General features: G+C 52.9%; 46 protein-coding genes (2 of these 46 cut by a window edge). 24 read left to right on the top strand and 22 right to left on the bottom strand.

All coding sequences use genetic code 11. From position 1 onward, the window contains the following. The 5 genes from ACO08I_RS07430 to ACO08I_RS07410 all read right to left on the bottom strand — a co-directional run. Positions 1-363: the 5' portion of a hypothetical protein gene (locus ACO08I_RS07430; RefSeq protein WP_282779725.1), read on the bottom strand. The gene continues 315 nt to the left of window position 1, outside the view; 363 of the gene's 678 nt are visible here — the first part of the coding sequence; its start codon is at positions 361-363; its stop codon lies off the left edge, out of view. A gap of 278 nt (positions 364-641) precedes the next feature. Next, positions 642-1,256 carry a flavin reductase family protein gene (locus ACO08I_RS07425; RefSeq protein WP_282779727.1) on the bottom strand — a complete coding sequence of 205 codons (615 nt, stop codon included), beginning with the start codon at positions 1,254-1,256 and terminating at the stop codon, positions 642-644. Between the two features lie 86 nt (positions 1,257-1,342). Continuing rightward, positions 1,343-2,392 (bottom strand): hypothetical protein, encoded by a 1,050-nt coding sequence (locus tag ACO08I_RS07420; protein WP_421948940.1) that lies wholly within the window; start codon positions 2,390-2,392, stop codon positions 1,343-1,345. Next, complete coding sequence (locus ACO08I_RS07415) at positions 2,358-3,101, bottom strand: NRDE family protein (protein ID WP_421948939.1); 744 nt, start codon at positions 3,099-3,101, stop codon at positions 2,358-2,360. The genes ACO08I_RS07420 and ACO08I_RS07415 overlap by 35 nt, the downstream gene beginning before the upstream one ends. A 5-nt stretch (positions 3,102-3,106) precedes the next feature. Then, positions 3,107-3,778: a nitroreductase family protein gene (locus ACO08I_RS07410; protein WP_044229524.1), complete on the bottom strand. Its 672-nt coding sequence runs from the start codon at positions 3,776-3,778 to the stop codon at positions 3,107-3,109. Positions 3,779-4,994: 1,216 nt separating this feature from the next. Between ACO08I_RS07410 and ACO08I_RS07405 the strand changes: the two genes are divergently transcribed. Beyond that, positions 4,995-5,363 (top strand): hypothetical protein, encoded by a 369-nt coding sequence (locus ACO08I_RS07405; RefSeq protein ID WP_421948938.1) that lies wholly within the window; start codon positions 4,995-4,997, stop codon positions 5,361-5,363. 106 nt (positions 5,364-5,469) lie between these two features. Here the strand turns inward: ACO08I_RS07405 and pcaF are convergent, their stop codons facing one another. Then, the gene (pcaF, locus tag ACO08I_RS07400; protein ID WP_421948937.1) at positions 5,470-6,684 is read right to left on the bottom strand and encodes a 3-oxoadipyl-CoA thiolase; all 1,215 of its coding nucleotides are present in this window, start codon (positions 6,682-6,684) and stop codon (positions 5,470-5,472) included. 121 nt (positions 6,685-6,805) lie between these two features. Between pcaF and ACO08I_RS07395 the strand changes: the two genes are divergently transcribed. The 3 genes from ACO08I_RS07395 (at position 6,806) to ACO08I_RS07385 (ending at position 8,640) form a co-directional block, all read left to right on the top strand. Further along, a complete protein-coding gene (locus tag ACO08I_RS07395; protein ID WP_282779749.1) occupies positions 6,806-7,276 on the top strand; it encodes a hypothetical protein in 471 nt (156 codons plus the stop codon). Positions 7,277-7,402: 126 nt separating this feature from the next. Then, on the top strand, positions 7,403-8,011 hold the full coding sequence (locus tag ACO08I_RS07390; protein WP_282779751.1) for an SCO family protein: 609 nt from the start codon (positions 7,403-7,405) through the stop codon (positions 8,009-8,011). Between the two features lie 92 nt (positions 8,012-8,103). Continuing rightward, the gene (locus ACO08I_RS07385) at positions 8,104-8,640 is read left to right on the top strand and encodes an NUDIX hydrolase (protein ID WP_282779753.1); all 537 of its coding nucleotides are present in this window, start codon (positions 8,104-8,106) and stop codon (positions 8,638-8,640) included. Here ACO08I_RS07385 and ACO08I_RS07380 read toward each other — a convergent pair. The 5 genes from ACO08I_RS07380 to ACO08I_RS07360 form a co-directional block, all read right to left on the bottom strand. Then, positions 8,637-10,262, bottom strand: a complete 1,626-nt coding sequence (locus ACO08I_RS07380) for a tetratricopeptide repeat protein (protein WP_421948936.1) — start codon at positions 10,260-10,262, stop codon at positions 8,637-8,639. The two genes, ACO08I_RS07385 and ACO08I_RS07380, sit on opposite strands and share 4 nt — an antisense overlap. Before the next feature lie 7 nt (positions 10,263-10,269). After that, the gene (locus ACO08I_RS07375) at positions 10,270-13,245 is read right to left on the bottom strand and encodes a S8 family serine peptidase (protein WP_421948935.1); all 2,976 of its coding nucleotides are present in this window, start codon (positions 13,243-13,245) and stop codon (positions 10,270-10,272) included. Positions 13,246-13,318: 73 nt separating this feature from the next. Beyond that, positions 13,319-16,288: a S8 family serine peptidase gene (locus ACO08I_RS07370; protein ID WP_421948934.1), complete on the bottom strand. Its 2,970-nt coding sequence runs from the start codon at positions 16,286-16,288 to the stop codon at positions 13,319-13,321. Positions 16,289-16,407: 119 nt separating this feature from the next. Further along, positions 16,408-16,866, bottom strand: a complete 459-nt coding sequence (locus ACO08I_RS07365; protein WP_282779760.1) for a very short patch repair endonuclease — start codon at positions 16,864-16,866, stop codon at positions 16,408-16,410. A gap of 106 nt (positions 16,867-16,972) precedes the next feature. Beyond that, on the bottom strand, positions 16,973-17,635 hold the full coding sequence (locus ACO08I_RS07360; protein WP_282779762.1) for an IMPACT family protein: 663 nt from the start codon (positions 17,633-17,635) through the stop codon (positions 16,973-16,975). Between the two features lie 274 nt (positions 17,636-17,909). Between ACO08I_RS07360 and ACO08I_RS07355 the strand changes: the two genes are divergently transcribed. The 6 genes from ACO08I_RS07355 to ACO08I_RS07330 all read left to right on the top strand — a co-directional run bounded on the left by ACO08I_RS07355 (position 17,910) and on the right by ACO08I_RS07330 (position 24,933). Beyond that, positions 17,910-18,461 (top strand): DUF1599 domain-containing protein, encoded by a 552-nt coding sequence (locus ACO08I_RS07355; RefSeq protein WP_421948933.1) that lies wholly within the window; start codon positions 17,910-17,912, stop codon positions 18,459-18,461. Then, positions 18,458-20,068 (top strand): DoxX family protein, encoded by a 1,611-nt coding sequence (locus ACO08I_RS07350; protein WP_282779765.1) that lies wholly within the window; start codon positions 18,458-18,460, stop codon positions 20,066-20,068. Before ACO08I_RS07355 ends, ACO08I_RS07350 begins: the two co-directional genes overlap by 4 nt. 163 nt (positions 20,069-20,231) lie before the next feature. Next, entirely contained in the window at positions 20,232-21,167 is a 936-nt protein-coding gene (gene nusB, locus ACO08I_RS07345) for a transcription antitermination factor NusB (RefSeq protein WP_044229480.1), read from the top strand. An 80-nt stretch (positions 21,168-21,247) separates the two neighbouring features. Continuing rightward, positions 21,248-22,801 carry a glutamine-hydrolyzing GMP synthase gene (gene guaA / locus ACO08I_RS07340; RefSeq protein ID WP_282779767.1) on the top strand — a complete coding sequence of 518 codons (1,554 nt, stop codon included), beginning with the start codon at positions 21,248-21,250 and terminating at the stop codon, positions 22,799-22,801. Continuing rightward, positions 22,758-24,296 carry an ABC transporter substrate-binding protein gene (locus ACO08I_RS07335; RefSeq protein ID WP_282779768.1) on the top strand — a complete coding sequence of 513 codons (1,539 nt, stop codon included), beginning with the start codon at positions 22,758-22,760 and terminating at the stop codon, positions 24,294-24,296. Before guaA ends, ACO08I_RS07335 begins: the two co-directional genes overlap by 44 nt. Before the next feature lies 1 nt (position 24,297). Continuing rightward, positions 24,298-24,933 (top strand): TrmH family RNA methyltransferase, encoded by a 636-nt coding sequence (locus ACO08I_RS07330; RefSeq protein ID WP_282779770.1) that lies wholly within the window; start codon positions 24,298-24,300, stop codon positions 24,931-24,933. Positions 24,934-24,953: 20 nt separating this feature from the next. Here ACO08I_RS07330 and ACO08I_RS07325 read toward each other — a convergent pair whose 3' ends face one another. From ACO08I_RS07325 to ACO08I_RS07315, 3 genes are read right to left on the bottom strand one after another with little or no spacing between them, the layout of a single operon-like run. Next, a complete protein-coding gene (locus tag ACO08I_RS07325; protein WP_421948932.1) occupies positions 24,954-25,178 on the bottom strand; it encodes a hypothetical protein in 225 nt (74 codons plus the stop codon). Positions 25,179-25,183: 5 nt separating this feature from the next. Continuing rightward, entirely contained in the window at positions 25,184-27,496 is a 2,313-nt protein-coding gene (locus ACO08I_RS07320) for an ATP-dependent helicase (RefSeq protein WP_282779773.1), read from the bottom strand. Between the two features lie 39 nt (positions 27,497-27,535). Continuing rightward, positions 27,536-27,877, bottom strand: coding sequence for a carboxymuconolactone decarboxylase family protein (locus ACO08I_RS07315; protein WP_044149718.1), 342 nt, complete (start codon positions 27,875-27,877; stop codon positions 27,536-27,538). Positions 27,878-27,985: 108 nt separating this feature from the next. On the opposite strand from ACO08I_RS07315, the gene ACO08I_RS07310 reads away from it, so the two are divergent. Both ACO08I_RS07310 and ACO08I_RS07305 read left to right on the top strand, forming a co-directional pair. Further along, complete coding sequence (locus tag ACO08I_RS07310) at positions 27,986-28,228, top strand: hypothetical protein (protein WP_421948931.1); 243 nt, start codon at positions 27,986-27,988, stop codon at positions 28,226-28,228. 49 nt (positions 28,229-28,277) lie between these two features. After that, entirely contained in the window at positions 28,278-29,450 is a 1,173-nt protein-coding gene (locus ACO08I_RS07305; RefSeq protein ID WP_421948930.1) for a cysteine desulfurase family protein, read from the top strand. Positions 29,451-29,537: 87 nt separating this feature from the next. Here the strand turns inward: ACO08I_RS07305 and ACO08I_RS07300 are convergent, their stop codons facing one another. The 5 genes from ACO08I_RS07300 to ACO08I_RS07280 all read right to left on the bottom strand — a co-directional run bounded on the left by ACO08I_RS07300 (position 29,538) and on the right by ACO08I_RS07280 (position 37,190). Continuing rightward, on the bottom strand, positions 29,538-31,391 hold the full coding sequence (locus ACO08I_RS07300; RefSeq protein ID WP_282779782.1) for a T9SS type A sorting domain-containing protein: 1,854 nt from the start codon (positions 31,389-31,391) through the stop codon (positions 29,538-29,540). Between the two features lie 66 nt (positions 31,392-31,457). After that, on the bottom strand, positions 31,458-33,944 hold the full coding sequence (locus tag ACO08I_RS07295) for a T9SS type A sorting domain-containing protein (RefSeq protein WP_421948929.1): 2,487 nt from the start codon (positions 33,942-33,944) through the stop codon (positions 31,458-31,460). Between the two features lie 133 nt (positions 33,945-34,077). Beyond that, positions 34,078-35,079, bottom strand: coding sequence for a bifunctional heptose 7-phosphate kinase/heptose 1-phosphate adenyltransferase (locus ACO08I_RS07290; protein WP_282782305.1), 1,002 nt, complete (start codon positions 35,077-35,079; stop codon positions 34,078-34,080). A gap of 99 nt (positions 35,080-35,178) precedes the next feature. Next, entirely contained in the window at positions 35,179-36,429 is a 1,251-nt protein-coding gene (locus ACO08I_RS07285; protein ID WP_421948928.1) for a 3-deoxy-D-manno-octulosonic acid transferase, read from the bottom strand. Next, positions 36,429-37,190, bottom strand: a complete 762-nt coding sequence (locus tag ACO08I_RS07280; RefSeq protein ID WP_044229448.1) for a hypothetical protein — start codon at positions 37,188-37,190, stop codon at positions 36,429-36,431. Before ACO08I_RS07280 ends, ACO08I_RS07285 begins: the two co-directional genes overlap by 1 nt. Before the next feature lie 143 nt (positions 37,191-37,333). Here ACO08I_RS07280 and rfbB point away from each other — a divergent pair, with 143 nt between their 5' ends. From rfbB to ACO08I_RS07265, 3 genes are read left to right on the top strand one after another with little or no spacing between them, the layout of a single operon-like run. Then, entirely contained in the window at positions 37,334-38,395 is a 1,062-nt protein-coding gene (rfbB, locus tag ACO08I_RS07275; protein ID WP_282782300.1) for a dTDP-glucose 4,6-dehydratase, read from the top strand. A gap of 3 nt (positions 38,396-38,398) precedes the next feature. Continuing rightward, positions 38,399-39,106: a DUF502 domain-containing protein gene (locus ACO08I_RS07270; protein WP_044229443.1), complete on the top strand. Its 708-nt coding sequence runs from the start codon at positions 38,399-38,401 to the stop codon at positions 39,104-39,106. Between the two features lie 8 nt (positions 39,107-39,114). Beyond that, entirely contained in the window at positions 39,115-39,813 is a 699-nt protein-coding gene (locus ACO08I_RS07265; protein ID WP_282782297.1) for an RluA family pseudouridine synthase, read from the top strand. 14 nt (positions 39,814-39,827) lie between these two features. Here the strand turns inward: ACO08I_RS07265 and ACO08I_RS07260 are convergent, their stop codons facing one another. Beyond that, positions 39,828-40,262 carry a hypothetical protein gene (locus tag ACO08I_RS07260; RefSeq protein ID WP_282782296.1) on the bottom strand — a complete coding sequence of 145 codons (435 nt, stop codon included), beginning with the start codon at positions 40,260-40,262 and terminating at the stop codon, positions 39,828-39,830. Positions 40,263-40,479: 217 nt separating this feature from the next. On the opposite strand from ACO08I_RS07260, the gene ACO08I_RS07255 reads away from it, so the two are divergent. Continuing rightward, the gene (locus ACO08I_RS07255) at positions 40,480-44,274 is read left to right on the top strand and encodes an FG-GAP-like repeat-containing protein (protein ID WP_421948927.1); all 3,795 of its coding nucleotides are present in this window, start codon (positions 40,480-40,482) and stop codon (positions 44,272-44,274) included. A gap of 7 nt (positions 44,275-44,281) precedes the next feature. Here the strand turns inward: ACO08I_RS07255 and ACO08I_RS07250 are convergent, their stop codons facing one another. Continuing rightward, complete coding sequence (locus ACO08I_RS07250) at positions 44,282-47,518, bottom strand: T9SS type A sorting domain-containing protein (protein ID WP_421948926.1); 3,237 nt, start codon at positions 47,516-47,518, stop codon at positions 44,282-44,284. Between the two features lie 86 nt (positions 47,519-47,604). On the opposite strand from ACO08I_RS07250, the gene ACO08I_RS07245 reads away from it, so the two are divergent. From ACO08I_RS07245 to ACO08I_RS07210, 8 genes are all read left to right on the top strand, one after another. Then, a complete protein-coding gene (locus ACO08I_RS07245) occupies positions 47,605-49,056 on the top strand; it encodes a DUF1800 domain-containing protein (protein ID WP_421948925.1) in 1,452 nt (483 codons plus the stop codon). Between the two features lie 10 nt (positions 49,057-49,066). After that, entirely contained in the window at positions 49,067-50,722 is a 1,656-nt protein-coding gene (locus tag ACO08I_RS07240; RefSeq protein ID WP_421948924.1) for a DUF1501 domain-containing protein, read from the top strand. 127 nt (positions 50,723-50,849) lie between these two features. Then, entirely contained in the window at positions 50,850-51,245 is a 396-nt protein-coding gene (locus tag ACO08I_RS07235; protein WP_421948923.1) for a VOC family protein, read from the top strand. Between the two features lie 306 nt (positions 51,246-51,551). Further along, positions 51,552-51,809 (top strand): DUF6364 family protein, encoded by a 258-nt coding sequence (locus ACO08I_RS07230; RefSeq protein ID WP_044145120.1) that lies wholly within the window; start codon positions 51,552-51,554, stop codon positions 51,807-51,809. Beyond that, positions 51,806-52,228 carry a type II toxin-antitoxin system VapC family toxin gene (locus ACO08I_RS07225; RefSeq protein WP_421948922.1) on the top strand — a complete coding sequence of 141 codons (423 nt, stop codon included), beginning with the start codon at positions 51,806-51,808 and terminating at the stop codon, positions 52,226-52,228. Before ACO08I_RS07230 ends, ACO08I_RS07225 begins: the two co-directional genes overlap by 4 nt. 304 nt (positions 52,229-52,532) lie before the next feature. Beyond that, positions 52,533-53,243 (top strand): T9SS type A sorting domain-containing protein, encoded by a 711-nt coding sequence (locus ACO08I_RS07220; RefSeq protein ID WP_421948921.1) that lies wholly within the window; start codon positions 52,533-52,535, stop codon positions 53,241-53,243. Positions 53,244-53,346: 103 nt separating this feature from the next. Continuing rightward, positions 53,347-55,110: a PKD domain-containing protein gene (locus ACO08I_RS07215; RefSeq protein WP_421948920.1), complete on the top strand. Its 1,764-nt coding sequence runs from the start codon at positions 53,347-53,349 to the stop codon at positions 55,108-55,110. 177 nt (positions 55,111-55,287) lie between these two features. Then, positions 55,288-56,121: an alpha/beta fold hydrolase gene (locus tag ACO08I_RS07210; RefSeq protein ID WP_421948919.1), complete on the top strand. Its 834-nt coding sequence runs from the start codon at positions 55,288-55,290 to the stop codon at positions 56,119-56,121. A gap of 3 nt (positions 56,122-56,124) precedes the next feature. Here the strand turns inward: ACO08I_RS07210 and ACO08I_RS07205 are convergent, their stop codons facing one another. Next, positions 56,125-57,671 carry the 3' portion of an OmpA family protein gene (locus tag ACO08I_RS07205; protein WP_421948918.1) on the bottom strand. It continues 982 nt past the right edge of the window, so only the last 1,547 of its 2,529 coding nucleotides appear in the window; the start codon falls outside the window, past its right edge — the gene reads right to left on this strand; the stop codon is at positions 56,125-56,127.

Here is a 57,671-nt window from a genome sequence, read left to right as displayed (position 1 = left end):
AACGATAAATTCCATGTTCAATGCCGCACTGCGCAGGGTGTCGTCGAGGTACTGAGACACATAAGCCGTCCGTACGCCAGTGCTGTCGTCGTAGATATTGTCAACAAAAACATTTATAGAATCCAGGCCAGGAGCCTCTGCATGAATGATCTCAAAGCTCGCTGAAGCACTGTTCTCATCCACAAAAAAGACGGATTCCCGGTCGTGGTAGGCGAGTTGAGTCCGTGTCTCACCGAGAAGGCTGAACTGGCCTAAGTCGAACTGGGTAGGGTAGCTGGTATCAATTTCTCTGAGAAAGCGATTGCCACAGCCAATAACCGTTAGAACACAGATTACAAACAGCAGATAGCCTATTTTTTTCATGAACTCTTTTTTCGGTTTACACTACACGCCCAATTCAGGCACTGCATGCAAAAATAGAAAAAGTCAGACAGTATGCTGTCATAGGATTGTGAGGAGTGTGTATAACAAATTGCACAAAACACAAAGGCAACCCACTGCATTTAAGCCCTATGGCTGCTGGGGTAGAGCTTCCCGCTCTGCTCCAGCTTATCCAGGAGAGGCAAACGGCAAATGCTGGCAAGCTATTCAAAAAGTGCAATTTGTTATGCACACTTGTGAGGATGCGCCAGGTAATCCAATTACGGCCTCGGATAATCCAACCGATCGATCAAGGCGGGCTTGTAATAGCTGTCCAGCCCGGCAACGCTAAGGATACCGGCTTTCTCCAATAGGATGTGGCCATCCTCGGCAATCAGGGCTTCGTCAATGATGACTTCCACCACTTTGCCAATCACGAAGATGGACCCGTTCGCCTTAATATGGTGTTCCTCTGCCAACTCAAGCCCCAATTTGATCGGGCTTTCAGCAACATAGGGAGCAGGGTGGGTATCGGTGTACTGGGTTTTCAGTCCCACGGCTTCAAACTCAGAATGGTCCGGTTCGTACTTGGCGGAAGCCTGATGTGCCTGATGCATCATCTCTTCTGTCACCTGATTGAGAGTGAAGTAGCCCTGTGCCTTGATGTTGTGATAGGTCTGCCGGGGCACGGTCAGTGGGCGCATGATGAAACCCAGGTGAGGGGGCGTGGCCCCTACGTGGGTGATGCTGTTGAACAGCCCCAGATTAGGCACTTTCTTATAGCTCAGCGTGCCCAGCAAATGGCAACTGCGGTAACCGGAAATGGTATTCATGAAATCGCGCCGGTAAAAGCGCTCCATAGCGAGGATGTCCTCCAGAGAAAATTGCTTCTGCATAAATTATTCGCGTAAAGTTGGTGTGCAATGGCTCAAACAGTATGCGGGGCAATAGGTTCGGCACAAAAGAAAACAAATGGCAGGCCTTATTTCCCCACTTTCCGCTGGTAAGCGAAGAGGTCCAGAAAGGCACGGGCGGTTTTAGCGTGAGACAATAACGGGACCCCTTTGCGCCGGTTTTGTCGGGCAATTTTATAAATAATGGACCAGTGCCGGGCCAGATCGCGCAGGGCCGACCAGTAGGTGCCCCGTTGAGGGTCATAAATATGGGTGGGTTCTGAGCAAACGCCGTTGACTTCGATGATTTTTAGGCCTTCACCGGTGAAAAGGCTGTCCAGGCTGCGGCATTTCAGGTCGAACCGGCCGTAGTAAAAGCCATTGATTTGAGTGCTGATGCGGTCAAAAACAGCCACCATGTCTTCGTTGATGAGGTCGTTGCTGTTGATGAAGCGGGTGCCTTTGGCATGGTTGCCCACAATACCCAGGCGGACCTGCTCGCCTGGTCCTGGGACCTTCGCCATCTTATGAGGGTAAAGCGCCTGAATCCGATTCAGCTGAAGCAGGGCCCGTGGGCTTTGTCGTACCAGTTCCAGCACGGTAGATTGTCCGTCCCCCAGCACATGCAAGAACTCCTTGGTGGTCACGGAGGTGATGGCGCCCCTTTTCGCCCCTGGCATTCGGTGATACAACACCCCAACCTCTTCCGGCCAGTCTATGTACTCCTGAGCGATAAATGGAATAGCCCGATAGCCAAGGTGCTGCATCAGAGCGCTGATGTCCTCTACTTTTTGGACCAACAGCCCCCGAAAACCGAGGTCGGGCTTGACAATCAACGGGAAAGTCAGCCCTGCCTCCAGCAGCTGTTCTTCAACCTGGGACTGTGAAATGCCAGCGGGCAGAAAGACGGACTTTGGGCGGTAAGCTTCAGGCAGGAGCTTCAGGGTATCGAATTTGGACTCCATGCCCATACCTGCGGTATAAATGCTGGGGTTAACCGCTGACCAGTAGCACATGTGCCGCGCTTTGATCATAAGCCAGATCAGGTAAGGAGCAATAGGATAGTAAAAGGCTTTAGAAGGCCAGTACTCCCAGTTGCGCAGCTTAATTTTTGCGGTGGTGGACGGCCAAAGCTTCATGGTTAACGGGCAATTGTGCTTTTTTGGTTTGTTGCCGCAGCAGGTCATGGTAGGTAAAGTCCAGCTGCAGCGGCGTAGCTTCGATACTGCTTATACTGACGGTCCGGACGATGTTATTCCGGTTCATCACCACATCGTTTTCCGGGTCGCCTTCCCCGGCTGTGCGGTGCCAGTGGAGGATCGCGCTTTGCTCGAAGGTAGACCGCCCGTCCAGCCATTCGCTAAACCATTGTTCCCGTTTTTGCTGCATCTCCGGGGAGTATAGGGTGGGGGAGGACCAGAGGTGCGGACTGCCGGAATCTTTTTCCTGCACGCTGAGCTGAGTGCCATCCCAGCGGAGGTCGGTTACCTGCTTTTTGTCAACCACCACCATGGTAAAGGGCTCCATGCCTTCGAAGGTATACTGTCGCACAAAGGCATGGAGGGTATCGAAGCTGAAAAAGTCCAGTGCCATAAGCCCCCGGCTGCGGCGGTAAGGAGGTTGGTGTTTATGCTTCAGGAAGGCACCATTAAGTATGCAGACTATGGTTCCGTTGCTGCCTGCAATGACCCAGGTACCCCCGGCGGCAGTATCACGGGGGAAAAGGAGTTGGGTGCCACTTATAGTAGTAGTGTCCAGATTTTCAGGCGACCTGTGCGGGGCTTCGTCCCGGTTGCTCGTGAAAATAAAACAGCCATCGGTTTTTGGAAGATAGGTTACGGTACACATAAGCATTAAGGATAGTAGATCAATACCTCGTCTTTTGCTTTGCGGTCTATGTCGGGCACCTTTACTTCCTCGCCCGGATAGCCTACAGGGATGAGTAAGAATGCGCGCTCGTTTTCGGGCCGCTTTAGTATCGAATGGAGAAAGTTCATGGGGCTTGGCGTATGAGTTACCGCCACAAGGCCGGCATTGTGGATGGCCGTGAGCAAAAAGCCGGCAGCCAGGCCTACGGATTCATTCACATAGTAGTTCTTCTTTTTCTCTCCATCCACCAGGTCGTACGGCTTCTTGAAAATTACAATCAGGTAAGGCGCAATCTCCAGAAAGGGCTTTTTCCAGTCGGTCCCGAAGGGCTGAAGGTCTTCCAGCCACTCTTCTGACATCCGGCCGTTGTAGTTGTCGTACTCCTCCTTCTCAGCGGCTTCCCGGATTTCCTTTTTCAGCTCCGGGTCGGCTACAATACAAAATGACCACGGTTGCTTGTGAGCCCCGGAAGGCGCAGTAGAGGCCGTCATGACGATATTCTCAATGATCTCATAGGGGACCGGCTTGTCGGAAAAGTCCCGAATGGTGCGCCGGCGGTCCATAAACTGATAATACTCCCGGCTGCGGTTGAGCATTTCTGCTTTGGGGTACCGTATGCATTTGTAGTTGATAAAATTATGCTCCGTTGCTGGCATCTTGGTAGGATTTGTGTTGACCTCTTGAACCTCGCTGCAAAAGTAGACATTATTCGGTAAATCCTTCCGAGGGAATGGAGCATTGCCTGAATCATAATCCTTCGCTCGTTTTTAGTCACATTTGAACGGGCTAAAACTCCTATAAATAAACATAATCAATAAATATCGTTTCTTTTTTTGTTATTTTACATGTCACAAAAATATTTTTATAATACATTCTTTTTTGCGATCGTGAAGTATCTTGCAAGTGCAAGTCAGTTATTTATGATTTGACTTGATTAAACAAATATGTACGACCACTGAATCCTTCCCAAAAACGCATTCCTATCCTGATACCGGTTTGAGTATATCTCGACCCATTCAACAGTCAAAGTGCACAGGTTTATTCCGGAGTTCCCCCCACTCTTGAATATCCGAAAGGGCAGCTATTGACGCTTCAAGCACTATTCACTTCAACACGACTTTTATTTGGTCTTTGCTTTGCTGCAAAGCCGCTATTGTAATGTCTTTTCGCAACCGCTGAGTTGTATTTGGCACACCTTCCCCCCCACCGTGCCAAATGTAACAACGCAGCGGAGTCAAGATACAGCCCATGAACATTCATAGTAAGTCGACTGCCCGAAGTGGGTAGTTTTCTGCACGGAGGGACAGTCGACTACCTTTATGACATATTCATTTGGCTGCATTCCTTTTTACCTCGCCGATAGCACTAATGCAGTATTCTTTGCTGTCCGGGGGACCAACTTCAAATTTGGAAGCACCATTTTATAGGAGGAGGCGCAAGGCATCTGTACCGATGTATACGGCGGTCCTTTAAGAACGTTTGTTTCTCCGCCTATCGGTAAATACCTGGCCTCGGGGACGCCCTTTATCCCCCTGGCGTGACCTTCAGGTATGCCCGGTCCCTTGCCCCAATTAACCCAAGCAAGCGTGTAACTCCTCCGTAGGTAGGCCCGTCAGGGCCTACCTTTTTGTTTGCATGCCATGCAAACATTTCCGAAGGGCTGAGATAAGCCCTGGCGCCTAATCGGCGGAAAGCCAATGCGAAGGCAACTGCGCTACTGGCAACGGTAGGGTGGGAAGGACGCTCCAGGCATAATCTTAGTCTATGCTTGTCCTCTGTTGATCGATTATCATCGCATCAGAGCCCTGAGCTTTCCACTTTTGCGTCAACACACAATCACCCAAAACATTTTTTAATCAAAACCCGACTGTAATGATGAAATGGATTAAAACGGGTGCCCTGGCATCTTTGTTTGCCTTAATCACTTTTGCCGCCCAGGCCAACACCGCAGACAACAGCCCAATGCGGCTGCTTTCCAAAGTAATGCCTGAGCAAACCCTGCGCATTCAGCTGGTCAACCTTCAGCAACAAACCGCTACGGTGGAGCTGACCGATATGAACGGTAAGACCCTGCACCGCGACCTGATCAAAAACCACAACGGTTACGCACGAATCTACGACCTCAAAGAGGTGGGAGATGGGCGCTACCTACTGACTGCCAAACAAGGCGATGATGAAGTGATTGTGGTGGTCCGCATTAAAGACGGAACCATTATGACTTCAGACAAGACCCGGAAATAGCCCTGAAATTTAAGCTATGAGGCAGTAGCTGACCATCAAGTCTGATCAGCTACTGCCCACTGAAAACGAATGATAAAGCCTCGCCAACGGAGCGGGGCTTTATTGTTTACACGCGCTCGATGATGGTGGCATAACCTTGTCCCACCCCAATGCACATGGTCACCAAAGCATAGCGCTGCTGCGTTTGCTGAAGCTGAAGGGCTGCGGTTTGCAGCAGGCGGGTACCGGTCATGCCCAGCGGGTGGCCGATGGCGATGGCACCGCCGTTTGGGTTGATGCGCGGGTCATCATCAGCGATGCCCCACTGCCGGGTGCAGGCCAGGGCCTGGGCCGCAAAGGCTTCGTTGAGCTCAATGATATCCATATCGTCCATCGTAAGGCCGGCTTTCGCCAATGCCTGATTGGATGCCCGGACCGGGCCTATGCCCATAATTCGGGGTTCTACGCCCACCACGGCAGAGCTGACAATTCGTGCCATAGGCGTTAAGCTGTATTGCCTGACCCCGTCTTCTGAAGCGACGAGCATGGCTGCTGCGCCGTCGTTGAGCCCACTCGCATTACCAGCGGTAACCGTGCCGCCCTGATCTGCAGGCTTAAAGGCGGTGCGGAGCGTCGACAGCACTTCCAGGGTAGTGCCGGGGCGAATGAATTCGTCTTTGTCAAATAATACCGGGTCTGCCTTGCGCCTTGGTATGGGCACAGGAACGATCTCCTGACCTAATCTTCCTGAAGCCTGTGCGGCCGCTGCTTTTTCCTGCGACCAGGCTGCGAATTGGTCCTGGTCCTCCCGGCTGATCCCGTACTTTCCTACCAGGTTCTCTGCGGTCTGCCCCATGCCGTCCGTACCGTAGGCCGCTTCCATTTTGGGGTTGACAAAGCGCCAGCCAAAGCTGGAGTCGTGCATTTGAGCATCTCTGCCGTAGGGTTTGGAGACTTTTGAAATTACCCAGGGGCCGCGGGTCATATGCTCCACACCACCGGCAATGAACAGGTCGCCGTCGCCCGTTTTTATAGCCCGGTTGGCGTGGATGACGGCTGACATGCCAGAAGCGCAAAGGCGGTTGACGGTTTCGCCGGGCACAGCGTAGGGGAGCCCTGCCAAAAGCAGAGCCATTCGTGCTACGTTTCGGTTGTCTTCTCCGGCCTGATTGGCACAGCCCATAATGACATCAGCGTAAGCCTCTCCGGGAATATCGGGGTGGCGGTCCGTAAGGGCTCTCAGTACGTGCGCTGCCAGGTCATCGGTCCGGATAGGGGACAGGGTGCCAGTGAACTTGCCGATTGGCGTGCGTACGGCATCAATAATGTAAGTTTCTTTCATGGTTAGGGTATTCAGTAATTGGTCACAAAGATCACAGAAGTGTGGAAAAAATCCAGTTATATTCGCCCAATTCTGGCAACGCTGGAGCGAATAATTTGTTTCAACTAAAAAATAAAGAGCAATGCGTAATCTTATTTTGTTGCTGGCCCTTGCCGGCACGGTTTTTGGAATAGGCTGCGGCGGTAGCAATCAGAATGCAGCATCAACATCGGCATCGCCCGTTGAGCAGCAAGAGGAAGCCTGGGCCAAAATGATGGAAGTCCATGATGCTGTGATGCCCAAAATGGCGGATATGAACCGCGTGAGCCGGGAACTTAAAGCCCTGGCTGAAGGGCTGGAAGATAAAACCCAGCTTGAGCTGATCAATAACGCCGTGGAAAACCTGGAAGCGGCCAGTGAAGGCATGATGGCGTGGATGGGCGAGCTACAGCAGCCTAAAAAGCTCCGCGAAGAAAAATCACACGAGGAAATTATGAACTACCTCAATGCGGAGACGGAAGAAATCACACAGGTACAGGAGGATATGCTGAGCAGCCTGGAACAAGGGCAAACCCTGCTGAAGGAACTGCAGGCTGAAACGGCAGCGGAATAACAGGGTGCTTTGTCAGGTAGGAAGGCCTCAGGTGGCTGGCAAGGGCTTTTCGCCCGGTGCCGAGGCACTACACTTAGCTTACCTGGCAAAGCACCGTTTCTCAATAACTAAAAGGACTAATAAACCATGCGCTTCTTGCTATTCACACTTCTCGCATTAACCGTTTTTTCCTGTCAGCAGGAAAATAAGGTGCAGCCGCTGCCGTACCTGGGGCAACACGAAATCAACGGGCAGGATACAATGTACCATACGATTCCAGATTTCGCTTTCGTTGATCAGGACAGCAACCTTGTGACGAATGCGACTTTTGAGGGTAAAATTTACCTCGCGGACTTCTTTTTCATTTCCTGCCCGACTATCTGCCCAAAGGTCAAAAAACAAATGCTGCGCATTTTCGACAAGTACAAAGGCAATGACGAGCTGATGCTGCTGTCCCATACTATTGACCCTAAGCGGGACACAGTAGGCCGCCTGAAAAGCTACGCTCAAAACCTGGGCGTAGATAATGGCCAATGGAGGTTCGTTACCGGAGAGATGGATGAGATTTACGGGATCGCGGATGATTACATGAGCATTGCCAAAGAGGACCCCAACGCGCCCGGCGGCTTTGACCACAGCGGTTGGATTCTCCTGATTGATAAGACAGGCCACATCCGGTCCTATGCCGATGGGACAGACCCTGAAAAAGTAGACCGCCTGCTGACAGACATCGAATGGCTGCTGGCTAACGAGTAGATCCGGGCCCTTCAAAAAATCATGGTGTATTTCTTACAATAACTGACCGTCTTGTTTGACTTTGAGCGGAGAGGGTGTACCTTTGAAATCCTATGGAGGACTGGAAAAAAATAAGTGAGGAATTCACCTTTCGGGGCTGGCGCAATATGATCCGGCGGACGTTTGAGATGCCGGATGGCCGTCATGCTGACTTTGACGTGATTGGAAACAATACCTACGTCACCATCGCCGCATTTACACCCGATAAAGAAGCTATATTGGTAAGGCAGTTCCGCCCGGGCCCTGAAACCACGCTTACCAGTTTCCCTCAGGGCTATGTAGACCCTACGGAGTCTCCGGAAGAAGCCGCCCGCCGGGAGCTTTTGGAGGAAACGGGGTACGAAGCCGATGAAATCCGACTGCTGAAAGAAATCCGCTCTGCTTATTCCACCGAGCGCCACCTCTGCATGATTGCTACGGGCTGCCATAAAGTCGGGCAGCAGCAACTGGACGAAGATGAATTTATAGAGGTGTTCCGGCTTCCGCTTTCTTCCTTCCGCAAACTCCTTAACAACCCGGCAGATACCACTTTCGCTAATGTGGATGCGGGCTACCTTTCCCTGGATTTTTTGGGTTGGTTAAATGCTTAATAGTCCATTGCGGGAGCCTCTATTCCAAATCTCTTCCGAACCGGTTTGGGCCGGTGCCTGAAGGGCCAAATTCCGCCATCCGGCTCAGGTGTGGTGGGCAGTTGTAGTATTTGTTGGGCAGGCCATTTCTCCGGAAATCCCAGCTCAAGGCTTTCTTTGTTGGCCAGTCGGGCCTCAAAGGGACCGAAAAGCTGCTGGAAAGCGATGTAGCGTATGGCTTCAGGTGTGCCGGCGCTCAATTGGGAAAGGGTTTGCCGGATCATGTCACGTTCTAACGGCCTCATAAAAGTAGTATCCTGATCCCTGTACAAGCCTAAAACAGCTGAGGGGGTTTCAAAAAAGTGAATACTGGAGAGCCCTTCCTGATGTGCTGACGAAAATAGCTGGCGTTCACCAGAATGAGCCATTAAAAAAGGCTCTAAGTATTGATCAAAAGCCTGAATGCCCGTTTCCGGATGGGTGAGTGCCATTAAGCCCTGTTCCAGCAATTGTGCCTGAAGTAAGGTATCCTCTTTTTCCGACCGCTGAAGGGCATCCAGCCCCTGGTATACTGCACTTCGCGCCTGCGCATGACTGTCTGCGGAAGTTTCCATCAGATAAGCTTGTGCGCTGAGGTATTTCATTTGGGCCTGGGTATAGTATTGGTTGCTGTGAGGTTGATTAGCCCCGGCTTTCTTTCCCCTGCTTCCTTGCTGATTATTGATTAGTGCAGAGATGCGGTCTGTTTGGGCCAAAACACCGTAGGGTTTCCCATTTTCCAATTCCCACTGCGCCAGTGCCAGCCCGGCTTCAATTTGTATAGCCGTTGAACCTCGCTGCTGAGCCTTTGCTAAAGCGGTCTTTGCTTCTTTAGATGGCTGTTTGTCGGCTAAAAGAGCCTGTCCCAGTAACAAATTGGCTTCGGGGCTTTCCTCAATCTTCAGGGAAGCCTGGCAAGCCTGTACAGCGGCGGTCCAATCTTGTTTGATGGCTAGCAGATGAGCCTGCTGCAAATAGATACCTGAAAGGGGAGGCGCTTCAGAACTCTCCACAATTTCTACGATCTCGGCGGCAGAACGGGCGGCTTTCAGTGCCAGGTCGTACTGATGCCGCTGCTCCTGAATCTCTGATTCCAGAAGCGCAATTTCCGCAGGTATGAGCGGGTCGTCGAAAAAAGGGTAAAGGCGTGCTTTGTCCAGGTGTTCCAATGCGGTATCGTATTGCCCCTCGGCTAAATGGATGCAGGCAGAAAGCTGTTCGTTCAATCCCAGCGCATCGGGGGCAATGGCCATGCGCAAATCTGCAGATTGCTGATTGCACCGGGTAGCGGATTCCAGTTGGCCGAGGTGGAAGTGGTTGCCGGCCATTTTGAAATAGGCCTCTCCCATGTCGTATTTGCGTTGGGGATATTCTTTGATGAATGCAGACAGTGTGGCGTTGGCTTCCTCGTATTGAAGGGCTTTGGCCAGGCTGTCGGCTTTGTGAAGCAGTTCCTGCGGCTGCGCCAGCGCCACGTTGATGCCAAAACAGAGCATCAGGATAAGTGGTGGAAGCAGAGGGAAAGGTTTCAAAGCAGAAGTTGGTCGTTTGATTTGCATACGGCTATCCAACCCTTTGAGCGGGCGGAATATTGTTTGGAACATGAATTAATTATTGCTTGATTACCCGTTGTACCATGCGGCCCATTTCCAGTTCGACAACCACAAAGTAGGTGCCGCCGGGCAAATCTGCCATTTGCACTTCGATGGGGACACCATCGGAAACCCGCCGCTCGAACTGCCGCAATGGGCGGCCGAGCAGGTCTGCCAGCTGAATGTAAGCATCCTGGCTGTAGGGAAGTTTGAAAAGCAGAAACAGGTTTTCCCCCACCGGATTGGGGAATGCGGTGAGGTTGAAATCAGCAATGTCCTCTGTGGTGTTGGCTGGTGGAGTGCTATCGGTAACGTCGACCCAAAGCGTGGCAGACTCGCTACAGCCGGCAGCCGTTTCCACCACTACGCTTACCGGGTAGCGGCCAACTTTGGTGTAGGTATGGCTCGGAGCCGGGAGTTCACTAATGAAGCCATTGCCGAAATTCCAGCGCCAACTGACAATATCCAGGTCATTCGCTACGGTCTCAAAGCCTACCACGCCTGTTTCTGTGGCGAGGTCTACCGCTGCATCAGAGACCAGTATGTCCACGTTTCCGGCAGAGGTACTGTTGCTGACCGGCACGGAGACACTGCTGCGTTCACAAAAGTAATCATAGCTGATCGACCAGTCGTAGAAATAATAATACAGCCCTGTGCTGTCGGTAGCGCCGGTAATTTGTACGACCTGTTCTTCTGCTACAGGAAAAGCCACTTCACCACTGTAGTACTGTAGTGGGGCACCGGCCAGGAGCAGCAACTTATAGCCTTCTCCCTCAGGGATCTCAAAGTTAAGCTCAATCGTATGAATACCAGGCTCATCTATTTGAATGATTTGTGTCTTATAAGTATCATTGGGGCCGGTCAGGCGTAGCATTCTGCCGCCGGGCTGAGCAGTCCGTACGGTGATGGTGTGCAGGGTGAAGGGATGGAAGGCATCAAAAATCAGCCCTTCCTGCGCGTTACTTTCATGGGGTGCACTGTCGGAAATATCTGGCGTTTGCAGCTGTGCTCTGATCTTTGCCTCCAAATAAACTTCCTGGCTGCTCTGCACGTCATTCAGTTGCAATACCGGCCCTTCACCGAGTAATTGACCGCCCTCGGGGGCATCAAACCAATTGAAGTCCGCTTCCCCATCAAAGTCTGCCCGCAGCAGTGCACTGCCGCCCTGGCACACGGCCGCTGCACCTTCGAGTTGTACAGGAACAGGGGCCTTGTCCAGGATCGTTACTTCTGTTTTTTGCCGGTTATCGAGATAGCGCAGGTCGTTTTGCTGATTGGCGAGGGTCAGTTCCACATCAAAGGTGTAATTGCCGGCGGGAGCTTCTAGTGCCGGCAGGCTGATCCAGGCCCGTTCGCCGGGGAGGAGTTGTCCTTCCCAGTTGTGGAGAAGGCTTTGACTGCCCAGGCCACCCGCTATTTCGAGGCTTGAGATGGTGTCAGAGCCATTGTTTTCCACCAGGATACGCGTGGAGAGGGTGTTGCTGCAATAGTAGTCAGACTGCTCCACGCGAAGGAGCGCCACATCATTAGTCGACTGTACCGGTGGCGTAGGGGTGTGGCCCCGCTGAATGAGGTATTCATAAGCCGCAGGCAGACTGATCACGCCCATTCCATAATTATTATCTTCTCCGGGTATACCCAAATCAGTACAGGTATAGTAAAGGGCAAGCATCAGGGCTTCACCTGAAAGATTCGGGAAGGCTTCTTTGAGCAGGAGCAGGGCGCCACTCACGTGAGGTGCCGCCATAGAGGTGCCGCCCAGTGTGCCGTATTCACCACCGGCCAGGGCAGAGCGTACGGCTACGCCTGGTGCGGATACCTCAGGCTTGATCAGCAGGCTGCCTTCCCCTCCGCAAACGGTGGGGCCACGGCTGGAAAAGTCGGCAACAGGCAGGTTCGGGGAATTACCGTTGATAGCACCTACGGAAAACATGCGTACCGTGTCCCAGTTTTCCATTGGCGGGTCCCCGATGGTGAGCGGGTCGGGCCCTTCATTGCTGGCAGAGAATACAACGGCAATACCAGCAGCATATACCGCATCGGTCATCTGTCTTTGTATGGGATCGCCACAATCACTTTGAACCGGATAATCCCGGCTCCAGGAATTGTTGATCACATCAGGGCGGTCACTGATAGTGGCCGGGTTGCCATCAGGGTCCATCGCCCATTCGAAAATCTCAATGGCATCCAGGGCCGTACCGGCGGAGGAGGCACAGTCTGATGTGGAACTGCCCTGCCAGAGTGCACCAAAGGCAACACCGATCGTATCCCGCGCTACGCGGTCAATACCGGTTATCGTGCCGCCAACGTGGGTGCCATGATTGCCGCAATAGTAGGGGCGGTCTCCATTAGCCCAGGCCTGGGACATCGGCATTTGCTGATAAGCGAAATTGTGCCCGATTGCCGGATGGTCGATGTCATGACCGGTATCCACCACAAGCACTTTACGACCGTAGCCGGTATAGCCCAGGCTCCACATGTAAGGGGCACCGATCACTTCCAGCCCGGGCTCAATGCCATTGGGCGAAGGAGGTGCCGGCGCACTGTCGCAGGCATCAGGAAAGGCCATCTTCCAGTTAATGTCCATCCATTCCACAGCAGGAAGCTGACTGATAGCAGCTGCGCCTTCCAGGTTAACCTCACAGGCGATAAGATTGACAATCCAAAACTGCCGGGCTTTCTGTAAGCGTACACCCGGTAGGCTGGACAAGGTCTCCAAAAAAGAAGGCTGTATGGTATGGGCACTTTCCTTAAGTGCGCTGATGATAATCTGGCCGCGGTCTTTAACCGGAGTAGCCTTGGCTTTGAACCGGGCTTCTATAGCGGGTAAATCTGCCTGATCACTAAGCAGGATTTGTACCGTATGGTAGTCTTCCGGGGCGCTTTCCAATGCTTGCTGAAGTGCAGGGGCAACCGTCTCAAGGTTGAGTTCCTGAGCAGTTAAACTGACGTGGAACAGCGCTAGGCTGCTGAGCAGTAGAAACAATTGGCGCATTGGATCAGTGTTTATGAGCTGGGAGCGTCCGGGCGTTAACCCGTTCACCCTTTCCGCTCCCAATTTACTAAAATCATTTGGCTTTGACAATCCGGTGCACAGACCGTTTGCCGGCCATTTCCACAATAATCAGGTACGTCCCGGCCGGATAGGGGCTCAGCGGCAGGGTGACGGTTTCGGATGGGGCGATATCCTGCGTGATTTGCTGCAAGGGCCGCCCCAGTACATCAGTAAGGGTGATCTGCACGTTCCGGAATGCGCCTCCCTGGAGTTGCAGGTTAATCTGCTCCTTCGCCGGGTTAGGAAACAGGAGTAGCTCGGGGGCTTCATCCAGGACTGAAGTAGATACGGGAGGCGTACTGTCAATAACGACAATTCTACGGGTAGCTGCATTGGTACATCCTTCGGTGGTTGTGGCTGTTAGCCCCACGGTGTAGATGCCCGTTGCATCGTAAGTATGGGTAACAGATGCACCGTTGGCCTCTGCTCCATCCCCAAAGTACCAGTTCCAGTTGGTGTACCCGTCCGTCAATACTGAGAAGTTTACTGCTCCGGAAACCGCAAGGTCCACGGTATCCAGGCTGTTGCTAATCGCCGGTGCACTGCCTGTACTGTCAGCACTCACCGGAATCTCCAATGCACTGCGGCCACAGCGCTCTTGGTAGCTGATTTCCCAATCATAGAAGTAGAAGTAGGCGGAGCCGCCCATAGTGGAGGAAGTAATGGAGACTACGCCTGGCAAGGTCATCGGGTAACCCTGGAAACCACCACTGTTGAGCATCAGGGGTTTACCCGCATTCAGACGCAGAATGTACCCTTCTCCCGGTGTAACGCTGAGATTAAGGTCAATCCGTTGTTCCCCGGCTTCCGTCACGTTGACAATCCTGGTAGTGACAGAGCCATCCGGTTTGACCAGCTGCAACAAGCGGCCTCCGGTTTCCTCCGCATAGACTTTCACCGACCGTAGGGTAAAGGGGTAAAAAGCGTTGAACCGGAGTCCCCGGGACTGATTAGAAAACTGAGTATTCGTTCCGGAGTTATCCGGCCGGCCTACTTTTCGGATAGGAGAGGTCTCCGCATAAATCGTGCCCGATGCAGTGAGGTCTTCAAGCAGGAAAGGCGATCCGCTGCCCAAGGTAGCATTACTAGTTGGGGAAGAATGCCAGGTGATATCGGCGTTGCCATCGGTCAGGACCTGAAGCAAGGCATGGCCACCTGTGCATACGGAGTCGCCGATTAGCGTGGCCGGAGATACATCTTCTTCGAGAACGGTCACTGTGGTTTTCATGAAGTTGTCTTCGGGCCGCTCGTCCACCTGTCCGTTAGCAGAGACAATACCCATGACCGTCTCGTAAGTGCCTTCCGGCATATTTATAGCGGGAAGTTCCAGCGTCTGGATTTCGCCGGGAGGCAGCAGGCCGCCCCATTCGTACGTTTGTACCGGGCCATTCCCCACCTGATATTCCAAAACCAGCTCCTGAAGGGTGTCAGGGCCAGCATAGGAAATAACTGCTTCCAGGCTGATGGTATTTCCGCAATTGTACTCCGGGGTGTTGATCCGTAGTATCCGTGCATTATGATCAAAGGAGCGTGGGAGCTCCGGGATATGCCCTTCATCGATGAGGTATTGATAAGCGGCAGGCAAATTGATAATGCCCATGCCGTAATCGTTGTCTTCGCCTTCCGGGCCAAGGTCTGTTGCGGAGAAATAAAGCGCCAGCATCAGATCCTCGCCGGTGAGGTAGGGAAAAGCCTCTTTGAGCAGCAAAATGGCTCCTGAAACGTGTGGTGCGGCCATGGAAGTCCCTGACAGAAAGGAGTACTCACCCCCTACATAAGCTGACCGTACTGTGGAACCCGGAGCAGATACCTCCGGCTTGATGAGCAGAGAGCCAGTGCCGCCACAGATGGATGGGCCACGGCTGGAGCCGCTGGAAATGGTCAGGCTCGGGTTGTTGGCATTGAGATTGCCCACCGAGAACAGCCGTACCAGGTCCCAGTTATTGAATTTCGGCGGGGTGATGGTTTCCGGGCTGGGCCCATCATTGCCGGCAGAGAAGACGACCGCAATGCCGGCTGCATAGAGGGCATCATAGGTTTCGAATACGCCATCAGCATCACAAAAGGTGGAGCCGCTGCGCCAGGAGTTGTTGATGACATCCGGGATATCATCGGTGGTAGCCGGGTTGCCATCTGGGTTCAGAGCCCATTGAAACATACCGGTAATACCTGCGGTGCTCGTATTGTTATCACAGCTGCCACTCAGAGCGATACCGCTCATCCACTTGGCTTCGTAGGCTACCCCTATGGTGTCGTTGGTAAGGCGGTCGAGCCCCAGGATTGTGCCGGCCACATGGGTGCCGTGCCCATTGCAATCTATCACATCTTCGCCTACAAAACTGGAGCTTTGGCTCTGCAGGTGGTAGAGGAACTGATTGGTTAGCGCAGGGTGGTCGGGCTCTGTACCGGTGTCTACGATGAGCGCCCGGGTGCCATAGCCGGTATAGCCCATCGCCCAAAGCGCCGGAGCTCCGATGGCTTCCAGGCCTGGTTCTGTGCCATTGGGAGCTGGTGGTGCGGGCATCGGGGCGCTTTCGGTTTCAATCCATTCCACTGGTGCGTCATATCCCACGGATGCTACCTCTGGCAGTTCACTTACCTCATATATTGCTGTACGGGAGCCTTCAAAGAAGACCATATTGGTAATCCAGTAAGGCTGTAAACTGCCAGCCGATATTCCTTTGATGCTGCGCAGTTGCTCCAGAACACCGGGCTGAGTGGAGGCTGCTTTGTCCATAAGGGTTTGGACCACGATTCGGGCACGCTCGTCAACCGGCAGCTGACGGGCCCGAAAGTCGGCTTCCAGCGCCCGGATGTCTACCCGGTCTTTTAGCAGCGCATAGGCTTTGTAGGACGGTTTATCCTGCTTCAGGAGCACCTCCTGGAAGTCGATGGTGATTTTATTCCATTGTTGTGCCGGGAGCAAAGTGGCCAGGCAAAGGAGTGCCACGATACAGGCACGGATTTTCCATACTAAATCCATTGTAAGATAGTTTACTTGTGTACGAAACAACTTGAGGGTGACAGAAGACTGCCAAAACTAAGGAATGATGGGAACTTGAAGGTAATAAGAATGTCAGGTAAACTGCAAGCCACTATACATTATGGTATGCGGCGGTCGTCAATGGCTTCCGTGATCAGGGCCAGACAAACATTGAATTCCTTTTTCAGGCGCTGTTCCCAAAAACGAAGGACCAGCCAGCCTTTTTCCTGTAGTTTTCGGGTGTTTTCCCGGTCGCGCTCCATATTCCGCTCTATTTTAGGGATCCAGTAGGCGCGGTTGCGCTTGATGGTGAGCTGTTTTTCTTCCCAGTTGTAGCCGTGCCAGAACTCGCCGTCAATGAACACTGCTACTTTGTACTTTTTGATGGCGATATCCGGGCTGCCGGGCAGGCTTTTGACATTTTTGCGGTAGCGGTACCCTCTGGACCAGAGTGCTTTTCGCAACCGGACCTCCGCTTTGGTGTCCTTCGACCGGATGCGGCTCATCGTCCGGGACCGTTGCTCGGAGATATAGTGAGTCTGCGCTTCCTCAAATCGGGGTACTTTCTTGTGGCTCAAGGCGTACTGTTGTTTAAAGTAAAAGCGCCGTGGATACCCAATGGTTCATTTGCTTCTGCTCCAATGTCCGCTCCCACCTGGTAGGTGCCAGCCTTGTCCAAGCCGTTTACCTCGTCTCCACCCACTCGATGCCCAGGCCCTCCACTTCGGTTTCCTCGTTGACCTCCTCCAGGTACAGATTACCGATGGCGGCTTTAAGGCGGAGCAGGGTAGGGGCGACTTCACTGCGGCGGATCGCCAGGTCGACGGTAGCGGAAGTATCAAAGTTTTGGCCGATCATGTTGAGCTGCAAGTGTTCGATACTGCTCATCACGTTGCCCATCAGGCTATAGTCGAAGGAGAGGCGGTAAATTTCCTCAACGGTGCATTCTATGATGTTGGCTTCCTGCAGGGCTGCTGCTGTGCTTTCGCGGTAGGCATTAATCAGGCCAGAGGTGCCCAGGAGCGTGCCCCCAAAGTATCGGATCACGATTACAATCACATAAGTCAGCCCAAAACTGTCAATCTGACCCAAGATAGGCCGGCCGGCAGTGCCGCTGGGCTCACCGTCATCATTGGCGCGGAAGTTGTTCTGGTCCAGCCCAAGCCGGTAAGCGTAGCAGTGGTGGCGGGCCTTGGGGTGGAGCTTGCGGACTTCCTCCAGGGCAGCTTTCCACTCCTCTTCGTTGTAAGCCGGGTAGGCGTAGGCAATGAACTTACTGCCCCGGTCGCGGAATTCGCCCGAAGCCATCCCGCTAATCGTCTGGTACGTATCTTTTAGGTTCGGCATCGGCGTGAAATTAATCTTTTACACACTGTTAACAAACCTTGCGAAGATATTAGTAGTTTGACGGAAATAAATGATACAATTTTCTTTAGGATTCGCTAATATTTTCACACAACCTCCCTCTGGTCAGTTGTTTAGAAAATTTTAGCGAATCAAAATTGTATCATTTATTATTTCTCCGTCACTTAACAGGGCGTAGCGGTATTATTGCCATCTTTACCGCATGGAATTCCCTATTAGGCACGGGAGTGAGTATATTTGCGCAAAACCACGCACCTTGAAAACCACACTGGAATCCTTCGACGAGATTATGGCAGCATGCCGGGAGCTATTCCGAAAGAAAACCATGGACTATGGGACGTCCTGGCGTATCCTGCGGCCGGCATCTATGACCGATCAGCTGTACATCAAGGCCAAGCGTATCCGGAGTATCGAGGAAAAACAGCAGCAAAAAGTAGAAGACCGGGTGGAAGACGACTACTTCGGCCTGATCAACTACAGCATTATGGCGCTGATTCAGCTGGAGCTGCCGGAGGATGCCCCGATAGAGCTGCCTTTCGAAGATGCGGTTGCCCGTTACGATGCCAAGGTGGCACTGACGCGGGAACTGCTCGAAGCCAAAAACCACGACTACGGGGAAGCCTGGCGGGATATGCGCATCGCTTCCATGACGGATATGATTTTGCAAAAGCTCCTTCGGGTCCGGCAGATTGAAGATAATGCTGGTCAGACGCTGGTTTCAGAAGGGCTGGATGCCAATTATCTGGACATCATCAATTATGCTATTTTTGCACTCATCAAACTGAACGAACAAAACGCTTCATCATGACTATAGGCACTCTGGTACTTTCTGTTGCAGCCGTGGCGCTGCTGCTGACCCTGATTATCGGGTTGACGACCAAGCGCATTGAAAACTGGATCATCAGCTTCCTGCAAAACTTCTGCGGGGCGCTGTTTATTTTTTCGGGCTGGGTAAAAGCGGTGGATCCCCTGGGTACGGCTTACAAAATGGAGCAGTACTTCGCGGAGTTTGAGTCCACTTTTTCCGGCACCTGGTTTTCCTTCCTGGCGCCGATGTTTCCGCAGCTGGCGGAATGGGCGATCGGCTTTTCTGTGTTCATGATCGTCTTTGAGATCGTGCTCGGCATCATGCTGCTCATTGGTTCTTCCCGGAAGCTGACAGCATGGGCTTTCTTCCTGCTCGTGGCTTTCTTTACCGTGCTGACGGGCTTTACCTTCCTGACCGGCTATGTGCCTGCGGGCGTCAATTTCTTCCAGTTTGGACAGTGGGGGCCCTATGTGGAAACCAATATGAAAGTGACCGATTGTGGCTGCTTTGGAGATTTCATCAAACTGGCACCTTTCACTTCCTTTATGAAGGATGTATTCCTGCTCGTGCCTTCCGTTCTGTTCCTGGTTTTCCATGGGAAAATGCATCAGCTCATGGGCGCAGGGGGGCGTACCGCAACGGTGATTTTGGGCACCGCTGCACTGACGCTTTACTGCTTCAGCAACTACATGTGGGACATCCCGCACACCGATTTCCGCCCCTTCCATAACGAAGCCAACATTCGCCTGGAGAAGGAACTGGAAGACCTTGCCGAAAATAATGCTGAAGTCATCGCCTACAAGGTCACCAACAAGGAAACAGGAGAAACTGCGCAGTTCCCTATCGATGAATACCTGAAAAAATACAAGGACTACCCAAAGGAAGAATGGGACCTCGAACAGATCAAGGCTAAACCCGTGGTCAAAGTTGTGAAAACCGCTGACGGCTACGGCATCCCAAGCGCAGAAGGCGAACCCTATGAAGCGGAGCTGGCGAGTTACCTGGCACAGCAGTGGGAACTGGAAGGCGATACCACTGCCAAGGTGGTGGAGCGCAGCAAAATCAGTGATTTCGAACTATCGGGCGGGCCGGAAGGCGGCGATGTGACCTATGATATCCTTAATAATCCAGACTACAGCTTTATGGTGGTTGCCTATAAGTTGTACACTGAGAAGGAAGAAGTCACCACACAGATGCTCCGTGACACCATTTACAAAGTAGACACCGTGGCCGTGGAAGACACCATCAAGCTGGTGCGCAGTATTGACCGGGTGGACAAGCGGCAGATCGAGCAAACCACTTACCACTTTGGCAAGGACTATCTCGACCCCTGGATGGATATTGTCAATCCGGTACTGGCAGAGGCGCAGCAGGAAGGCTTTAAGGTGTTTGGGGCAACCAGCTTTGCCTCACCGGAAAAGCTGGAGCAGTTCCAGGCGGCTTCCAACAGCAGCTATCCATTCTATACGGGCGATGATATCCTGCTGAAAACCATTGTCCGGTCTAACCCAGGCGTGGTATTGTTGAAAAATGGCAAGGTCATCGGTAAATGGCACTACAAGAAACTGCCTACGTATGACGAGCTGAAAGCCAGCTACATGCAATAATCTTAATAATTGCTGAAAGGCACAAAAAGCCTGGGCTGGAGTCAGGAATTTGGCTGGTCGGCCCGGGCTTTTTTTGTTTAAAAGGCAAATTGATACGTCTCAATGTCGCAAACCAGCAATCAGAGTGTATATTTGCGAGGACTTTAACCGGGAATATTGAAATATGCTGAGTAGAAGGAATATCCGCATTAAAGTAATGCAGATGCTTTATTCCATGAGCCAGGATCATTCGCTTGGGCTTGACGACACCGTCAAACGATACAAGGCGAATGTACAGCGCTCTTTTGATTTGTACCTCTTCACGCTTTGGGCGCTGGTGCGTACATCAGAGTATGCCATTCAGGATAAAGCCAAGAAATTGGAAAAACTCCTGCCCTCTGATTCGGATAAGCAGTTCACGGCCGTACTGGCTGAAAACGAACTCCTTCAGTCGTTGGTGCGCAATGATGGGTTTCAGGAATTGCTGCGCCGCCGCAAGCTTAAAAACCGCATAGACCTGGATAATATCCGGACTTTCTATCAGGACTTTGCCAAGACGGAAGAGTACCTCACTTACAGCCGGCAGGCTTCTCACACCAATGAGGAGCATACCGAAATGCTGCTTTCCCTATTCAAGCACCTGGTCAACAACGAACCCTTCAACGATTTCCTGGAAGACCATTTTTCCAACTGGGTCGATGATGAGTCTCTCGTGGTGGGAGCTGTGAAGAAAACGATCAAGTCACTGCCGGCGGAGGGCGACTTCTTTGAGGAGCACCGCCCACAGGATGAAGCCGTGGATGACTTCGGCGAGCGTTTGCTGCGGCAGGTCATTGAGGAAGGGGACGATTTGCTGTCCGTAATTGAGCCTACGCTCCGAAACTGGGATGCCGACCGGGTTGCCGTAATCGATATGATCCTGCTGAAGATGGCCCTGAGCGAGCTGACCTCTTTCCCGTCTATCCCTACTAAGGTCACGCTCAATGAGTTCGTGGAGATTTCCAAGCAATACAGCACTGACAAAAGCAAGGATTTCATCAATGGTATCCTGGACCGCCTGATGAAGCAGCTCAATAAGGAGGGTAAAATCCGTAAACAGGGGCGTGGCTTGCAGGAGTAACCTTTAATGTACCCAAGCCCACTGTCATTCCAATACCGGCAAAGGGCAGTAATGATGGGAGAAAATCCTATCTTCGCGCCATGACAGAAAAAATCCTCATCCTCGACTTCGGCTCGCAGTATACGCAGCTCATTGCGCGGCGTATCCGGGAGCTCAACGTCTACAGCGAGATTGTGCCTTTCAATAAGGTGCCGGAGCTGGACGACACCATCAAAGGCATTATTTTATCGGGAAGCCCTTTTTCCGTTGCCGACGAAAACGCACTACATACTGACCTGGACCAACTCATTGGGCAGCGCCCGGTGCTGGGTATCTGCTATGGTGCGCAGTACATCGCCAAACAGATGGGCGGTAAGGTGGAGCGTTCTCTGAAAAGAGAGTATGGCAAAGCCGAACTGAGCCGTATGTTTCAGGCGGACCCCTTTCTGGCTGATGTGCCTGAGGGCTCTCAGGTGTGGATGTCGCACGGGGATACGATCATGGAAATTCCCGAACAGTTCGAACTGCTGGCGGGTACAGCGCATGTGGATGTTGCAGCGTATAAGTCGAAAGCAGGCGCTTTCGCACAACCCGTTTATTGTATACAGTTCCACCCGGAGGTTTCGCATAGCCTGGATGGCATGACCGTCCTTAAGAACTTTGTAAAAGACATCGCTGGCTGTCATGCCGAATGGACCCCGGCCGCCTTCGTAGAAGAAACAGTGCAGTCTCTGCGTGACCAACTCGGGGACGACCACGTCTTAATGGGGCTGTCCGGTGGTGTGGATTCCACCGTTGCGGCCTCCCTGCTGCACGAAGCAATAGGCGATAACCTGGTCTGTATTTTTGTGGATAATGGGTTGCTGCGTAAGGATGAGTTCGAGGAAGTGCTCCATTCTTACAAGGATATGGGGCTGCGTGTGGTTGGTGTGGATGCCAAAGAGGCGTTTTATGAGGAATTGAAAGGGGTCTCTGATCCGGAGCAGAAACGTAAAGTGATCGGCCGCGTTTTCATTGAGGTCTTTGAAAGAGAGGCACTGAAGCTGGAAGAAGAAGACCGGGCGATTAAATGGCTGGGGCAGGGCACTATCTACCCGGATGTCATTGAGTCAGTCTCGGTACATGGCCCTTCGGTGACTATCAAGTCGCACCATAATGTAGGCGGTTTGCCCGAAATGCTCAACCTCAAAATTGTGGAGCCGCTGCGTATGTTGTTCAAGGACGAGGTGCGGCTTGTAGGTACAGAATTAGAGGTGCCACAGGCGATTGTAAGCCGGCATCCATTCCCCGGTCCGGGCCTGGGGATCCGGATTTTAGGGGATATTACACCGGAAAAGGTGCGCATGCTGCAGGAGGCAGATGCGATTTATATCAACAATCTTCGTAAATTCGGCTTGTACGATGAAGTTTGGCAAGCGGGTACCATCCTCCTTCCGGTGCAATCGGTAGGTGTAATGGGCGATGAACGGACCTATGAAAAAACCGTTGCCCTGCGGGCAGTGAACTCCCGTGACGGGATGACTGCGGAATGGAGCCGCCTTCCACACGATTTCCTGGCCACGGTGTCAAGTGAGATCATCAATAATGTAAAAGGAATAAACCGTGTCGTTTATGATATCAGCACTAAGCCGCCTTCCACAATTGAATGGGAATAGACTGTTGATTGCCCTTTTTCTGGGGCTTACTGTCTCTTCCTGTGCTTTATTCCGGAAAGCCGAAACAGAAGAGGAGCCCAAAGAAATTGGTGAGGAGCTTGACCCCCTGCCGGGCAAAAAAATCTACGATCCTGAAACCGGTCAGCTGGTTATCGTGGATGAAACGCCGGTCGAAACCATGGACACGATCAAGTGGAAAGTGGTTTCTGCGGATAGTATCCCGCCGATTCAGTCCGGAGAGGGCATCGCCCAGGAGGAGGTCATGGGCAATCCTTCCAAGCTTATTGAGCGGGGAGACTTCGGCACAGAATTTTATACCTCTTATAACGTAACGGTGCTGTTGCCTTTCCTTTCGGACCGCTTCAATCCGGAAAGCAACGAGATTTTCCGCAACTCCACCTGGGCCCTCAATTACTACGGGGGTATGCAGATGGCTTTGGATGAGCTCGATGAGCAGGGCGTGAAGCTGAACGTCCGCGTCATGGACAGCAAAGCTCAGGAAGCAGTAGTGGGGCGGTTGCTCAACACGCGGTCCGAGCTGTACAATTCTCACCTGATTATTGGCCCGTACCGGAGTGATAATGTGGAGATGGTGGCCGAATTTGCCCGCCGTAACAACAAAACCTACGTTTCACCGCATAGCGCTTCTGCAAATATTGCCACGGCTAATCCGAATTACATACAGGTGAGCCCTACCTTGCAGTCGCACTGCCAGGCCATTACGAAGCATGCCTACGAGAACTATGGGCGTAAGAAAATTGTACTGGTATCAAGGGACAAAGAAGTAGAGCGGGCCCGGTTTAACTATTTTCAGGAAGAGATTTTCCGCCTTGAGGGGCGTATTGAGGATTCCCTTCGGCTGCGGGAGTACGTGGTAGAGGTAGACAATAATGATGAAGAGCGGTTTGGGAATATTGATTTGTCGTCCTTCATGACACCCGGCGATACCACCGTTTTTATCGTGCCTTCATGGTCCAATGAAACTTTTGTGTATTCTTTCCTCAGTCAGGCAAAGCTCGCCAAGAACCCCATGAATCAGGAACGAGGGCCTGGTCAGGCTCAGGCAGCGCCCATGCATGTGGTGGTCTATGGCATGCCGCAGTGGCAGGAATACGAGCGTATCGATTTTGACCTGTACGAAAGCCTGAATGTACACATTAGCAGCGATGCCTACCTGGACAATTACTCGGATGATATCCGGTTCTTTAAACGTAAGTTTTACAACCGGTTTGGCATAACGCCCGGAGAGGAGGCCTTCCTCGCCTATGACGTGACCCGCTACTTTGGCCGTATGCTTAATGATTATGGCACCAAGTTTCAGTATCAGCTGGAGCAGGAGCCGGAGCAGATGCTGCATACCCGGTTCGACTTTGAGCGGGTGGTCCGGCCTACCACTACCGGTATGGAGAACCCGCCAATTCAGAAGTTCGAGAACAAGCATGTCAATATCCTGAAGTTTCAGGACTACCAGTTTCAGTCAGCGAATTTGAGATAAATTGAGAGCAGAAAGAAAGGAAAGGTTAGCTTCGGTTGCCGCCCGCCGGCAGCCCAACCTCACTGTGGTGCTGGAGAATGTGCATGATCCGCATAACATCGGTGCTGTCCTGCGTTCCTGCGATTCGGTGGGCATCCGGGAAATATTCGTGCTGTACACTGAGCCCAGCCTCGATAAAGAACGCATTGAAATTGGAAAAAACGCCAGCTCCGGTGCACGGAAATGGATTGATATTCACCTTTACCATGATGTAGCTGCCTGTTTTGCGCACGTGCAGCAACAGTATGACCATATCTGGGCGACGCATTTGGGAGAACAGGCCGTAGACCTGTATGAGATTGATTTTACCCAATCGGTAGCCCTGTTGTTTGGGAACGAGCACGATGGAGTCTCCGAAGCTTCCCTTCAATTTGCTACCGGCAATTTCCTGATCCCCCAAATGGGCATGGTCCAAAGCCTGAACATCTCCGTGGCCTGCGCGGTCACGCTTTACGAAGCCCTCCGCCAACGCCGGGCAGCCGATATGTACCAAACCAATAACCCCATGCCACCCGCTGAACGGGAGGCTCTCATTGAGGCTTACCTCGACCGGCACGACCGGAAGAACTACAATAAGTTCGTCCACAAAAAGGGGTAACGGCAGCCTTTTTCAAAGGGTTATAAATCCCTGGCCTCTTGTACGATCAGGCTCAGCTGCTGCGCCTCCTCCTGCTCGGCCCAGTCCTCTTCCCCAAGCTGCTCCACCTGTTTGATCAGGCTCCGGAGGTATTCCAGCCGTTCCCATCCTTTAGGCCAGTTGGGGGCTCCCTCAATGGCCTGCAGTTGCCGAAACCAGCGGCGCCGGAGCTGTTCGGCTTGCTGTAGTAGCGTTGTTCGGTCCATTGTCATTAGCCAATGATTTGCAGCTTGGCAAACTTCAGCATGATCTTGCGCTGCTGAGGGTCGCTGGCGTTTTTGAAGAATATGGTGGCGATGCGGTTGGCACTGCCGCCATCGATGCTCAGGACTTTGCCCTCTCCAAACTTGAGGTGGAGTACTTTCATGCCGGCCTGTATTTCGGTAGGGGCATTGGGTTTGAAGTCTTTGGGGTCAATGCCAAGGCTAACCGCCCGGTCAGGCTTTTTGAAATTACCGGATACCCTGGCACCACTGCTGCCGTTGCTATTGCCGTTATCGGTACTGCGGTCCATAAAGCCAGGCCGGTTGCTGCCAAAGGACGAACGCGCACCGCTGATTTCCTCCAGGCGCTCCAGAGGTACTTCCTGCAGGAAGCGGCTGGGCTCGTTGTACCGCATCTGTCCGAACCGGTAGCGGCTGTTGGCGTAAGAAAGCGTAAGGAACTGCTCCGCCCGGGTGATGGCCACGTAAAACAGGCGGCGTTCTTCGTCAATGCCATCCTGTGATTCCAGCGACATGAAGGAAGGGAACAGTTTCTCTTCCATACCCACCACAAAGACGGATTTAAACTCCAATCCCTTCGCGGCGTGTACCGACATCAGAGTGACGTACTCGGTGTTCTCGTCTTCTTTGGTGTCCAAGTCTGTAAGTAAAGCGATATTCTGCAGATAGCTGGCCAGTGATTTATCGGCAATCGTCTCCGTATCAATAACGGTGTCGTCTTCCACAAAAGCTTTGACGCCATCGAGGAGTGCGTTTACGTTTTCCATGCGGTTGATACCCTCCACGGAATTATCTGCTTTGAGCTCATCCATTATGCCTGAGCGCTTGGCGATGTAGCTGGCAGCCTCGTAGGCGTTTTCTCCCTCTGCCTTCTTTTGGAAGGATTTGATCATGGCCACAAAGTCGGCGATAGCCCCTAAAGCGCGCTTGCTCAGTTGTACCCGGCCCAGGCACTCCCAGAGGGGTTTGTCGAGCTGAGCAGCCACCGTGCTGATTTTATCGAGGGTGGTTTTGCCAATGCCGCGTTTGGGGTAGTTGATGACCCGGCGCAGGGCTTCCTCGTCCATAGTATTGACAGCCAGGCGGAGGTAGGCGACCATATCCTTTACTTCCTTACGCTGGTAGAATGACAGCCCGCCGAAGATTTTGTAGGCGATGTTGTACCGGCGCAGGTATTCTTCAAAAACGCGGGATTGCGCATTGGTCCGGTACAAAATAGCAATCTCGCTGTTACGCAAATGGTGGCGGTTCTTCTGCTCCAGGATGTTATCCGCAATGCGCTGTCCCTCTTCTCCATCGGTCATGGCTTTGATGAGCTTGATCTTGTGCCCGTCGCCTTTGTCGGACCAAATGGTCTTTTTGATTTGCCGGCGGTTGTAGCCGATTACCTCGTTGGCGGTTTGTACGATGTGCTCGGTAGACCGGTAGTTTTGCTCCAGCTTGAAGACTTTGATACCGTGCTTTTCGAAGTCCTTCTCAAAGTCCAGGATGTTCTGAATGGTCGCCCCCCGAAAGGCATAAATACTCTGAGCATCGTCGCCCACCACACAGATGTTGCGGTCGCTTTTATCGTACTGTATAAACTTCCGGATGATGGAGTACTGCAGGTGGTTGGTATCCTGAAACTCATCCACCAGCACGTATTTAAATTTCTCCCGGTACTTGTCGAGCACATTGTCCGGGTTTTTCTGGAAGAGCTCGTACAGGCGGTACAGCAGGTCGTCAAAGTCCATCGCTCCGGAGCGTTTGCAGCGAGCCGTGTATTTTTTGTAAATGGCATGGAGGTGCGGGCGCTTGGCCATACGGTCCTGCTCCCGTAGCTCCTCATCCTTTTCGTAGAGTTTTGGGGTGATGAGGCTACTCTTGGCGGAGGAAATGCGCGATAGGATGGCGTTGGGGTTGTAATGGTCTTTATTCAGGTTCATTTCCTGAATGATTGACCGGATCACGCTCTTGGAGTCGTCCGAATCATAAATGGTGAAGTTGGACGGATAGCCAATCTTTTCGGCTTCCACCCGGAGGATGCGCGCGAAAATAGAGTGGAAGGTGCCTGCCCACACGCGGTTGGCTCTCGGGCCGACCACCTTTCCGATCCGTTCCTTCATTTCGCGTGCCGCTTTGTTGGTAAAGGTCAGGGCGAGGATTTCCCAGGGCGCTGTCCCTTTCTCAATCAGGTGAGCGATGCGGTAAGTCAGTACCCGGGTCTTACCGGAGCCCGGCCCGGCGACTACCAGCACAGGGCCATCTGTATTCGTCACCGCCTGCCGCTGTACGTCGTTCAATTCGTCTAAATAGCTCATGTTTGTCTTCCGTTTCTTAAGACCGTATTCCAAAAATTCCTATGCTTCCTCCAAAGCTTCCCAGTACTCCACCGCCCGGCGCGTATGCGGGATGCAGATAGAGCCTCCAACGAGATTGGCGATGGCGAAGACCTCAAAGACCTCCGCTTTGGTCACACCCTGCTCGTGGCATTTGCCCAGATGATAGCGGATGCAGTCGTCGCACCGCAGTACCATAGAGGCCACCAGGCCCAGCAATTCTTTAGTTTTGGAAGAAAGTGCACCCTCTTGATACGCATTTGTATCGAGATTGAAAAAGCGCTTCAAAACTTTATTGTCCTCCGCCAAAATTTTCTCATTCATCTTGGCCCGGTAGTCGTTGAATTCTTGTACTTGTGACATATTGGATGGTATTTTGCCGAAAGGCAAAAGTAGGGATTCTGCCCCGGGGAGCGAATTGGAGGCGCAACTAAAATTTCTTATCTTTCGTTAAGCAGAAAAAGAAAAGGTATGACTCGCGTACTATTGAATATTGAGAAAGAAGATGACTTAAAACTTATTCTTGCTTTAGCAAAAAGACTAGGTGTGCCAGTCTCGCCCGGCGCACTCCTTTCGCCGGGCGTGCTCTTGAGTTTGAACGAAGAAGAAATGGAGTTTTATCAGGGTTTATCCTCTGCTTACGAGGAAGTTAAGCTCATGGTAGATGGAAAGAAGGAAAAAAAGAGCTTGAAAACTTTCCTTAATGAGTGTTGATTTGATAAATCGTTAGTGTCAAATATCCCACTGAAGAAAAGGGAGAAGAATGATATATTTGGATAATAACGCCACCACCCCCTGCGACCCTAAGGTCGTGGAAGCCATGCTGCCCTACTTTTACGAACAGCCGGGCAATGCAGCCAGCCGGAATCATGCTCTGGGCTGGCTGGCGGAAGATGCCGTTAAGTCGGCACGCAAGCAGGTCGCCAACCTGATCAGCGCGGAAGCTAAAGAGGTCATCTTTACTTCCGGCGCTACCGAGTCTGACAATCTGGCTATCCTGGGCACACTGGAGCAATACCGCCGTAAAGGCAGCCACATCATTACCCTGAAAACGGAGCACAAAGCCGTGCTTGATGCCTGCGCCCGGGCCGAGCAGCTGGGGGCTGAGGTCACTTACCTGGATGTGCAACCTGATGGGCTCGTTGATTTATCGGAGCTGGAAGCTGCCATTCGACCGGATACCGTGCTGGTGTCCATTATGTGGGGCAATAACGAAACCGGAGTGCTGCAGCCAATGGAGCAGATTGGAGCCTTGTGCGATAAACACGGCACTCTGCTGATGAGCGATGCCACTCAGGTGGTGGGGAAGCTACCCTGTCATCCGAGGGAAGCCGGCGTGCACCTGATGGCTTTTTCTGCCCACAAGATGTATGGCCCGAAAGGTGTGGGAGGGCTCTATGTGAGCCGCCGGCAGCCTAAGGTGAGTGTTGCTGCTCAGGTGCACGGTGGCGGGCATGAGCAGGGCCTGCGGTCGGGTACGCTGAATGTGCCGGGCATCGTCGGGTTTGGAAAGGCAGCTGCTCTGGCAAAAGCGCAAATGGAAGCTGACGCTCAGCGCCTGCGACCTCTGCGCGACCAACTGGAACAACAATTGCTCAGGGAAGTGCCCCGGGCTTTTCTCAATGGGCATCCGGAGCATCGTTTGCCGCATGTCTCAAATATCGCTTTCCCCTTCACCGAATCTGATACCGTTATGATGCGTTTTGCGCAGGAACTGGCGCTGTCTTCCGGCTCTGCCTGCACCTCGGCATCAGTAGAGCCTTCCCATGTGTTACGGGCGATGGGACTGACGGCAGAAGAGGCGCACAGCTCCCTGCGGTTTAGTCTGGGGCGCTTTACCCGTGCAGAAGATATTGAGCGGGCGGTGGATTTGGTTAGGAATGCCGTTGCGGCAGTACGGGCAGGCAGCCCGGTCTGGGCAGCGCAACAGCCGTAACCGGTTCAGCCATTCGCAACAAAACAAAATGCCCCGGCGGAACAAGTGTCCACCGGGGCATTCTTTATTGAGTTATGATAATCTCAATTAGTGCTGTACAGCAACGGGCAGGGTACGGATACCTTGCTCGGTCTGCAGGCGCAGGTAGTAGTTACCGGCGGGCAGGTTGCTGACGTTGTAGTCCAGCGTCGTCTGCTGAATATTGCTCAGGTTACGGGTTTCCATCACTTGGCCGTTCGCGCTGAACAGTGTAGCCGTTACCTCCTGTGCAGGTGTTTCCAGGTTTACAATTGCCTGGAACTGAGTATTGGCAGGAGAAGGCATGATTTCAAGGCTGTTTTCTGGCAGTTGAGCAACGGTGCTGTTTGTTGCAGAACCGACTGAAAGGCGAACAACCGGAATATTGTCCAGACCGAAGCCGACCAGTGAGAATTCATTTACGTTGCTTACGTCAAGGGCTACGTAAGGAATGGCTTTGTTACCTACGGAGTCCTGGTAAAAATTGGAAGCAGAATAGTCAATGTCAGAAGTCGTGCTCAGGAACAGGTCAGAATCGTCATCATCCGGAGCAAACTGAACTACAATGATGTAGTAGGTGTCGTCCTTCAGTGCAGGGAAGTTCTCGTCAATATCAACCGGGATAGTTACCAGAGGACCTGTCTCTTCACCCGTGAAAGCGTAGCTGTTGAATGCGATAGGCCCATCGAGCTCATCACCGGCAGCCTGTCCATCACCATTAAGGTCGCCTGTCCACTCGTAAAGTAGTGTGGAAACAGCAAAACCAGCCACTTCGTCGAAGTTGCTTACACCGAAGGTTACGTAACGGGCGAAGAGGTTCTCACCGTTGGTAACATAATAGACATTACCGTAGCTGAAGTCGTTGTCGTCAGCCGGGCGGGTGCCACCCAGTCCTTCTCCGCTATCACGCTGGAAAAGCGTATCTGTAACGATAAAGGAAAATGGACGAACATTATCCTCAGGATTAGCATCAGCTTCACCCAGCGTCAGCTCGTACTGACCGGTATAGGCACCTGGCATCATAGCTGGCGTAAACTCGTTCTCAAAGAAAACATTTTCAGCAGTAGAGTCAGTGCCGACCAGAGTGTACACCAGTTCGTCAGAGAATACTTCGCCACCCGCATCGCTGATGGAAACGGAAAGTGTCGCATCTTGCTGTGGTTGCGCACCCAGGTTCTGAATGTCAGCAATGAACCCGAATGGTGTCACCTGAGAAGCAGGCGTTGCAAAGTTAGGCGCTACGGCGTGGAAGTTATTCACACGCATGTCGTTGGCCGGGCGTGGGTCGGCGTCGTAAATGAATACGTCGTCGAGATTCCAGTTGTACTCCCAGTTACCAGTCCACTGCCACTGAATGAGTACGTTGGACTCACCGGCAGCAGTTGCTGAGATGTCAAGCTGTATCTGTTCCGGGTTTTCTGACCAGCGCTCACCAGTAGTCAGGCCAGGAAAGACCGTGTAGGTATCCCAGTTAGTACCTCCGTCATTGCTGACGCGAAGAATGGCATTGTCTTCTGCAGAGAAAGCAAAAACGCCAATGTGTGCCTGGAAGGCAATCCAAACGGCATCCTGGGCTGAGAAGTCCTGAGGGGCAATGGTCAGCTCACTAGTGTGTGTAACTGCACCACCCGCAGCATCAGAGTCAACCGTTACAAAGCCATTCGTGGCGGTCTCCGCAGCAAATGGCATCTGCTGGTTGATCTGATCATTCCAGACGGCAGGGCAGCCATCGCCCTGTCCGGCTGCCGGATCATTACACCAGGTCCAGATTGCACCGTTACCGGACGCATCTTCGTTGGTCCAGTCGGCAGGAATGCCATTGGCAAAGTCTTCGGACAGCAATACGTTCTGGGCAGACAGGGTTGTGAAAACGCCCATGCCCAGCATAAACAAGGTGATTGTAATTAGTCTACGTGAATTCATATATATAAGATGATTTGATGTTTTTCTCAATGTTTTTCCTTCTTTAAGCAAAAGAAAACGCTGGGGTTAATGCTGTATAACCAAGGGTTTAGTGAGAACGCCTTCTGCGGTTTCAAGCCGGACGGTATACCAACCGGAAGGCAACTGACGAGCGGCAAATGTAAAGCTTTTATTAAGAGAATCCTTAATTTCCCGGTCAAGAACTGTCTTGCCCGAGGCATCTGTAACCCTTAATCTGGCTTCTTTCGCAACAAAATCCCCCTTCAAATGGACCTCGAAAGCCTCATTAGCAGGATTTGGGCTTATGCTGACCGCTACTGCCGAGGGTTCCGTTTCCGCAGTTTGGGTCAAAATGGGCGATTCACCAATGTGCAGCCTTACTACCGGCACGATATTGTATCCAAAACCCAACATGCTGAATGCCCCTTCATTACCAACGTCTAGTGCACTTGCGTACTGTGGAACAAGCCCGGGCGTGGAATTGTGCGCAGCAACCGTTGCCGTATAATCAATTGTGTCACTGGCCAGCATAAAAAGCAGAGGGGGCGTAGGGTCATTGTATCGTACACTGATGATGTAGTAGGTGCTGTCTTTCAAGGGTATGCCTTCGCCTTCGAAGGAGACCGGGAGCGTGATCATACCCAGCCCTTCTGTCCCGTTGAAGGGGTAGAGGTTGATGGCTATTTCCTGCAGTTCTTCAGCGTCTGCCTCATTATTGTTGTTCAGGTCACCTGCCCACTCGTGCAGGACTACATTGACCGCCCGGCTGAAATTGGCGAGCGGCACCGGGTTACTTACGGCAAATGAAACATAACGGGCGTACAGGCCATCGCCATTAGGTATGAAGAAGCAGTTGCCATAGCTGTAGTCTACCTGTTCCACCGGGGCGATATCCCGGGTAAACCCCAACTCTTTAGCGAAAGTGGAATCAGTAACTTGAAAACTCCAGCTGATATTGTCGTTTTCAGGTCGTTGGTCCGGCTCTATATGACTGCTGCCGTATGTACCCTGGTAAGTGCCGGTATTGGTAATAACTGAAGAGGGCATCAGGTCTTCAAAAGGCTGATTTTCATAAAGCTCGTTCACGGCAAGTACCTCTGCCACTGCTTCCTCTGTTGAGAACAGGACCTCTTCATTTTCAGTATTTGCTAACTGGAAACTACGGGTGACAATAGTGGCATTTTCACTTCCAATATTTTGCAAATCAGATTGAAGAGGGATATCCGTAAGTTGCCCCACCGGGGTTTGCATATTTGGAAAGCGGGTAAAGAAGTTGGGGTTCGTCCTTAGGTCGCTGTCGGGGCGTTCCTCCAGCGCAATATCATCGAGTGCCCAAAAGTAAAAGTCGCCCGCCCAGGTGAACTTGAGGCGAAAGGCTCCTACGCCATCCAGATCGGGTAACGGGAAATACTCTCTGCTGTCGTAGGGCGGAAGGTGATTGCCATTAGCACTTGTTACCGGGGTGAGGTAGGGATTGACGCCTTGCGGTGCGCTCCAGGTAGCGCCTCCGTTGGTACTGTACGAAAAGGAAGTGATAAACCGGGTGCCATCGGAAGAGGGGGCGTTGAAGGCGGTATTGCCCAGCCAGGCTAATTGGTGAAACGATAAGGCCAGAGGTTTGCTGCTTTGTGTGAGGTCAATGACCGGCGAAATCAGTTCGCAAATGTGGAACTGCTGCCCGGGCTCGTCCCCTAGTGTGGTGTAGTAGTCCCCATCGAAGAGCATTGCGCCATCCACCGCTGTTTCGGAATGAATGAAGAAATCTGGCCCTAATGCGCTTTGATCGGCGCCCAGCCCGCGGCTGGCATCACCGCCGTACCGCCATTGCCAGGTGGAGTCACTCTCACTAAAAAATAAGACATTGGAGGTCCATCCATTGTCTCCAAACTCAAAAGGCTCGAAAAAAATGGCATTTTCGGGTGCTGCAGGGTGTTTTTCGGTAAGGATGACATCGTCAATCATCCAGGCGAATTCATAATTGGCAGCCCATTCCCATTCCAGTTCGACCGAGCTTTGACCGGCAGCGAGGTTAGTAATGTCGAAAGTCACCACGTAGGGGCGGCCCGGGGCAATATCAGGGTTAGGTGCCAGTTGCTGAGCGTTGCGTCTTAGGGTGGGGAAGGGGCGGAAGGTGGATTCGCCAAGCGGGGTGATGACCCGTAGCACGGCTTTCTGAAATGCAGCTTCATTATCGGTGGCGATGCTGGTTTGGAATTGCACAAAGACCCGTTCGTGCCCGGAGCAGTCAATGTTGTTGCTGCGCAACCGGCTGATGTGGCCATTGCCAGGCAAAGGGCCGGCCGCACCGGAATTGAGCAGCATAAAACCATTGTCAGCCGATTCAGAATAAAAGCCTTCAATTGGGCTCTGATCAGACAGGCACTCCCCAAAGTCATTGCAGTAGGTCCATAATACATTCTGACCGGAAGCATCGGTTGAGGACCACCCGTTAGGCAGGCCGGCCTCAAAGTGCACTTCCCAAAAGGGGACCGTTGCAGTAGCGGAGGACAAATACGATACCAAAAACAGGAATAGGGTAAACGATTTTTTCATAGCTTAATCCAGGGTTTTGATTTTGAATAGAGTGGGAGGTGGCTCCCGGGCGCAAATTGCACTAAAACGAATACATTAATTTAGCGAAAATCCGGTCTCTGGTCCAGCGAAAGAAAGCCTTTAGCAATCCAGGTTACGAAATCTCTCCTTCGCTAAGGAGCTGCTGATATTCTTGTTCCAGTTGTTCCCGGTTTACAGGGACCACGCCTACCCGTTCGCATACCTGGCCACCTGCCAGATTGGACAAACGCGCAATTTCCTCCAGCGGCATGCCCAGGGAAAGGCCAAGCCCGGCAACTGCAAAAACCGTATCACCGGCACCACATACATCGGTGATCGACCTGGGGTGGGTGGGAATAGTCTGCCCTTCGCCCCGGTTGTTGAGGTAAATGCCCCGTTCGGAAAGGGTAACCAGACTGTAGGGATTGCCCAGTTTGTTGCGCAAGTGGTCAGCTGCCTTATTCAGGTCTTCCAGAGTGGGCTGCACTTCAAAGGGCATTTGTGCCCGTATTTCCTTCAGATTGGGTTTGAAGAGTGTCACATGCCGGTAAGACCAGAAATTATCAAACTTTGGGTCTACAGCCGTTGGGATATCCCGTTTGATAGCTTCCAGAATGACGGCACGGATGACTGGATGAGACAGGACTCCCTTGTTGTAGTCCTGAAAAAGAATAGCGTGAATATCTTTTTGCTCCAACAGATCTACGACTAGATGCAGGAGATTTTCCTGTTCCAGAGCTGAGAGAGGATGAGTGTCCTCTGCGTCGACCCGAAGCAGGTGCTGATTGCCTGCAATGACCCTTGATTTGACGGTGGTGCGGCGCTCTTCTGATTGCAGGAGCCCGCGGTCAGAGAATTGCAGGGTTGTAAGCAGGCGTTGTAGCTGTGCTCCGTTTTCATCTGCGCCGATAACAGAGCACAGGTAGGGCGTTGCTCCTAGCGCTTTGAGGTTGAGGGCTACATTAGCGGCACCGCCCAGGCGGTCTTCCTGCCCGGTGAGCCGGACTACGGGGACCGGCGCTTCTGGCGAAATACGGTCCACACTGCCATTCAGGTAGCGGTCGATCATCACATCGCCAATGATTAGAATGTTTTGCTGTTCAAATGCCGTGAAAGCCTTCAGGTTAGAGATCATAATCTATAGTAGGTCAATAGAGTTTTGAGTCACTGACAGTGCCGTTCAACCGAATAGCAAAGATAGGAATATGCCGCAATTATGCTAAAGCCAAACGACTTACAAGCTTGCACTTTCTATCCAGTTCAGGACTTTTTGAGTAGCGCCCTGATTTTGTTTGATGTAACTTAATGCCTTAGCTGCTGCGGCTGTATAGGCTTCCGGGTGTTGCAGTTGCTGAAAGGTCCGGAAGAGGTCGTCTTTTTGGGTTATGACAAATCCTCCGCCTTCCCTGACCAGGTAGCGGGCCTCCTCAAACTTATGGTAGTAAGGGCCAAAAAGCACCGGCAGGCCAAAGGCGATAGGCTCAAGGGTGTTGTGCAGCCCGGTCTTAAACCCTCCCCCGATGTAGGCAATCCGCCCATACTGATAAAGTGCAGATAGCATACCAATATTATCTATGAGCAAAACCCGTGCCGCTGCAAGCTGTTCCGGGTTGTTTTCGGCTTTGCTGTAGCGAATACAGGGCAGGGAAAGCTGCTGCTCAATATTTCGCAGGTTACTTTCTGAAATTTCGTGGGGCGCAATGATGGCCTTCCAGTCAGTAGGGAACTCTGTATTAAGGAAAGGCAGGAGGCAGGCTTCGTCTTCGGGCCAGGAGCTCCCCGCAATCAAAACCGGAGCGGACTGGCAAAACGTGGCAGCTGCAGGGATTTCCGGAGCCTGCTGTGCTATAGACTGCACCCGGTCGATGCGGGTGTCTCCGGCTACCGTGTACTGATGAATCCCCGCACCCGACAGCACCTGCCCGGAAGCTTCATTCTGAACAAAGAGATGGCTAAACCCCTCAAGAGCCCGGCGGAAGGGTTTGCCGTAAGGCTTAAAAAAGAGCTGTCCCGGACGAAACAGGCCTGAAATCAGGAGGGTTGGGACATGCTGCTTTTGGAGCTGCCGCAAAACATTGAACCAAAATTCATACTTAACGAAAATGGCAAGCTGTGGCTGCCAGATCGCGACAAAAGCCCTCGCCTGAGCAGGCGTATCGAGCGGGAGGTAGGCCACCACGTCCGCCTGTGGGTATTTTTGGCGGATTTCATAACCGGAAGGAGAGTAAAAGGTAAGCAATATAAGTGGGGGGCGATTGCGTGCTTTGAGCTTTTCGATGAGCGGGCGCCCCTGCTCGAATTCGCCCAGAGAGGCACAATGAAACCAAAAAAGAGGGCGGTTCTCCGGGAGTGCAGCGCTCAGCTCCCTATGCTGCTCCACCCAGTTTTGCCGCCCCTTCACCCATTTTCGGGCTTTGGGGTGGAACCAGGCGGCAACTCGTAATGCCAGGCCGTAAAGATGAATGCCCAGGGTGTAAAAAGCCATCAGTAATAAATTTCCTCAGAGGCCCGCTGCCCAACATAGAAGGGTAAAATCCAGCCTACCCTGAAGCCGACATTCAGGTCCAGCCGTTCGGCCGTGTCCTGCTGCCGGGTGGCAAAATCGAAGCTCCTGCGGCTCATTGTGAAGCCCTGGGTGAATTCCACCCCGGCAAAAAAGTTGATCAGCTTGTTCGTACTCAGTACCTGATAGCCGATAAACTCTGTGAAGGCCAGCCCGTTGCTGAGGCGGTCATAGCCTTTCTTGTATTCATCATCCAGGTGGGGGACGAAACTCAAAGGATCTTCCTGAATTCGGATTTTATGCTGCAGCAGGCCCATACTGACTGTCGCTCTCAGCCCGGAGCGTGGATTTTTGGAAAAGCCCAGCGGGATGAGCTTCCCTACATGCCCGCCTACGTAGTAACCGCGCATTCTAAGTTGTATATCGGCATAGCCACGGTTGTTGCCAATAATGCGGCCCTGATCATTGAGCAGGCCGGTGAGTGGATTTTCTGCCACCTCATTGCCAAAATAGTAACTCATGCCCAGCCCGAAAAGCCAGTTGCCTTTATCTGTAATGAATTCTGCCCCGGTGCCTACGCTGAAGTGGTTGCCGAAGCGTTTGCCAAAGTCGCCGCCAGGCGTATGGTAGCCGTAAGTGAAGTCAACGAGGATACCATTGCCCCGGTTGAGGTCAAACTCCCCGTATTCCTGAGCGGAAGACAACAGGGGCAGCAACAAAAAGAGCCAAAAGTACGTACGCATAAGGTAGAGTGATTCTGGTTTCCTGCAAAGGTAGGAAAATCACTCGCATCAGGACTGGCAACAGCCACAGGAATTCGTTAGCTTTGTCGTCCAACGTCCACAAACACACCGAACCACTGTACCGCAAATCAAAACCAAAGAACATGTCTAAGCCAACCACAATCCTGATTACCGGTGGTGCCGGGTTTATTGGGTCGCATCTTGTCCGCCTGATGGTCAATAAATACCCCGATTACCACATCGTTAACCTCGATGCTCTGACCTACGCAGGCAATCTGGAGAACCTTAAGGATATCGAAAACGCTGCCAACTACACTTTCGTGAAAGCGGACATTACGGATGCCGCTGCCATGCAGGAGCTCTTTGCTGCTCATGATTTCGACGGGGTCATCCACCTGGCAGCAGAATCTCATGTAGACCGCTCTATTGCCAACCCGATGAGCTTCATAGAAACCAATATCGTGGGCACGGTGGTCCTGCTCAATGCCGCTAAGCAGCACTGGGGGGATTTTTCCGGCAAGCGCTTCTACCACGTTTCCACAGATGAGGTCTACGGCACCCTGGGCGAAACCGGCTTCTTCACAGAAGAAACGGCCTACGATCCACGCTCGCCCTATTCGGCTTCCAAAGCGAGCTCTGACCACCTTGTCCGGGCTTACTATCATACCTACGGGCTGCCCATTGTTATTTCCAACTGTTCGAACAATTACGGCCCCTATCAGTTTCCAGAAAAGTTGCTGCCGCTGATGATCAACAACATCCGCCATAATAAACCATTACCGGTTTATGGCGATGGGAAATACACCCGCGACTGGCTCTGGGTGGAAGACCATGCTTCGGCTATTGACCTCATTTATCATGAGGGCAAAAACGGCGAAACGTACAATATCGGCGGCAATAACGAATGGAAAAACATCGACTTGGTGCATCAGCTTTGTGATGTTATGGACGATTTGCTGGGGCGCGATCAGGGTACTTCCCGGGCGTTGATCACTTTCGTGAAAGACCGGCCCGGCCACGACCGCCGCTACGCCATTGATGCCACCAAGCTGATGAATGAGCTCAACTGGGCCCCAAGCATTCAGGCAGAAGAAGGATTGCGCAAGACCGCTGAGTGGTACCTTGCCAATACCGAATGGCTGGAGCGGGTGACTACCGGGGCCTACCAGGCCTATTATGAACAACAATACCAGACGAACGTATAGCGAATGATAGAACCTTCCGAAAAAGTACGCAGGCGGTCCCGCCGGTTCATGCGGATTTTTAACCGCCTGCGCCGATTTTTCGCAACCACTTTTATAGGGGGGCTGGTAGTGATATTGCCCCTCACCCTTTTCTTTTTCCTGGTCCGGATTCTGATTAATTTCATGACGAATCTTGTCTCTCCGGTCCGGGCACTGATACCTTTTTCAGAGGAGCTGCCAGGCTGGTTCCTGGATTTTCTGGCGCTGTCCATTGTCCTCACGTTCTTTTTTGCACTTGGGCTGGTGGTGCGCACCAGTTCGGGCAGTAAAATGTTTACGCAGTTCGAGCAGCGGTGGTTGATGAGCCTGCCCTTCTACGGCGTCTTACGGGAAACCGTCCGGCAATTTTTGGGGCGTAAAAAGGTGCCTTTTTCGCAGGTGGTCCTCGTGGACCCCTTTGGCAGCGGCACCCTGATGACGGGGTTTGTGACCGATGATGAGCTGGGCAATGGCTACGTTACTGTTTTTGTGCCTACCGGGCCCAATCCTACCAACGGCTTCGTATTTCACATGAAAGAAGAGGACGTCAAATACGTCAATACCCGTCCCGAAGACGCTATGCGGTCCATTATAAGTGTTGGTGCGGGGTCTTCCAGTCTTTTCGATTTGCCGGAAGCCGGGAAAGCAGTGGAGGGAGATACAGAAAAAGAATTACCTTCGTCCCATAATTAGCCAGCGTTATGCAAGGACTACAAGTACTTTTTGAAGACAACCATTTGATCGCGGTCAATAAGCCGGCGGGCATGCTCGTGCAGGGGGATATTACAGAGGACAAGCCCATGAGCGAGTTTGTGAAGCAGTATATTGCTGACCGATATAATAAGCCCGGTGCTGTTTTCCTGGGCACTATTCATCGACTCGACCGTCCGGTGAGCGGGGTCGTGATTTACGCCCGTACCAGCAAGGCGCTTGCCCGTATGAACGCCCTGTTCCAGAAACGCGAAATTCAGAAAACCTACTGGGCCATAACCGAAGAGCGGCCGGACCCGTTATCCGGGCACCTGGTCCACTACATCGATAAAGACCGTACCCGCAACGTAGCCCATGCCTCCGTTCGCCCCCGCAACAAAGACGCCAAGAAGTCCGAGCTCGACTACGAGCTGATCGCTGAAGTGGGCAACCATCACTTGCTTAAGGTCAACCCACTGACCGGTCGCCCTCACCAAATCCGCGTACAGCTGGCCCGACTTGGCTGCTCTATCCGGGGGGATGTGAAATACGGTGCCCCTGCACCCAATAAAGATGGCTCCATTCACCTGCACTGCCGGTCCATGTCCTTCGTACATCCGGTGCGCAACGAGCCGGTCACCATCACCGCCAACCCGGTGAATAAGGATGAGGTATGGCAGATGTTTGCCAATCAGTGGCGGGACCGGTAGGTTACGTTAGCCTTTTACCAGCCTTCAAGTGTGAAATTACTCATGGTTGTATGGAAAATAATCGCATCTACTGCTGCGCCGATGAGTATGCCCGTTAGCAAAGCACGCCGTTTTTCCTGAATCACCTTTACCGTTTTTATCCGGTTGCCAGGTATAACCATCCGGTTGCCTCTGCGGTAAATCATAATACCTCCATCCGGTGTTTCCGAAGTCATTGGAACGGTGAGCCTGTATCTGCCTTGAAGGGCTAATTGGTCTTTGGTGTACACCAGGACAAGGTTTCCCCGCTCCAGGGAATTGTACTCGCCAGGAGTCAATTCCTGGGTGACTTTAGATTTACGGGCATCAACGGTAGACCCTATGGCACCACCAAGTACGGTGCAAGATGAAGCCAGTCCTGTGACAATTAGTAGGGTGAAAGCATAAGCTAAGCTGAGGTTGTAATCCATGGTATCCTGTTTTTTATTATTGAATGGCTGAAGTCATAGTTAACAGGCAAAGAAAATCTTTAGAATCTTTGTGGTATTTGGCTGTTGCCCCAAAGCCTCCCTCTCATAACTGGAAAATACCTGGATATTTGGTCTCTGTCAATGATAATAGTTTTGGAAGATTATATTTTTCTATCTGCCAAAAGCTGTACCTTACTGGGCTAAACCAAAATCAACGATGAACAAACTCCAGTTAACAGTATTAACCCTGTTTTTGATTTCAGGGCTTCAGGCCCAGTATGCGCCCGCTATTGATCTCTTTGATGAAGTAGGGAACGTACAGTTCAGCATAGGCTCAGATGTAAATGGCGATGGCCGCACCGATGTTATTTGTGCTACAGATAAGCGCCTGTTTTGGCTCCCGCAGCTTGAGGATGGCACCTTCGGCCATCAAAACCCCATTGACTTTACGGACCGGCTTTACCGCTCCCTGACCAGCTTCGATATGGATAGCGACGGGGACGAAGACTTGCTTTTTGCTTCCTACCAGGCCGGTTTCGGCATTCACTTTAATAATGGCGATGGTACCTTCGGGCCGCCCACGATCATTTATAACGCCGGGCTTGTGACAGACCTTTACCTTGCTGACCTCAATGGTGACGGGCAAACTGATGCCCTTGTCGGAGAATCTCAGGGCGTATCCTGGCTGCCCGGGCAGGGTGACGGCACCTTCGGCGATGCTCAGCTCCTTAGCGCTGAGCATAATAGTGCCAATAGCGTTCATGCAGAAGACCTGGATGGGGATGGTGATCAGGACGTTGTGGTTGCCGCTCATTCCGACCATCGCCTCTGCTGGCATGAAAACCTGGGCAATGGCACTTTTGCTGATTTTCAGGTCATCAATGATATTCATTTGGGCCCTAATTCGGTCGTTACCGGAGACTTTGATGGGGATGGCCTGCCAGACATCGTTTGTTCCAACCGCATTGAAGACGAAGGTGGTGCCGGGCTAACCCTTTTCCGCAATCTGGGCGGCGGTGCCTTTTCCACACCTGATACCCTGCTGCCCGCATACGGTAGCTACTATGTGCAGACTGCGGATATGGATGGTGACGGCGATCTTGACATTGCTTCCTGCCACCGTTACGGAGAAGTGGGGTGGCTCCAAAACGATGGTACCGGTCATTTCGGGCCAGACATCAAGCTGCAGGATTATGCCGCTTATCAGCGCTTTCTAGACCTGCCCGACCTCAATGGAGATGGTTTCCCGGACATCCTTTATGGAATTAACAGCTCGGCCCCTCCGAAGGAAGCCCTGCTCTGGCTGGCTTCTGAAGGCAATGGAGCGTTTGCCCCGCCCGCACTCGTAGAACTTGGGGTATACAAGGTTGGCATCCCTGTAGTTGCTGATTTTGACCAGGATGGCCGGCCGGATATTGCCGTGGGCTCCGGTGGCAGCGATGCCCTGGTTTGGGTTAGAAATGAGGGGCAGGGGTATTCGCAGCCCAGGCTGATTGCAAGGAGGCATAATTTTGAACCTGCCAGTATTGCCGTGTTTGATTACAACAACGATGGCTGGCCGGATGTCCTCGCAGGCAGTGTGCAGGACAATGCGACTAACCAAAGCATCTATTGCGTTTACATCAACAATACGGATGGCACCTTTACCGAAACCCCCCCTTTCGAGAGCGGTTATTTTTTCAAGCGGGACCTTCAGATGGCAGATATGGACGGTGATGGTGACCTCGATATGCTCTGGGCCTCTCCGAGCCACAATGGCCAGCCTACCGGCTACGTAGGCTGGGTGCCGAATAATGGCAGTAGTTGGGGCGGCCACATCCTTCTTTGGGAAGAAGTGGAAGGAGTACTGGATGTCCTCCCTACGGACCTAAACGGCGACGGCCTTACCGATATCGTTGTTTGCAAAGGCGATTACCCGGTGATCGATTACCGGATTAATTTGGGAGGAGGGGATTTTTACAACCTTCATACCCTGACCACGAACATAACAACGGCGCTCTATGCACAGGCCGCTGATTTGAATGAGGACGGCTTAATGGATATCATCGTTTCTGCGGATAACAGCTTTGGGGGAGAAGACCGGATCGCCTGGTGGCCAGGTACAGGGGGCGGCTATTTGGGGGCGCAGCAGGATATTTACGTTGGTGGCCCGGCTATGGAAAAATTCACACTGACGGATTACGATGGTGACGGGGTGCAGGATATTGTCACTTCGGGGTATCAGGACTTCCCCATGCAGTGGTTGAAAGGGCAGGGCAACGGTGATTTTCTGCCTCCTTTGCCCATCCCAAATGCAGCTATTGCGGTGCGGGGCTTCGAACTGGCAGATATGGATGGCGATGGCGACCTGGATATGGTAGGTAGTGCTGAGACTCCTCCGAATGGCGGTATCGATCGTATCATTGTCTCTTATAATCTGGCCAACGATGTGGGCGTTTCCGGGCAGGTTTTCTTTGATATCAATGCCAATGGGCAGCGCGACACACAGGAGGTCCTTCTCGACCGTTTTCCAATCACGATAGAGCCTGAGGCACTGGCGGTCTTCACAGATGAGGAAGGGCGGTTTACCGTTTACGGGGCAGAAGGCACCTACAACATCAGCCCCCAGCTCGAAGCATGCTGGACCCTAACCACCACCCCCGAGAGCTACGAAATCACCTTCGATGGCACGCCCATTGACAGCCTTGAATTTGGTGTAAGCCCGAATACCGAGGAGCCCGAAGCAGGCATAACGCTGGCTTCTGCGCCCACCCGCTGCGGCTTTACCGTACCCTTTTGGCTCAATTATACTAATGATGGCTGTTGGCCCTTCGATGGGCAGGCCTACCTGGTACTCAATGAGCTGGCGGAATTGGTGGAAGCGACGCCCGTGCCCGCTCAGTCGTCAGGCGATACCCTGTTCTGGGACTTTGAAGGCCTGCAGCCGGGGGAGAGCCGATCCGTAGCGTTGAGCATGGTCATTGCCGGGGTGGAATTTATCGGTTCGCCCCTGGATATTCAGGTGGGCGTGGTGCCCTATAATGCCATAGGTGAACCCCTGCCCGCAGCGACTTTTGGGTTCACTTCCATCATCAACTGTGCGTACGATCCCAACGATAAGCAGGTGCACCCGGCGCGTTCGGAACAACCGCCTTTTACTCAAAACTATACCCTGTTTGAGGAGCCCCTGCTGTACACCATCCGTTTTCAGAATACGGGCACCGATACCGCCTTCAATGTGGTTCTGCGCGATCAGCTATCGGAAGACCTCGACTGGGCCACCTTTGTGCCAGGCAGCAGCAGCCATCCCTACGAGGCCGTACTGTACGAAGATGGCCGTTTGGAATTTCACTTCCGGGACATCCTGCTTCCCGACAGCACCACCAATGAACCGGAAAGCCACGGCTTTGTGCAGTTTGAAATCGAAGCCCTGCCCGGGCTGGACGAAAATACCCTAGTTGAGAATACCGCTGGCATTTACTTCGACTTCAATCCGCCTATCATCACCAACACCGTTCAAAATGTGATGGTATCCGAACTGCCGGACTTCACGCCCGCGGCCGCCTTCGCCTACGAAACGGCTGATTTACAGGCCGTCTTCACGGATATCTCCACCAATACTCCTACTAGCTGGTCCTGGGACTTTGGCGACGGGCAAGGCGGTACGGAGCAGCACCCGGAACATACTTATGCTGAACCCGGTACCTATACGGTTTGTCTCACGGCGGCTAATGACTGGGGTGAAAACACCTATTGTGAGGAGGTGACGCTGATCAGCAGTGGGTCAATAGGCCTTTCCCTGAACGATAAAATTGCGCTGTTCCCCAATCCGGCCCGCGATCGTATTTGGATTAGGTCCTACAGGCAATTATTGCCACAGCGTTTGCAATTGTACAATGCAATGGGGCAATGGCTTCAAACTATAGCATTGGATGCTGAGGTGACCTCAGTGGATGTCAATGCCCTCCCCGCAGGCCGGTACTGGATGCGCACTGATTCTGGCGAGGTACTTCCGGTGACGATTGTGCGGTAACCAAAATCTATCGCCCCACTATTACCCTTCTTTGAGCTATGCCTGCTTCGGTAAACACCCGGAGCAGGTACAGCCCCGTGCTGCTGCCCGACAGGTCAACTGCATAGGGCGGTTGCCAGTTGTCGCCGATTTCCACGCGCCGGACCAACTGCCCGGAAGCCGCGTACACCTCCAGGTGAGTGACGGGAGCGGGTAAATCCTCCGCATCTACGTAGAAGAGGCCGCGGTTCGGGTTTGGATAAACGTTGATGCGGGCATGCATAGGCTCCGAAAGGGTGGTCGAAGGCGTGCCCAGCTCAATATCCTCAGAGCTGAAGGTACAGCCATTGGCATCTGTAATGTGCAACTGGTAAACGCCCGCACTTAGGTTTTGTGGATTGGCGGCATTGGAAACGAACTCGCCATCCAATGACCACTCGTACAGATAAGGCGGGGTACCGCCGCTGACTGTTACCGAAATGCTGCCATCCATACCGCCGGAGGAGGGCGGGCTGAGTTCCAGGACTTCCACGGCAATTGGTGCGATGGCTCCTATTTCGTAGGCCGCTATAGCTGAGCAGTTGTTGGTCAGGTCGGTGACCGTCACCCGGTAGCTGCCGTTCATAGCCTGAGTGAGCAGCGGGCCGTCATATCCGTTTTGCCAGGTATAACGCAGGCTGTCGGAACCGCCCAATGCCGCCACTTGCAGGACAGCGTTGAAGTCGTTGGGGCAGTCGTTTTCTTCCAAAATTTCAATTTCCACATCGAGGGGGCAGGTAGCAGGGCAGTTGATCGTACCGGAAATCACAGCATTGCACCCTGCCTCATCCGTTACTTCCGCGAAGTAAGCCATGCCATCGTCAAGCAGGCTGCCATCAGAAATGCCGGTAAAGGTATAACCGCCGGAGCCACCGGTAGCTTCCAGTAGCAGGAGGGCACGCCCGTTGCCAAAGCATTCCAGGTTGGCGAAAAGCGACAGGGGAGCGGCATCAGGTACCCCGCTTGCTTGGTCTACCCGAAGGCAGGCCGTACCTGCTCCCGCCCAGCCTGTGAGGCTGCTGTTGACCCCGAGGCGCAGGAAGTACTGCTGACCAGGGGTAAGCCCGCTGAGGCGATTGGTATGGGTGCAGGCATCGGGGGCCGTGGCGCAGAAAATTTCTTCGAGGTTGGTACAGCTGCCGCTGAAAACGCTTAACGTAGCCACAAAATCGCTTTCCAGGTCAAAAGCCACCGAGCCAGTGCCCGGTGCGGTGAAGGTATACCAAACGGCATCAGACTGCCCGAGTGCGCAGGAGGATAACGGTCCGGAAAAGCCTGCCCCAGCGGGCTGTACAGTGGTGCAATCATCGCCCAGCTCCAGTTCAATGGCGGTGCCACATAGCACATTCAAAGGTGGTTCGGGAGGGGCAGCTTCGATTTTTACGCAGCAGGTGCCTTCAAGGGTGGCAAAGAAACCGCTGAGCTGCAGGTAGTAAACCATGCCGGCTTCGGGGGCTTCGAGGAAGAGTTCCTGCCCCAGTTCATTGCAGGCGACCTCTTCCAGCGCTCCGCAACTGCCCCGGTAGACGGTGAGCACATCGGCAAAGTCGGCTTGCGACCTGAGGCGCAACGGCGTTCCATCTTCCGGGGTGAAGCGGAACCAGATGTCGGCTTGTGCTTTGTTGTTTCTGCTTGGGACCGGCCCTTCAAAGGTGGCGTGGTAATTATTGCCGGCCACACAATCGCCATCGGCTTCCAGCGGTAAGGCATTGGCGCAGTCGTTATTAGCCGGTGGGGGCGGGGGCGGCCCATCGTTGGTCAGTTGGATGCAGTGCGGGCCCCGGGGCACTCCAAACTCCGCGCGCTGACCGTGTACCCGGATAAAGTAGGTAGTGCCTGCTGTAGCTTCAAAGTACAAGTCTTCTCCGGTAAAGCCATGTGCATCGTAATCGGTGCAGGTAAGCACTTCCGGGGAGGTGCAATCGCCGGTGAAGATGGTGACCGCATCGTTGTACCCGGCAAAGGTGCGCAGGTGTACCCACTGACTGCCCGCTGCGTGGTATTGGTACCAAAGGCTGCCTGTGCCGGGCGGGGTACAGGCATCGGGTCCGGTGTAGACGCTGCCCTGATTGTTGCCGGGCGTGCAGGGGGCGTCAAGTTCTAATGCAATGGCGTTCTCGCAAAGGTCATTGGTGCTGCCTTCGCCGATCAGTTTGATATTGTCCAGCGCGGCCCACCAACCCCAGCCGTTGCCATCGTCGTAGAGGAAGGCGAGGCGCATCTGTGGGCTGCGGTATTCGGACAGGTCAACCACCAGCTGAACGGAATTGTCGAATAGCGGACCGCCCTGATCTTCCAGATAGGCTTGTGCCCAGGCTGTCTCGCCGGTCGCTTCATCCCGCAGGCCCACCGAAAGGCTTTCCAGGTCCGTGTACTGCCGGATGACGGCATCGAATTCGAGGCGGTATTCAGAAAATTCCAGCCCGTTAATGACCGGGCTGAGCAGGAGGGCTTTGGAAAAGGGGGCATCTTCGCCCAGTCCATCGTCATCAAAGAATGCCATGCAGGAGCCGTTGATGCTGTTGTTGGCGCCGGCATTTTCGTTATCCACCATTCCGAACGACCATCCCGCCGACCCACTTAGGGTTTCATTGAGCCAGCCATCGGGCAGGGCGCATTCGTTGAAGGTTTCCAGCAATACCGGGGTGCCGCTGCCGGTGCCTTCCACCCGGATGTTGTCGATACCGGCCCACCAGCCCCAGGTGCCCCCATCGTCGTAGCGGACGGCAATTTGTAAGGTCTCGTGTGCAAAGAAAGTGAGGTCGATTTCAACTGGTAGGAATTCCGAGAACTGCGTCCCGGTCTGCCCTTCCACGCCCTGAAAGCTGCGGAGCAATTGCCATTCATTACCATCGAAAGCCAGGAGGTCAAAAGCATCGAGCCCATCGTAATTCCGGAAGTGGACATCGGCGTAGAGGGTTACCCGCGACCAGCCGGTGGCATCGAAAGGCGGGGATTCCAGTTGGAGCGTCCAGGCGGGGCTGTTCTCACCCGTCGCGTCATCGTCCATAATTAGCATGCAGCTGCCGTCGATAGCGCTGCCATCGCTGTTTTCATTTTCGGGCAGGCCAACGGACCAGGCCGCATCCGGGTTGCCGGTGAGGTTGACCGTCCAGTTGCTGCTCAGGCCACAGCTATTGAAGTCCTCTTCAAAAAGCAGCTCCTGAGCGGTGGTTGCTACCGTGGAAAGCAGCAATAGGAGTAAAGGTAAGGTGTATGTCTTCAAGGTTCAGATACTTTGCTCCATGAAAGTTACAAAATAATTGTTGGGTTTTTGCTAATTTTAGGAATTGCGATTCAATACCAGCCACTATGCCAGATTCATTAGCGCCCTATCAGCCGAGTGCGGAAAAGCCCTGGAACGAACAACGGGTGCAGCACCTTTACGCCCGCCTGGGGTTCGGAGCCGCTCATAACACGGTCACTGCAGGGCTTTCGCTTTCGCCTCAGGCGCTGGCCGACCAACTGCTCGATGGGGCCTCCAACCTGCCTGCCCCCGATGCCCCGTACTGGGCCAACTGGGCTTACGACGATTATCCGGATGACGATATGCAGACTTACTTTGAAGTCAAGAGCGCCTTCTTCCGCCGCTGGATACGGGAAATGGCTACCGAGAGCGTACGGTCCAAGTTGGCATTGTTCTGGCACAACCACTTTGTGACCCGGGAAAACGACTATGCCTGCAATTCCTTCATGTGGCATTATTACGACCTGCTGCACCGGCGGGCATTTGGCAATTTCCGCACTTTCGTGGAAGAAATGGGCGTTAATCCGGCGATGCTCACCTTCCTCAATGGGAATCAAAATATCGCAGAGCAGCCTAACGAAAACTACGCCCGCGAACTCATGGAGCTCTTCACGATGGGCGAGGGCAATGGCTACACCCAAAACGATATCGTAGAGGTAGCCCGCGCCCTGACCGGCTGGCGGGTCAATATGTATTCCTGTGACCCTACCGTTAATTTTGATCCTAACCTTTACGACAATACCTCCAAAACCATCTTCGGGCATGCGGGCAACTGGGGGTACGACGATGTGCACGAGCTTATTTTTACGCTGCGTTCGCAGGAGGTCGCCAATTACATCTGCAGCAAGCTTTATCGCTTCTATGTCTATGAAGCGCCCGACCCGGTCATTGTGGAGGGCATGGCGCAAACTTTCCGGGACAACAACTGGGAGATCATGCCCGTGCTGCGGCAGCTTTTCCACAGCGAGCACTTCTACGAGCAGCGCTTCATCAATGCCCGGGTGCGCAGCCCGCTGGAAGCCCTGGTTGGCGTCATTCGCAGGACGGGCGGCATTTGGGAAGAAGATTACAATGAAGACCTCGTTGGGTACCTCACTTTTCTGGCAGGCAATCTCGGGCAGGAAGTCTTCAACCCGGTGGATGTAGCGGGCTGGCCGGAGCACCACAGCTGGCTGACGGAGAATACCCTTACCGCGCGGTGGTCAGGGTGTGAGAATGTGCTGTACAGCATGACCGGTTCACAGGCGTTCCTCGACCGCCTGCGCGATATGGCTATCGAGCGGGTGGGGCTGGAGGAAACCGACCCGGCGGTCATTACGCAATCGCTGGCGACTTTCTTTTTGAACCGCCCGCTCGAAGACCGACTGCTGGAAGTGGCAACGCTGTACTTCAAAGGCGATGTGCCCGACAATTACTTTGAGGACGGCACCTGGAGCCTGTACTACGGTGCTGTGCCCTGGCAGATTGTTAATCTATTTGTTCACCTGGTCCGCCTTCCGGAATGGCAGCTCAACTAACCTCTGAATAATGGCAAAGCACGATCACCACGATACCTATCACCCCAAGACCAAACGCTACCTGGAGCGCAAAAAAGGCACCCGTTTGCAGGATGGCGAAGCCCACGAAAATATGCATCAGGAATGGGGCCGGCGGGATTTCCTGAAAATGACCGGCCTGGCCGCTCTGGGCGGTGCCCTGACGCTGAGTGGTTACCCGGTGAGCGCCTTTGCACCGGGGCCTATGCTGGCGGGCCTGTCGAATACCAATTGCGGCGACCGCGTGCTGGTGCTGTTACGCCTCAAAGGGGGCAACGATGGGCTGAATACGGTCATCCTCCGTGGCAATGACACCTATTACAACATCCGGCCTACCCTTGCCGTACCCGAAAATGGACTTTGGGCGCTGTCCGACGATTATGGCATGCCGAATGAACTACTCGGGCTGCAGCCCTTTTGGGAAGAGGGGCGCATGAAGGTGGTGCACAACGTCAGCTATCCTCAGCAAAATTATTCCCACTTCCGCTCTTCCGATATCTGGGCTTCCGCTTCCGATAGCAGCGAGGTGGTCAATACCGGTTGGATGGGGCGCTGGCTGGAGCAGGACCTGCCTGCCTTTCTGAGCGCACCGCCGGTTATTCCGCCTGCCCTGCAGATTGGGGTGCAGCCTAATATGATCTTCCGCAGCGATTCGGCTAACTATGCCCTGGCGATCAGCAATCCGGCGGAGTTTTATCAGATTGCACAAACGGGCACGCTTTACGAGTCGGGCAATTTGGGCAATCAGCCTTTCGAGCGCGAACTGCGGTACGTGCGGCAGGTAGCCAATAGTGCCTTCCGTTATTCGGAGTCCATTCAGCGGGCCTACAACGATGGCAGCAATCAGGTCGCCTATCCCGATAACTACCTCGCCGAACAAATGGCGATCGTCGCCCGCATGATCAAAGGCAGCCTGGGCACCAAGGTCTTTATGGTAAGTATCGACGGTTTTGATACCCACAGCAATCAGGCGAATTTCCACCCCAACCTCCTGGATTGGGTGGGCAGCAGCGTGGAAGCTTTTTATGCTGACCTGGCGGCCTCCGGGCATAGCGAGAATGTCCTGACCATGAGTTTCTCCGAGTTTGGCCGCACCATTTATGAGAATGGCTCAGCCGGGACAGACCACGGTACCGGCGCGCCCATGCTGCTCTTTGGCGAGGGGCTGGGCAGTGAATTTCTGGGCGAAGCACCTGACCTGGACAATACCGATCAGTATGGTGATCCTTTCTTTTCGGTGGACTTTCGGTCGGTTTACGCCAGCGTTATGCAAAACTGGCTGTGCACGCCCCCGGAAGTCACGGAGCACCTTCTGGACAGTGAAGGGCTACAGCCACTCGATGGATTGCTGCCCCCTTCTGACCTGCTAATCGGTGCCAACGAAGTGGGAATGCTGCTGGGTCACGAGCCTTCCCCGGATGGAGGACTGGCTTTTGATATCCACTATGCGGTCCGGCAGCCCGGCCCCGTGCGTATTGTGCTGCTTTACGAAAACGGCACTACCGCCCGCACCCTTTGGAACCACTATCAGGAAGCGGGCAGTCACCGGCTTCGTTTTGCACCTTCAGAGTTCTTCCTTAGCCCCGGCCGGTATTTCTATCGGCTGGAAGCCGGCGGGCGAGCGTTTACAAGGCTTATTAGCTGGTAAAGACTGGGATTTCACGTTTTTATTTTCTTTTTTTCTTTTACTCATCCAGGATTTTCTTACTTTTTAAAGTTGAAAAAATTCAGATATAAAACAATCGCAATCAAGCATCATTCTAAAAACCTATGCCATGAAAGTCACCCTAATCAGCATCCCCGTCCGGGACCAGGAAAAAGCCCTGCAATTTTATACCGATAAATTAGGTTTCATCAAAAAGAAGGATGAGCCCTTAGGTGGCGGCAACAGGTGGCTGACGCTGGTCTCAAAAGATTGGCCTGACGGTCCGGAACTGCTGCTGGAGCCTGCGCCTAATCATTTTGAACCCTCAAAAGTCTACCAAAATGCCCTGAAGGATGCCGGGATACCCTGGACGCAATTCGACGTCGATGACGTGGAGGCCGAATATGAGCGGCTGACGGGCCTTGATGTGGAGTTTAGCGTCAAGCCCACGGAAATGGGGCCAGTGAAATTTGTCATTTTGGATGATACCTGCGGTAATTACATTCAATTGGTACAGACGCTGTAGTAAAAGGTGGGAGGTGCTTTCCGCCTGTTTTGGAATGGCGCAAAGTCCCGGTAGGGACCAAATGTGGGTAACCTCCAATGTGTTGCTGCCCCCCGCGCCGTAGGTGCGGCAGGTGCCGCCTCCCAAAGATTGAAGCTAAGCCTGAGCCGCGCGGAAAAACGATGAAGCGTAGTCGTCTCATCGGGGTCCGTTGCTCTACATTTTTATGGAAAACCGCATTTGGTCTGGCAGCAGGCACGAAAAAGAGAATAGACTTGCAAAGCGGACACAAAACACGTATTTTTGCAAATAAGAAAACACGTAAAAATGAATACTAAATTAACGTTGACAGTAGATAAAGATGTCATAGATGCTGCCAAAAAATATGCTAAATCGAATGGAAGAAGCCTTTCTGGTATTATTGAAGAATACCTGAAGTCCCTTGTTCAGCATAAATCGGAGGATAGTGACTTTGAAATCAGCCCTCTTGTCCAATCACTGTGGGGCTCGGTCAAGCCAATTCCGGAATCAACGGATTATAAAGAAATACTGGCGGAAGAATTGGCAAAAAAATACTTGAAATGAAAAGGGTATTCCTTGATACGGATGTGGTAATGGATTTTTTAACCAAGCGTGAACCGTTTGCAATGGAATCCATGAAATTAATGGAATACGGCAATCGAAAACAACTGGAATTGAATATATCCTCCTTATGTCTTAGTAACCTTTACTATTTGATTAGCCGGACAGAAAACAAAACAAGAGCAAGAGAAAAAGTTAAGGGAATGTTGAAATTAGTGGAGACACTTTCAGTCCATAAGAGTACCATAGAAAAAGCGGCTTATTCTGAATTTAAAGATTTTGAAGATGCAATCCAAAATTTTTGTGCGGCAGAGCATGGAATACAGTCGATCATAACAAGAAATGTAAAAGATTATGCTAAAAGTAGCTTGTCGATTCAAACACCAAAAGAGTTTCTCACCGAATTTGAAAAGACAAAGTAAAGCTGCTGTTCCCCCGCGCTGTAGGTGCGGTAGGTGCCCGTCCAAAAGATTGAAGCTCAGCTTGAGCTGCGCGGGAAAAACGTGCAGTAGTTTTTTTAAGGCTGTCGGTAGTTAGACTAGTCATGATGATTTAAAACATCAAGGTTACGGATCATCTGTTAATAGCTTGTAAGTTAAGCGTTTCGTTCCTGTGCGCCCGATTTTTGTTAAAGATTTGCAGTTGCTCATAAAACACCGTAACTTGACATTGTCAACGCGTTAACATCTCAATAGCGCTCCTACTTACTACTTAAAACGCTGGATTATGACGTTTTTACGCACAGCCACCGAGGCAGATTGCCCTCCTTTACAACTTGGCCATACCCGTTCGAGTTATGTGGGGGAAAACGATGGCAAGGAATCGCTGCTAAGTCTCACAATGGCTACCCGCCGGGCGTGGGCGCTACAGTGGCAGGAAGTGTCTGTGTTGAATGCAATTGACCTCACTGCCTACGGGCAAGGCGCTTCAGGTACACTCCTTGCTGCTGATTTGGAATTACAGGTCTATCAATTACTGCTCTCCAATGTGGCTCAAGGAGATTGGGTATTGGATAGCCTACAGTTGGATACGCTAAAGGGCATCGCCAACCAATGCCCTGATATTGGTGGCCCCGGAGTGCTGCACGCCCGTGCTGTGCTGTCTGCCTACCAAGCTACAAGCTACAATGACAGCCTGCTTTGCAGTGTAAAACAGCTAATCGCTCAGCCGGGCAATACTACGATCCGCTCTGAGCAGGTTGCTGATTTAAAGGTATTCCCTAATCCAGCCCAAGCGCAAGTGACATTGCAGTGGGCAACAGACGCGAGTCAACTCCACGTCTACAGCGCGACAGGAAAGTTGATAGTGCAACATCCCCTAGAGATGGCAGCGCGTAACTTTGAGCTGAGTTTAGAAGGTTATGCCAAGGGGCTATACTTTCTTACTTTAAGGTTGCATGATGGACGCTACTCTACTATCAAATTGATCAAGCAGTAACAATTATTTTTTTTGATGAAGTCAAGGCATCGCATAAATGCGGTGTCTTGACTTTTTAGAATAATATACAACGTACCTGATTACAAAGCAATTTGATTGTACCATGAGAACAAGTAAAGTTTGCTTTTTGATACTAGCCTGTAATCTTCTCTTCAATGCTCCTATACTTTCTCAAAAGCACGATTACACTTGGGTTTTGGGCTACGCTGGTGGAGATCTGTCCCCGGATGAAGACACTTTTGGGCTTTCCATTTTGCACTTTGCGGAGGAAAGTCTTCAAATCAGTGACAATCAGGAAGGAGAAGCCCTCTTTAGAGGGACGAATGTAAGTTTTAGCGATAGTGATGCTAGTTTTTTTTGCTCGTTCGACGGAACAGATTTGTACAACGCTGATCATGAGGTTATGGAAGGGGGAGGAGATTGGTTTGATGGTGACTTTGAAGCTGGCTGGATCTATCCTCAATCTGGCTTGATCTTGCCTATTGCTGATAATTTTGATGGATTAGCTTTAATCAATAGCGAAACTAATTTTTTAGAGATAGACGGAGTACTAAGAGTTGTAGGCGAAAACCTTTTTTATTCAGAGATAGACAAAACGGCTGCTGAAGGCATGGGAGCTGTTACATTAAGAAAGGAGTTGCTTTTGAGCGACACTCTAGATATTGGTAAGCTTAGCGCCTGCCGCCACGCCAACGGACGGGATTGGTGGGTCATCCTGCCCGCATTCAACTCCAACCTTTATTTTCGTTATTTGCTCACGCCTTCTGGCATCGACTTGGCAGGGGTTCAGGAAGTAGGCGAAGTAGTCCCCTCAGGACTTGGACAAGCCCTCTTTTCCCCAGATGGTACTAAACATATTCGATTCAACGGTATCAGCGAGCAAGCCGGTGAGTTCACCACCATCTACGATTTTGACCGCTGCACAGGCTCGCTGAGCAATTTCCGGCAGTTCAACTATCCGGTCGGCGGTAGCGGCGGCGGTGCGTTTATCTCGAAAAACGCCCGCTACTTGTATACTTCTTCCACCACCACGCTCTATCAATATGATCTCTGGGCCGAAGACATCGAAGCCACCCGCACCTTGGTAGCGGAGTACGACGGCCATCTGGATTTTCTGCCCACCACTTTCTTCCAGGGGCAGCTCGCCCCCGATGGCAAAATCTATATCGCTTCCAACAACGGCGTCACCAGCCTGCACGTCATCCACAACCCGGATGCCGACTGCCCCGACTGCCGCATCGAGCAGCACGGCATAGAGTTGCCCACCTTCAATGCCTTTTCCATCCCCAACCAGCCCAACTACCGCCTCGGTCCCATAGACGGCAGCCCCTGCGACACGCTTGGCATTGACAATATTCCGCTGGCCCGCTGGCGCTATGAGCAGGATACGCTGGAGCCCTTCCAGGTGCAGTTCTACGACCTGAGCGACTACGAGCCCGCTGAGTGGCTGTGGGACTTCGGCGACGGCAGCACGAGCACGGATACCCTGCCCCAGCATACCTTCCCCGGCTACGGCACTTATGAGGTCTGCCTCACGGTGAGCAACGCCAATGGCAGCGGCACACAGTGCAAGGAGCTGGAATTCACCATGCCCACTAGCACGGCGGAGGAAGAACAAGCAGAAGCATCAGCCACCGCTTTCCCCAATCCTTTCCAGGAGCGCTTCAGCCTCTCCCTGCGCCCCGGCTGGCTGCCGGTGGATGCCTGGGTGGAGGTATACGATGCGGTGGGCCGGCGGGTACACCGTCAGCCGCTGCGGGCGGGGGTAAATGGCGTGGAGCTGGCCGGGCAGGCTGGCGGGGTATATGTTTGGCGGGTGGTGCAGAGTGGGCAGGTGTTGGGTGTGGGGAAAATCGTTAAATGGTGATGTGCTAAACAGGATTACAGGTGGTGCGTTTTCCATACCCCAGAGCAAAATACAAAGTAATCCATGCCTCGGATGAGGAGACAACCAACCTTTTCCTGTTGCATACCGGCCAGGTAGAGTTAGCTGCTCAACCAATTTCCCAGCCTCGGGGTTATATCCTACAAAAATCTTACTACAGTGCCATCCACACCCACCTTTCAGCGGCTGCTAAGCCTGATCGACCCGCCGGCGCAGCATCACTTCATCACAGCCAACGGTATCCGTACCTCCTATCTGGAAGCCGGTGATGGGCCGGTGCTAGTCCTGTTGCACGGAGCCGGGGGCGGCGCTACAAGCTGGTACAAAGTCATTGGCCCGCTGTCCCGACATTTCCGGGTCATCGCTTTTGACAAGCCGGGCTACGGAGAATCAGACAAGCCCTGGGCGGACTACAGCAAGTCGTTTTATATCGATTGGCTGAAAGCGGCTTTGGATATACTGAGTGTCAGCCGTTGCTACCTGGCAGGCAGCTCACAGGGCGGCTCGGTGAGCATCGCCTTTGCCCTGCGCTTTCCCGATTACATCAGTAAAATGATCCTTGTAGATACAGCAGGGATGAGCGATGAATGGGACCGCCGCATTATTCCCCGTATGATCCTGTACCGGCTGTTCCCTACCCCGTTTTGGGGGCGTATGCTGGGTAGTAATGTGATGAAAGACCCGCTCGTAGCTGATCCGGCCTGGCACCAATATTCTATGGAGGTTATCCGGAAACCTGGTGGGCGCTATCCCTTTTTCCTGGGCCGGGGCAAAGCTGTGCAAACGTATTCAGATGAGGAGCTGAAAGCCGTACCAGTCCCTACCTTGATTATCTGGGGCGAGGACGAAGCGTTCTTTCCCATTGCCCACGGAGAGCGGGCTGCAGCGCTGATTCCTGATAGTCAGTTGGTCGTATTGCCGGGGGCGGGGCATTTGCCCTGGATGGAAAAGCCATCGGAGTTTGTTGAGGCGGTAAAGTTGTTTTTAGATTAAAAGTCACTCCCGAAACCGAATCTCCACCCGCCGGTTCTGCGCCCGGCCCTCAGCCGAGGCATTGTCCTGAAGAGGCTGCTCCGGGCCATAACCGGTAGCTTCCACCTGAGCAGGGGTACAGCCTTGTTGTAACAGGTAAGCTCTAGCAGCATCAGCCCGCCGTTGCGAAAGGGCCTTATTGTATTCCGCTCCGCCCTGATTATCCGTATGACCGGCGATTTCCACTGTAAGATCGTAATCTTGCACGAGTTGGGCAAGCCGGTTGAGCTCGGGGTGGGAAGCGGGGTCAATCGTGTGGCTGTCGGTCTCGAAAAAGAGGTTCCTGAGTGGCAGGGACAGCCCGGCCTCCCGGGCTTCGGGAATGCTGGGCACGGTGATATTTTCCTTTCTCTCCATTGTGCCCGTGGCATCCCGCAGATCAATATGGTTGCCGATAGGGTAGAGCTCTTCGCCGGTAACGGTGTAGCTGTAACGCTTCCCCACCGGCAGCGTGATAAAGTACTGTCCGGTCTGCGGGTCAGGGTGTACCCTGGCGACTTCTTCCCCGGTTTCGAGGTCATTGACGATGAGCAGGGCCTCCGCTGGTGCGCCGGACTGCCGGGTGAGGGTGCCGGTAACGGTGGCGACCGGTATGGGGCGGTGGGCTTCCGGTACACCTATTTCATACAACTCTTCTTTCCAGCCGGGTTCAAAACCGGAGAAGTAGGCGGTGCGCCCATCTGTACTGATGCGATAGCCCCAGTCGTAGCCGGGGCCATTGATGTCTTTGCCCAGATTGACGGGTGGGCTCCATTCGGTCCAGCCATCGCCAATCCGGCGGGTGACGAAGACGTCGAGTTCCCCAAAACCACCATGCCCGTCGGAGCTAAAGTAAAGGGTGCGCTGATCGGGATGGAGGAAAGGGCTGCGGTCTTCAAACGGGGTATTGAGGGTGGTGCCCAGATTGATGGGCGGCCCCCATTGCCCGTCGGCTTGCCGGTAGGCGACAAATAAGTCGATATTGTCCTCATTGCGTGCGCCAATGCAATCGATAGAGCGGGCAGCGAAGATCACCGCTTCCTCGTTGGCAGTGATCGCCGACATGCCCTGCCAGTCCGGGCGGCGGTCTTCCGGAAAGAAGGGCACCGAGGGCGACCACCCGTCAACGGTACGCTCGGTATACTCCACCACACCACCATCGTACATCAGGAGGGTGCTGGCATCGGGGGAGATGTTGAGAGGCGCTTCGTGGCTGCTTTGGGTATTGAGGGCGGTGATGGGCTGCGGGTAATTCCAACCTATCAGATTGCGATCGGCAAAGTAGATGTCTTCGTCCCCGTCGCGGTTGCGGCAAAAGTACATCCGCTGTCCATCGGCGCTGAGCACGGGGGCGTATTCCCCGTCAATGGAGTTGAGGGTATCGCCCAGGCTTCGGGGCGCAATGCCTTCGGAGGGCGCGCGGAGGATTTGCTGCAACTGCTGAATGCGCTCGTCTTTTTCCCCAAAGTAGCCGGCAAACTGTTCGACTTTGGCCAGGGCGCGTTCCCATTTTTGAGCTTCCACATCCCGGG

It is taken from the genome of Phaeodactylibacter xiamenensis (assembly GCF_965229835.1).
Lineage (GTDB): Bacteria > Bacteroidota > Bacteroidia > Chitinophagales > Saprospiraceae > Phaeodactylibacter > Phaeodactylibacter xiamenensis.
This window is presented reverse-complemented; position numbering and strand designations above follow the sequence as displayed.

Excerpts from the sequence above, each read along its gene's own strand:
- ACO08I_RS07240 (WP_421948924.1), top strand. The coding sequence starts at position 49,067 with ATGGCAAAGCACGATCACCACGATACCTATCACCCCAAGACCAAACGC.
- ACO08I_RS07270 (WP_044229443.1), top strand. The coding sequence starts at position 38,399 with ATGATAGAACCTTCCGAAAAAGTACGCAGGCGGTCCCGCCGGTTCATG.
- rfbB (WP_282782300.1), top strand. The coding sequence starts at position 37,334 with ATGTCTAAGCCAACCACAATCCTGATTACCGGTGGTGCCGGGTTTATT.
- ACO08I_RS07230 (WP_044145120.1), top strand. The coding sequence starts at position 51,552 with ATGAATACTAAATTAACGTTGACAGTAGATAAAGATGTCATAGATGCT.
- nusB (WP_044229480.1), top strand. The coding sequence starts at position 20,232 with ATGCTGAGTAGAAGGAATATCCGCATTAAAGTAATGCAGATGCTTTAT.
- ACO08I_RS07410 (WP_044229524.1), bottom strand. The coding sequence starts at position 3,778 with ATGCCAGCAACGGAGCATAATTTTATCAACTACAAATGCATACGGTAC.
- ACO08I_RS07260 (WP_282782296.1), bottom strand. The coding sequence starts at position 40,262 with ATGGATTACAACCTCAGCTTAGCTTATGCTTTCACCCTACTAATTGTC.
- pcaF (WP_421948937.1), bottom strand. The coding sequence starts at position 6,684 with ATGAAAGAAACTTACATTATTGATGCCGTACGCACGCCAATCGGCAAG.
- ACO08I_RS07360 (WP_282779762.1), bottom strand. The coding sequence starts at position 17,635 with ATGCCGAACCTAAAAGATACGTACCAGACGATTAGCGGGATGGCTTCG.
- ACO08I_RS07425 (WP_282779727.1), bottom strand. The coding sequence starts at position 1,256 with ATGCAGAAGCAATTTTCTCTGGAGGACATCCTCGCTATGGAGCGCTTT.
- ACO08I_RS07315 (WP_044149718.1), bottom strand. The coding sequence starts at position 27,877 with ATGTCACAAGTACAAGAATTCAACGACTACCGGGCCAAGATGAATGAG.
- ACO08I_RS07385 (WP_282779753.1), top strand. The coding sequence starts at position 8,104 with ATGGAGGACTGGAAAAAAATAAGTGAGGAATTCACCTTTCGGGGCTGG.
- ACO08I_RS07335 (WP_282779768.1), top strand. The coding sequence starts at position 22,758 with ATGATATCAGCACTAAGCCGCCTTCCACAATTGAATGGGAATAGACTG.
- ACO08I_RS07285 (WP_421948928.1), bottom strand. The coding sequence starts at position 36,429 with ATGGCTTTTTACACCCTGGGCATTCATCTTTACGGCCTGGCATTACGA.
- ACO08I_RS07220 (WP_421948921.1), top strand. The coding sequence starts at position 52,533 with ATGACGTTTTTACGCACAGCCACCGAGGCAGATTGCCCTCCTTTACAA.
- ACO08I_RS07215 (WP_421948920.1), top strand. The coding sequence starts at position 53,347 with ATGAGAACAAGTAAAGTTTGCTTTTTGATACTAGCCTGTAATCTTCTC.
- ACO08I_RS07225 (WP_421948922.1), top strand. The coding sequence starts at position 51,806 with ATGAAAAGGGTATTCCTTGATACGGATGTGGTAATGGATTTTTTAACC.
- ACO08I_RS07415 (WP_421948939.1), bottom strand. The coding sequence starts at position 3,101 with ATGTGTACCGTAACCTATCTTCCAAAAACCGATGGCTGTTTTATTTTC.
- ACO08I_RS07390 (WP_282779751.1), top strand. The coding sequence starts at position 7,403 with ATGCGCTTCTTGCTATTCACACTTCTCGCATTAACCGTTTTTTCCTGT.
- ACO08I_RS07280 (WP_044229448.1), bottom strand. The coding sequence starts at position 37,190 with ATGCGTACGTACTTTTGGCTCTTTTTGTTGCTGCCCCTGTTGTCTTCC.
- ACO08I_RS07320 (WP_282779773.1), bottom strand. The coding sequence starts at position 27,496 with ATGAGCTATTTAGACGAATTGAACGACGTACAGCGGCAGGCGGTGACG.
- ACO08I_RS07395 (WP_282779749.1), top strand. The coding sequence starts at position 6,806 with ATGCGTAATCTTATTTTGTTGCTGGCCCTTGCCGGCACGGTTTTTGGA.
- ACO08I_RS07420 (WP_421948940.1), bottom strand. The coding sequence starts at position 2,392 with ATGAAGCTTTGGCCGTCCACCACCGCAAAAATTAAGCTGCGCAACTGG.
- ACO08I_RS07295 (WP_421948929.1), bottom strand. The coding sequence starts at position 33,944 with ATGAAAAAATCGTTTACCCTATTCCTGTTTTTGGTATCGTATTTGTCC.
- ACO08I_RS07300 (WP_282779782.1), bottom strand. The coding sequence starts at position 31,391 with ATGAATTCACGTAGACTAATTACAATCACCTTGTTTATGCTGGGCATG.
- ACO08I_RS07380 (WP_421948936.1), bottom strand. The coding sequence starts at position 10,262 with ATGTTCCAAACAATATTCCGCCCGCTCAAAGGGTTGGATAGCCGTATG.
- ACO08I_RS07325 (WP_421948932.1), bottom strand. The coding sequence starts at position 25,178 with ATGGACCGAACAACGCTACTACAGCAAGCCGAACAGCTCCGGCGCCGC.
- ACO08I_RS07350 (WP_282779765.1), top strand. The coding sequence starts at position 18,458 with ATGACTATAGGCACTCTGGTACTTTCTGTTGCAGCCGTGGCGCTGCTG.
- ACO08I_RS07245 (WP_421948925.1), top strand. The coding sequence starts at position 47,605 with ATGCCAGATTCATTAGCGCCCTATCAGCCGAGTGCGGAAAAGCCCTGG.
- ACO08I_RS07375 (WP_421948935.1), bottom strand. The coding sequence starts at position 13,245 with ATGCGCCAATTGTTTCTACTGCTCAGCAGCCTAGCGCTGTTCCACGTC.
- ACO08I_RS07310 (WP_421948931.1), top strand. The coding sequence starts at position 27,986 with ATGACTCGCGTACTATTGAATATTGAGAAAGAAGATGACTTAAAACTT.
- ACO08I_RS07235 (WP_421948923.1), top strand. The coding sequence starts at position 50,850 with ATGAAAGTCACCCTAATCAGCATCCCCGTCCGGGACCAGGAAAAAGCC.
- ACO08I_RS07290 (WP_282782305.1), bottom strand. The coding sequence starts at position 35,079 with ATGATCTCTAACCTGAAGGCTTTCACGGCATTTGAACAGCAAAACATT.
- guaA (WP_282779767.1), top strand. The coding sequence starts at position 21,248 with ATGACAGAAAAAATCCTCATCCTCGACTTCGGCTCGCAGTATACGCAG.
- ACO08I_RS07405 (WP_421948938.1), top strand. The coding sequence starts at position 4,995 with ATGATGAAATGGATTAAAACGGGTGCCCTGGCATCTTTGTTTGCCTTA.
- ACO08I_RS07370 (WP_421948934.1), bottom strand. The coding sequence starts at position 16,288 with ATGGATTTAGTATGGAAAATCCGTGCCTGTATCGTGGCACTCCTTTGC.
- ACO08I_RS07305 (WP_421948930.1), top strand. The coding sequence starts at position 28,278 with ATGATATATTTGGATAATAACGCCACCACCCCCTGCGACCCTAAGGTC.
- ACO08I_RS07255 (WP_421948927.1), top strand. The coding sequence starts at position 40,480 with ATGAACAAACTCCAGTTAACAGTATTAACCCTGTTTTTGATTTCAGGG.
- ACO08I_RS07265 (WP_282782297.1), top strand. The coding sequence starts at position 39,115 with ATGCAAGGACTACAAGTACTTTTTGAAGACAACCATTTGATCGCGGTC.